This window comes from Flavobacterium sp. 40-81 (assembly GCF_001898245.1).
Taxonomy (GTDB): Bacteria; Bacteroidota; Bacteroidia; order Flavobacteriales; family Flavobacteriaceae; genus Flavobacterium; species Flavobacterium inviolabile.
The window spans coordinates 230,685-277,722 of the sequence record NZ_MKTM01000033.1 but is presented as its reverse complement, the minus strand read 5'-3'; the positions used below and the strand labels follow the sequence as shown (position 1 = coordinate 277,722).

Below are 47,038 nucleotides of genomic sequence, written 5' to 3'. Positions count from 1 at the left end.
GAAAACAGCAGTATTTAACGATACGAATGCCGATACATTTGCACAGGTTGGTGAAACGATTACCTACACCTTTACGGTAACGAACACCGGAAACGTAACGGTAAACGGATTGGTGATCAACGATACACAGATCGGACTGACGAATGCAGCGGTAACACCGGCTACATTAGCACCGGGCGCTACTGGAACGGCAACCGCTACCTATGTACTGACACAAACGGACATCAATGCCGGACAAATCAGTAATACGGCTATTGCAACCGGTAGCACGCCACAAGGTGGTACGGTTCAGGATACCTCGGGTACTTCAACGACAAACGATACGCCAACGGTAACACCGTTACCGCAAAATCCGGCTATTGCTTTAGTGAAAACAGCAGTATTTAACGATACGAATACTGATACATTTGCACAGGTTGGTGAAACGATTACCTACACTTTTACGGTAACCAATACCGGAAACGTAACGATAAACGGATTGGTGATCAACGATATGCAAATCGGACTGACGAATGCAGCGGTAACACCGGCTACATTAGCACCGGGAGCAACTGGTACCGCAACGGCTACCTACGTACTGACACAAACGGACATCAATGCCGGACAAATCAGCAACACGGCTATTGCAACCGGAACCACGCCACAAGGCGGTACAGTTCAGGATACCTCGGGTACTTCAACTACAAACGATACGCCAACGGTAACACCATTAGCACAAAATCCGGAGCTGACTTTATTTAAAGAAGGAACATATCAGGATGCCAATGGCGACGGACTTGTAAACGCAGGCGATACAGTATTGTACACCTTTACAGTATCGAATACCGGAAACGTGACGATTACCAATATCGACATAACAGATCCGGCAGTTACAGTTACCGGCGGACCTTTGAGCAGCCTGGCACCGGGTGTGACAGATGCAACAACATTCACAGCCTTGTATATCATTACACAGGGAGATATCGATGACGGAGCGGTTTATAATATGGCATTAGTGGAAGGTACGGCTCCAAACGGAGATCCGGTTATGGACGATTCGGAAGATCCTACACCAATTAACCCTAATGATCCTTTAGTAGATCCAGGTTGTCCGAAATGTACCGTTACACCGTTAATCCAGAATCCGGGTATTGCTTTAATCAAAACCGGAGTGTTTAACGACAACAATCATGACGGTATTGCTCAGGCCGGAGAAACCATTACGTATAGCTTTACAGTAACGAATACCGGGAATACAAGTTTGACCAATATTACCATAACCGATCCTTTACCGGGAGTGGTAGTGACCGGCGGACCTATCAGTTTAGCTGTTGGAGCAAGCGATTCGACAACGTTCACGGCAGTATATGTAATTACGCAGGCCGATATTAATGCCGGTGCGGTAAGCAACCAGGCTTTTGTTACCGGAACAGCACCGCAGGGACAAACGGTAACCGACAGTTCGGACGACAATGATGTGATTGGCGATAATCCGACAGTGATCACGGTTGACGGATGTGCGATCAATGTCTTTAATGCAGTATCTCCAAACGGAGACGGTAGTAACGATATTTTCTATATTGCGGGTATCGAATGTTATCCGAATAATGAAATTCAGATATTCAACCGTTGGGGCGTTCAGGTCTTTGAAACAAAAGGATATAACAATACCGATAAAGTATTCAAAGGATATTCCGATGGCAGAGCAACTGTAAACGCATCAGAACCATTACCGGACGGAACCTATTTCTACATTTTGCAGTATACCACTGCAGATGGTGTGTCTCAGAACAAAAACGGATACCTGTATATTACAAGATAAATGGAATCCCGGGGGAAAGCAAGTACCCCGGGTTTATAAAACAAATAAAAAATGAGAACAAAATTTATACTTTTCGTTTTACTGTTGACCGGGATAAGCGGATTTGCCCAACAGGACGCCCAGTATACCCAGTATATGTACAATACGATTAATATCAATCCGGCCTATGCAGGCTCCAGGGGAGTAATGAGTATTTTCGGATTGCATCGTACGCAATGGGTGGGACTGGAAGGTGCGCCGGTAACCAATGCCGTATCGCTGAACACGCCAATTAACAATAGTAACTTAGGGCTGGGATTGTCATTTGTAAACGACAGGATCGGTCCGGCAGATGAAAATTCCATTTCAGCCGATTTCTCGTATACCATCAATACATCGGAAACTTTTAAACTGTCTTTCGGATTAAAAGCAACGGCGCATTTGCTGAATGTTGACTTTAACAAGCTGAATATTTATGACCATTCCGATTCGAGGTTTCAGAACAATATTGACAATAAATTCTCTCCGAATTTTGGTGCCGGAATCTATTTGCATTCCGATAAAACCTATGTTGGTGTATCGGTGCCTAATTTTCTGGAAACCAAACATTATGATAAAAGTTCTGCATCAACCGCAAAAGAAAACCTGCATTATTACGTGATTGCCGGTCATGTGTTTGAGATCAATCCGGATATAAAATTCAAACCGGCATTACTGACAAAAATTGTTAAAGGTGCCCCATTACAGGTTGACCTGTCGGCTAATTTCCTGTTGTATGACAAATTCACTGCCGGATTAGCTTACCGATGGGATGCAGCCTGCAGTGCGATGGTTGGATTCCAGATCACAAACGGACTGTTTGCCGGATATGCTTATGATATGGAAACAACAAAACTGGCAGACTATAACTCAGGATCACATGAGATTTTCCTGCGATTCGAATTGTTTAACAGAAGTAACAGAATACTGACACCAAGATTCTTCTAATTAAAGACATGATTATGAAAAAAATAGTATTGCAATTAGGTTTGCTGCTGCTGCTTTCTACAAGTGTATATTCGCAAAAAGGAAAGATTGTTTCCGCTAATAAAGAATATGACAATTACGCTTATGTAGATGCCATTAAAACCTATGAAAAAATAGCCGACAAAGGATACAAGTCGGTTGAAGTACTGCAAAAATTAGGAGATTCCTATTATTTCAACGGAAAACTGGAATCGGCTGCAAAATGGTATGGCGAATTGTTTGCGATGTCGAAAGAGGTTGATGCCGAATATTATTACCGGTATTCCCAGTCGCTGAAATCCATAGGAGAATATGAAAAGGCCAATCAGATGCTGGCGAAATTCAATGAGAAAAATGCAAACGACGTAAGAGGTAAAGAATATAAAAACCAGACCGATTACCTGGAAATCATCAAACAGAATTCCGGGCGTTACACTATTGATAATGCCGGAATCAACACTCAGTATTCCGATTACGGAAGTTCTTTCTTTGAAAATAAAGTGATCTTTACTTCGGCAAGAGATACTTCGGGTGTATTCAGCAAACGGGTACATACCTGGACAGGAGAATCGTTTACCAATCTGTATGTGGTAACGCTGAACGAAGACGGTTCGGTAACCAACCCCGAACGATTTGCAAAAGAGATCAGTACCCGGTTTCACGAAGCGACCCCGGTATTTACAAAAGACGGCAAAACGATGTACTTTACCCGTAACAACTATAATAACGGTAAAAAAGGAAAAGACAGCCAGAAAACAACGCTGCTGAAAATTTACAGGGCAACCTTAAAAGACGGTAAATGGACAGCTGTTACCGAACTGCCTTTTAACAGTAATAGCTACAGTACGGCACATCCGGCATTAAGCCCGGATGATAAAACCTTGTATTTTGCGTCCAATATGCCCGGAACACTGGGACAATCGGATATTTTTAAAGTAGCCATTAAAGAAGACGGAAGTTTTGGTACACCGGAAAATTTAGGCACAACAATCAATACACCGGGAAGAGAAACCTTTCCGTTCGTATCGGCAGATAACGAACTTTATTTTGCTTCCGACGGCCATTTGGGATTGGGAGGTCTGGATATTTTTGTTTCCAGATTATCAAAAGAAGGAACTTTCAAAACGGTACAGAATATTGGCGCACCGGCAAACAGTCCGAAAGACGATTTCAGTTTCCTGATCAATACCACCACTAAAAAAGGATTCCTGAGTTCGAACAGGGAAGGCGGACAGGGAACGGATGATATCTATAAGTTTACAGAAAACCAGCCGTTACAATATGCCTGCGAACAGCTGCTGGCCGGTATCGTTACCGATACGGATACTGCAGCACCATTGCGCAATGCGACCGTTACCCTGTTTGATGAAAACTTTAAAGTAGTGAAAACATTTACTACCGATGCGGCCGGAAATTACAATTTTGGCACTGTGGACTGTCAGCGAAAATACTTTGTAAAAGCAGAACTGCCGGGTTACAACACCAGAGAGTTAAGCGTTATTATTCCAAATACTTCCGGAAGTACGAACCTGCCGGTAGCCTTGGATAAAACCGTTAAACCGGTTCAGAAAGGTGATGACCTGGCTAAAACATTCGGAATCAGAATTATCTATTTTGATCTGGACAAATGGAATATCCGTCGTGATGCAGCGGTTGACTTAGCTAAAATAGTGGAAGTCATGAAAGAAAACCCGAAAATGAAAATCGATGTCCGTTCGCATACCGACAGCCGTCAGACTCATGAATATAATGAGCGTTTGTCCGATAGAAGAGCCAGATCAACAATTGCATGGATGGTGAAACAGGGTATCGAGGTTTCGCGATTAACCGGTAAAGGCTATGGCGAAACACAATTGCTGAACAAATGTGCAGACGGGATATCATGTTCGGAAGAAGAACATCAGTTAAACAGAAGAAGTGAATTTATTATTGTTGACATGTAATATTCTGATAGAATGTATACCAATCAGTTATTATCCTTCTTTATTGGTTTATGCCTGTTTGTTTTATCCGGGCATACCCTTATAAATGGTATCATTAATAAAGAAAATCAACAGAAACGAAAGGGAATGCTCGGACTGATTGTTTCGTTCGGATTAATAATAGGGGGCTATTATTATATCCTGACCCAATAGGAACCGTTCGGGAACAGCAGCAGTATTCTTGTAAAAACAGGGTCAGAACATTTTGGCCCTGTTTTCTTTTTAGAGAACAGCTGTTAAAAAAAAGTGGCGGCAGCACACAATAAAATAGGCAGAAAACTATGCTGAAATTATTATGATGGCATATAATAAATAGTTACTTTTGGCACGTTTTTAATATACTTAATATTGAATAGTATGGTAAAAGATTTATTCGAAAGAATTCAAAGTAATAAAGGTCCTTTAGGAAAATGGGCTTCACAGGCAGAGGGATATTATGTATTTCCGAAACTGGAAGGACAACTGGGGCCTAGAATGCAGTTTCACGGAAGAGAAATTTTAAACTGGAGTATCAACGACTATTTAGGATTGGCAAACCATCCTGAAGTTCGAAAAGTAGATGCACAGGCAGCATTAGAGTATGGAGCGGCTTACCCGATGGGTGCCCGAATGATGAGCGGACACACCACGATTCACGAACAGCTTCAAAATGAATTAGCAGAATTTGTACAAAAAGAAGCAGCTTATTTATTGAACTTCGGTTATCAGGGAATGGTATCTATTATTGATGCTCTGGTAACTAAAAATGATGTGATTGTTTACGATGTGGATTCCCACGCCTGTATTATTGACGGGGTTCGTTTACACATGGGAAAACGTTTCACGTACAAACACAATGATGTAGAAAGTCTGGAGAAAAACTTGGGACGTGCTACAAAAATGGCAACGGAAAACGGAGGAGGAATCCTGGTAATTACCGAAGGTGTTTTTGGAATGCGCGGACAACAGGGGAAACTAAAGGAAATCATTGCTTTAAAAGAAAAATACAATTTCCGTTTGCTGGTTGACGATGCACACGGTTTCGGAACACTTGGTAAAACAGGTGCCGGAGCAGGTGAGGAGCAGGGTTGTCAGGATGGTATTGATGTGTACTTCTCCACATTTGCAAAATCAATGGCGAGCATTGGTGCTTTTGTAGCGGCAGATAAAGACATTATCGATTACCTGAAATACAACTTACGTTCTCAGATGTTTGCAAAATCGTTACCGATGATCATGACTATCGGAGCGTTAAAACGTTTGGAAATGTTGCGTTCCATGCCGGAACTGAAAGCAAAACTTTGGGAAAATGTAGATGCGTTACAAAACGGATTAAAATCGAGAGGTTTCAATATTGGCGATACCAATACCTGTGTAACACCGGTTTACCTGGAAGGAAGTATCCCGGAAGCAATGGTGATGGTGAACGATTTACGTGAAAATTACGGAATCTTCCTGTCCATCGTGGTTTATCCGGTTATTCCAAAAGGAATTATCCTGTTGCGAATGATTCCTACCGCTTCGCATACCTTAACGGATATCGACGAAACTTTAGCGGCTTTCGAGGCAATTCGCGAGAAATTGGTTAACGGAACCTATAAAAAAATAGCTCAGGAAACTACAGTAGACGTAAGCGCTGAATAATACCTGAAATATAAAAGTAAGAATAAACACCGGAGATCTTCTTCGGTGTTTTGCGTTTTTATACGGTGAATAACTGCTTTTTTTAACATAGCTTAACATATAAAAGGAGTATTTTTGCCACAAATAAAATGAAAATGAAATTAAACAGATTAACAGGAATTGCCGCATTAGCGCTTTTTGCAACCGTAATTGGTTGTCAGTCAGATGATACTAACGGATCAAATTCAAACGGAGATGCTGATAAAGTTATTTTAAACTCAGACATCAATGCTTTAAATCAAAGAATTAACTTTTCAAATTCAGGAGTTTTGGACATGGTAGGTGCTACTTCTGGAAAAATGACAGGAGCTGCCAGTGATTTCCCGCTAACATTAGTTGCCGAAATTAACGCGCCAACCTATAACGGGCACACGTTGAGAGCGACACATGTGGATGTAGCCAATCAATATGCTTATGTGTCATACAATACCGAAGGGGAAACCTATTTGGGAGCGATTGACGTAATCAATATTTCAAATCCTAATAACCCGCAGTTAGTAGTTCAGGCGATTTTCCCGAACAGCGACATCAGCGCGGTTTCTTATAACAACGGAGAATTATTCATTGCAGGAGCAACCAGCATTGATTCAAATCCGGCATTAACAAGCCCTGCTTTTGCTGCTAAAATGCCATTGCAAAACGGTTTGTTAACAACAAACTATACACCAAATACCATTCTTGGAAATGTAGCTACTGATATTTTTGCAAACAGCTCTAAATATTATGCAGTTTCCGGTTATAACGGAGAATTGGTACGTTACAACAGATCCGGAAATACTTTTGAAGCAGCTATTCCGGTTGCCGATTTAAGAGCTTTAGGAAGTGTAGACAACAAAATTGTAGTTCTAAGCGGAACTCAGGGTGTAAAAGTATATGATGCCAATTCATTTGCTTTACAAAACGCATTCACCACTTCTCAGGATGTTTCAGATGCTAAAAGAACTATCGGTTTTGCTGATAACAGCAGAGTTTTAGTATCGGAAGGATATAACGGATTAGGTGTTTATAACTATGCTACAGGAAACAAATTACAAACTATCGCAATCCCTACAAATGTAGCCGGAGTTGAGGTACAGGATATCGTTACCAATGCAGTATCAGTTAACAATAATAAAGCATTTGTTGCTAACGGTGCAGCAGGATTGTATATCTACAACACTACAGGAACTTTAAGCCTTTTAGGTTCATTGCCGCTAAACGGTTCTTCTAACTATGTGAAAAGTGCCGGTGACTATATTTTCGTAGCAAACGGAAACGGTGGATTGAAAATCATCAAAATGTTAGCAACGCCTAACAATACTGTTGACTGTACAAACTTCCCTAACTATCCTGGTGACCAATGGTTAAATGTAAACTCAGGTCAGAACTTACAATATAAAGGTTCAGCTTCTGTACAGGGGGTTAACGTAAACGCTAACCTTACTTTCTGCGGATCTTTAGCAGTTTCACAGGGATTAAATGTAAACAGTGGCGGAACATTCTATATGAAAGGTTCTTTAGCACAGGGACAGGTACACAACCCGTACAACTCATTGAATGTAAACAGCAATGCTAAATTGAAAATCGAAGGTAGTGTAGTGATCTATGGTAACCTGGTATTGAACAGCGGAGCGACATTGGAATTCGTAGGATCTGGTTCTTCAATCACTATCCACGGATCGGTAACAAAAGGAAACAATGTAACGATTACAGGAACTTATACCGATACGTTTAATAAATTAAACTAATCGGATACTCTCAGAAATAGAAATGAAAAAGCCCTGAATGTTAATTCAGGGCTTTTTTTATTATAAATCCTTTCTAAACGTTTTGCGGCGTTTGTGGATAAGCGGATTAAAGTTTTTCCATAGCTGCTGGATCTTTTTGTTTTCTTCCAGCTGCGGGTTTGTTTCGACCGATTTAATGCCTCTTTCGTTAAACACCTGGTACATGCGTTTCATGATTAAAGCAGTAACCCCTTTGTTCTGGTATTCCGGATCAACGCCAATAAGATAAAATTCGGCATGATCGTTCTTTTTCATCGCCCTTAGCAGGTGCAGGAAGCCAAAAGGGAATAATTTTCCGTTTGCTTTCTGGAAAGCCTTTGAAAAGGATGGCATGGTAATCCCGAAAGCGATCATTTTACCGTTTTTATCCGTTACACAGGTAATAAAATCCGGGTGGATAAAGGAAATGTATTTTTCTTTGTAATGATCAATCTGGAATTGCTCAATAGGCACAAAACTCTGTAATTCGGCATAGGTCTTATTCAGCAAACCAAACATTTCGTCTACATAAGGAAGGATGTCTTTGGTTGTTTTAAAATTCAGACTCTTTACCTCATAACGCTGTTCGATAATGCGTGATAACGGTTCTACTTTGCCTAAATCCACCTGGGTGGCATCGATCTTAAATTCCAGCCATTCCGCTTCTTTGGTAAAGCCCAGTTGTTCCAGATGCTCCGGATAATAAGCGTGGTTGTACAATCCGATCATCGTTGCGATCTGGTCGAAACCTTCCGTGAGCATACCGGCTTTATCCATATTCGAAAAACCAACCGGTCCTTCAATATACTCCATATTGTTCGTTTTGCCCAGTTCGGTCACCTTGTCTAATAAGGCTTTGGAAACGGCAAGATCATCAATAACATCAAACCAGCCAAAGCGCACTTTGGCCTTGTGCAGTTCCTTAACCTCCGTCCAGTTGATAATTGCGGCAATACGCCCCACAACTTTTTGATTTTTATAGGCCAGGAAAAAGTGTGCCGTTACACTTTTAAAGATGTCGTTAGACTTATTAAAACTCTTGAGTTCGTCTTTTATTAAAGGCGGAACCCAGTAAGCGTTATTCTTATATAACTGAAAAGGAAATGTAACAAAGTCTGTCATTTCCTTTTTAGTGATTGCTTCTTGTATGTGAATCATTTTAAATACTATTGCGTTTCTATCTCATCAACACGTTTTTTCTTCTCTTCTTTTTTACCGTCCTTTTTGCCTTTTTCTTCTTTACCGCTCTTAATTTCGATTGGCTTGTAGTTTTTGTCAAAACGCCATGAGAAACCGATTCCGCCAATAATTAAGGATGGCGTATCTTTGATATTCGCTCCTATTGAAGCATCGATCTGAAGGTTTTTGCGAAGCAGGTAAGCTGCACCGCCTCTGAAGATCACATCGGAATAATAATCACTCTGGTAACCCTGGTTTTCTATAAAAGCCGACCATTTCTCGTTGATACCTCTTGTTAGCGTTAAAACGTAACCGTAGCTGGAATAATCGGAAGTGAATTTATCGGCGATAAAGTTACCCACCAATACCCATTGTGCCCCGAAATGATTCTGGGTGATCAGCATGGCTTTCGGACTGAAAGAAGGCTCGTCCGGATACCTGTAAATATTGGAAGCACCAAAATTAGCACCTACATAAACCCCGACTGCCGGTACAAACTGACGCCATTTAAAACGGTGGTTTGCTTTCCAGCTGTAAATGTTTACTTTCTCTTCGTGATTTTTAAAAGGATCATATACCAGGTATTTGGCCCCTATGGTGGCCTGCCTGATACCGTTTCGGTTCGTATCGTAATAATCGGTTTTATAACTGTCAAACTGGTATTGGATATCCGCAATAAACTCCAGCTGCTCTAAGAAAGCACCGTATCGAAGACTTAATTCCCCGCCAAAACCCGAAGACTTATATCCCAGATATTTGTGCTTGTCATTAATATAATACGTACCGGCTTCTGCCTGAATTACGGTTTTACCTACCGAGAAAGCACCGTGTGATTTTCCGGGGCGGTTCGAGTTGATCTCATCTGTAAACTGGGCGTAATTTAATGAGGTGGTAAAAAGTAAAAGACCTGCAATTTTTAATTTAAAGTGCTTTATCATGGGTAAGTTGCGTTTCAATAGAATATAAACGTAATTCAAATGTAGTTATTTTATTATTATTTTAAGAAATAGAATTTATTTTTAAACGAATGATTTATTAAATTTGACAAAATTTATATATTATGGATACGGCATCATTTAGCGGTTTTGTGCGAACATTGTTATGGATTATCGTTATTTTTTATGCGCTAAAATTTGTAATGAAGTTATTGGCACCTTATTTTTTGCAACAGGTTGTGAAAAAAGCAGAGCAAAACTTCCAGCAACAGCAACAATACTACAATCAGCAAAATACACAGCAATCGCAACAGCAAAATACTCAGGCTAACTTTTCTTCCGATAAACCCAGAGAGAAGAAAAAAGTAGGCGAGTATATCGATTTTGAAGAGATAGAGTAGTGTTTGAAACCTGCTCTTTTTCTTTTTTTACAAGACATTTATTTCTATTTTAGCCTACTATTATTAGGCTAAATTCTTTTTATGAAAAACCTTTCTAAATTTTACCCACATGTACTGGCAATTTTTGGCTTTGTACTGATCTCTTTATTGTATTTCCATCCTGTACTACAGGGTAAAAAAGTATTCCAGTCCGATATTGCTCAATATATCGGGATGGCAAAAGAACAGAACGACTTCAGAAAAACAACAGGCGATGAGCCTTATTGGACAGACAGTGCTTTTGGAGGGATGCCAACTTATCAGTTAGGCGCCAATTATCCTAATAATTTTATCAAACAACTGGATTCTGTTATCCGCTTTTTACCGCGTCCGGCAGATTATTTATTCCTGTATTTTGTAGGATTCTATATTTTACTCCGCGTGTTCAGGGTAGATTCGCTCAAAGCCTTTTTTGGCGCTCTGGCCTTTGGATTCTCGACCTATCTGATTATTATTTTAGGAGTGGGACACAATGCAAAAGCCCATGCAATAGCCTATATGCCAATGGTGGTTGCCGGAGTGATCCTGGTTTTCCGGAAAAGATACCTGCTGGGAGGACTGCTCACTATGGTGGCAGCAGCATTGGAAATCAATGCAAATCACTTCCAGATGACGTACTATCTGCTATTATTCCTGTTGGTAATAGGCATCTGTTTTACCATTCAGTATATCAAAAACAAAGACTTTAAAAACTTAGGAATTGTTATCGGAATTTTTGCTGTAGCCGGTATTTTGAGTATCGGTGTCAATGCAACCAACCTGATGGCAACTTCCGAATATGCCAAATACAGTACCCGAAGCGACAGTGAACTGACATTCAATCCGGACGGCTCTAAAAAAGAAAGCAATAACGCGATGTCCTATGAGTATATCACCGAATATAGTTATGGTATTGCCGAAAGCTTTAACCTGATTGCCCCTCGTTTATTCGGAGGTTCCAACCATGAAAACGTAGGTGTGGATTCGCCAATGTATGAAATGGTTTCCAATCAGGGTGCTTCACCGGAACAGGCAAAAGACTTTGCATCAAGCGTACCGACCTATTGGGGCGATATGCCTATAGTTGCCGCTCCGGCTTATATTGGTGCGGTGGTTTTCTTCCTGTTCATCTTAGCGCTGTTTATCGACAAAAGAAAAATCAAATATGCCTTTCTTGCCGGTGCCTTGTTATCGTTATTCCTGTCATGGGGAAAACATTTACCGGCACTGACGAATTTCTTTATCGACTATGTACCGATGTACAATAAATTCCGGGCCATATCATCCATCCAAGTAATTCTGGAACTGTGTATGCCGGTTTTAGCCGTATTGGGCTTACAATCCTTTTTTAAAGCCGAGGAGAAAGAACGCTGGAATGCTTTATGGAAATCCGGCGCAGCAGCTTTGGGAGTAGTGGTAATCTTACTATTGTCCAAAGGAATGTTCAGCTTTACCGGAGGAAACGACAGTTACTATTTACAGGCTTACGGAGAAATGGGTGCACCATTTATCCAGGCATTAAAAGAGCAGCGTGCTGCGATGTATGTTTCCGATCTATTGCGTTCCGGAACATTGATCCTGTTGGCAGCGGCAGTATTATGGCTGTTTACAAAAAACAAACTGTCACAGGTTACGGCTGTTGTACTGGTAGGTGTATTAATGGTGGGCGATTTGTTCTTTGTTGATAAAAACTATGTAAACAGCGACAGCTTTGTTACAGCACGTCAGGCAGATGTTCCTTTTGAAGAAACACCGGCCGATGCACAGATATTACAGGATACAACACACTACAGGGTATTTGAAGTAGACGGTAACATGTCGAGTGCAAGAGCGTCCTATTTCCACAAATCTATCGGTGGTTACCATGCGGCAAAACCAAGAAAAATGCAGCAGCTGTTTGACTACCAGATCGCGAAAAACAATATTGGTGTATTGAACATGCTGAATGTAAAATACATCATCCAGAAAGATAACGAAGGAAAAGACATTCCGTTGAAAAATGCGGAGGCAAACGGAAATGCGTGGTTTGTGAGTGAGGTGAAAAAAGTAAACACACCAGATCAGGAAATGAAAGCGCTGGACAAACTGGACACTAAAAAAATAGCGGTTCTAAACCAGAAAGAATTTGCCAATGCGGTAAAAGGAAGCACTTTTGTAAAAGACTCTTCGGCTGTGATTACCTTAAAGGAGTACAAACCGAATTACCTGAAATACACCTCGGATAACCCGAATGAAGGATTGGCTGTTTTCTCGGAAGTATATTATCCGAAAGGCTGGAAAGCGGTTATAGACGGTAAGGAAGTACCGCATTTTGCCGTGAACTATGTATTGAGAGCGATGGAAGTTCCGGCTGGAAAACACACCATTGAATTTAAATTCGAACCGGGAGTGGTTAAAAAAGGAAGCCAGATTTCCTTATTCAGCTTTATTGCAATGCTGATACTGATTATTGCCGGAATTTATTTTGATGCTAAAAAGAAAAAAGAAAACGCAGCATAACTGATAATGAAAAAAGTACTGATCATAACCTATTATTGGCCGCCGGCCGGAGGACCCGGTGTACAGCGCTGGCTGAAGTTTGTAAAGTACTTACCGGACTTCGGAATGGAACCGGTGGTTTATATTCCGGAAAATCCAACCTATCCGTTATTGGACCGGCAACTGGAAGAAGAAGTTCCGGCTAACATCACGATACTTAAAAAGAAAATTACCGAGCCCTATGCATGGGCCTCGGTTTTTTCAAAAAATAAAACCAGGAAAATCAGTTCCGGGATTATCCCGAATAAAAAAAAGCAGTCGTTTTTAGAACGTTTAATGCTGTGGACAAGAGGTAACCTGTTCATACCCGATGCCCGTGTATTATGGGTAAAACCGTCGGTTGCCTATTTGTCGGAATATATTAAAGAAAACGGAATTGATACGGTTATCACTACCGGACCACCGCACAGCCTGCACCTTATCGGGCTAGCACTGAAAAAAAAGCAACACATCAAATGGGTAGCCGATTTCAGGGATCCCTGGACCACTATTGGCTATCATAAAGCGCTAAAGTTATCCTGCTATGCCGCTAAAAAGCACAAAGACCTGGAACGGGAAGTAATGCAGGAGGCCGATTTCCTTTTGGTAACCAGCCAGACCACTAAAAAAGAATTTGAAGCTATTACGAGCAAACCAATTCATGTTATTACCAATGGGTATGATGTGGAAAAGGTTGTCAAAGAACCTTTGGATGAAAAATTCACCTTAGCCCATATCGGCTCCTTTTTATCGGAACGCAACCCGAGAATACTCTGGAAAGCCTTGAGCGAACTGGTAAAAGAAGAACCCGGATTTAAGGAGCACTTTCAGCTGAAACTGATCGGGGCAACCAGTCAGGAAATCATGGAAACGATAGACGAGTTTAAACTGGCTCCGTATGTAAACAACCTGGGCTACGTTTCCCACCAGGAAGCGGTACAGCACCAGCGCAAATCGCAGGTACTGTTACTGATCGAAATTGATTCGGAAGAAACCAAAAGCATCATACCGGGAAAACTGTTTGAATATATGGTTTCCGAAAGACCAATACTCGCTATCGGACCGGAAGAAGCGGATTTTGCAGGCATACTGAAACAAACCAATACCGGTGTTTTTGCCCTGTATGAAGAAAAAGACCTGGTCAAAGAAACGCTTTTAAAATACTATAAAGCCTACCTGGAGCAAAACCTGAAAGTATATCCGGTAGGACTGCAGCAATACAGCCGTAAAAACCTGACGAAACAATTAGCCGATTTATTGAAATAGCATGGGAATTGTCATTAATCAATCCATAAAAAACACGGTGATAACCTATATCGGATTTGTAATAGGGGCTGCCAATACGCTTTTTATGTATCCTAAATTTTTGGGAGAAACCTATTACGGACTGACGGGCTATCTGCTTTCTTCGGCGAATATCATCATGCCATTGATGGCTTTTGGCGTGCACAATACCCTGATTAAATACTTTACCCATTATAAGACCGAAAAAGAAAAAGAAGAATTCCTGACCTTTGTGTTGTTTCTCCCTTTCCTGCTCATTATCCCGATGTTTCTTTTCGGAACCTTCGGATATTCGGCTGTAGCATCGTTCCTGTCCCGTAAAAACCCGATTATCTTCGATTATGTATGGCAGATTCCGGTGATCGGTTTGTGTATGGGCTATTTTGAAATATTTTATGCCTGGGTAAAAGTACACATGCAATCCGTTTTCGGAAGCTTTATCAAAGAAATCGCCCTGCGTATTCTCATCACGGTTTTCCTGTTTGCCGTTTACTTTAAATGGATCAGTCCGCTGATGTTTATCAATGCACTGATGGGCATCTATTTAGCGACCATGCTATTGATGCTGTTTTATGCCTTTAAAGTAAAGCCCATTGTTTTCCGGTTCCGGCTTCCGGCCAATAGCAGAGCCGTATTGGTCTATTCCTCCTTTATTATTCTATCGGGCAGTATTGCAAACATGCTTCTGGATATAGACAAAAACATGATCGGGCAGTATATCGCGATCGAAAACATAGCCTATTATTCGGTAGCCATCTTTATTGCTACGGTAATATCGGTTCCCAGCCGGGCAATGCACCAGATCACTTATCCGATTACAGCAAAGCTGATGACGGAAAACAAACATGACGAACTGAACGACCTGTATAAAAAAACATCCATATCGTTACAGGTAGTCGGCGGATTGGTCTTTTTGGGAATACTGGTTAATATAAATGAACTGTACACCATGCTTCCCCAAAATTACCGCGGCGGAATTTTCGTTGTTTTTGTGATCGGACTTTCCAAATATTTCGATTTGCTGCTGGGAAATAACAATGCAATCATTTTTAACTCCAAATACTATCGTGCCGTTCTGTTTTTAGGACTGCTGCTGGTGTTTCTGACCATCAGCCTTAACATGTTTTTTATCCCGAGAATGGGTATTGAAGGTGCTGCGATAGCCACCTTGATTTCGATAACATTATACAGCCTGGCAAAGCTCCTTTTTGTGGTCATGCGGATGAAACTGTTTCCGTTTTCCAGAAACACCTTATATTCTTTCGGAATATCATTGTTTTGCTTTTTTGCCTTTTACTATTGGGATTTTCCGTTTCACCCGGTCATCAGTATCGGAATGAAATCAGTCCTGATCACCATCGTTTACCTGTATCTGAACTATTTCTTTAAGATTTCCGAGGATATCAATATGGTACTGCTCAAAGCCTTGAAAATGGCAAAACTCATCAAATAAGAAAACCCGCTCAACAACGGATTGTCTTGCGGGTTTCTTCAAACTAACCAACCAAAATTTTAAACTAACTACACTTAAAATTATTTTTTACTGTCTTTTATCGTTTTGATGTCTTCATTGCTCATCTTCGCTTTGGTACCATCGGCTTTATAATAATAGTAATCATCGTCATTGCTGCCGGTACCTGAGCCGTAGTTGTTATCGTCATAATCATCATTGTCATAAACCGGATAACCGCCATTGCTATAAGGAGCATAAGTATAATTTTGAGACGCATTGTTCACAAAACCGCTGATGTCGATAATCTGCCCTCTGCGGTTGTAAAAAATACGCAAGCCACCTACCTGTGACAAGGCAAAACTGTTATAGCTCATATATACTGTTCCCACTCTTTTAACGCGGTTAGCACTATCGTAGTTGATAAAAACATTACCTACGCGTTTCACTCTTCCGAAATTATCGTGCTCGATACGCACACCATAGTTGGGTGTATAGTAACCGCGGACATTACCACGGGTTGCCGGAGCGCCGTAGGTTGCATTGACACCGCCACGTCTTGTTCGGGTGTACACCACGGTTTCTGCAGGCTGGGTGTTGAAATCAAATTCACCGTTCGGGAATATATAAAATGCTATGCCTCTTTCCATAAACATAATCGGTTCCGCATTTCGATAGTCAATGCCATAACGTGGTCCGCTACCATTGTTGTCAGAAAAAACAGGGTTTTCTGACGCATTAGCCATACTTCCTACCAGGAACATACTGGCTACTAAAAGTGTAAATTTTTTCATAATACAATAATTTAATAGTTTCCTACTCTATACGTTTTTCGGTTCCACTTCACGAAATCTGTTTTTAAAAAGATGTTCGTTGTTTAGGTAATTCCAATTTGCGTGCCAAAAAAAATTACAGAGGACGGCGGTGTGCCCAATAAGAATTAAAATAATAATTATCTGTCTGGATAACAGTGGCTTTCGGGAATGTTAAAAATGACGTAAGAAAATGATTTGCCCAAATAATTTAAAAGAACAAATGGGTGAAAGGATTAAAAAGTAGTATATTCGTTTGCCGATTTATCGTAATAACCCAACAATACTAAAAATAACTAACTAAAAAATGAAAATCTTAACGAAAAGTTTAGTGGTATCACTATTCGCAGCAATGTACGGGCACACAACCCAGGCCCAGACATTTGTACAGGCTTATGCGAATATTGTAAACCAGAGTTCCCAATCGGGGATTTTAACGAATCTGACCGAGTTTGAAAACCTGGGCGTCAAATACAGGGGAACTGTTGCGCAGGCTAACACACTGGAATGGCTGAAAAACAAATACCTGAGCTATGGTTATACCGCCAGCCAGCTCACGGAAGACACGTTTACCTATTCGGGAGCGACCTGTAAAAACCTGATCGTAACCAAGATCGGAACGCTTTATCCGAATACCTATGTGATTGTTTGCGGACATTATGATACGATTACCGGAACCGGAACGAACGACAACGGCAGCGGAACAGTAAGTATCCTTGAAATTGCCCGTTTACTGGAAAATATCCCCACAGAATACTCCATTAAATTCATCAACTTCAGCGGGGAAGAAGACGGTCTGAGAGGAAGCCAGCACTATGTGAGTACGGTAGTGAACGGAACGACCCCGAAAATGAATATTAAAATGGTATTCAACATTGACGAAGTGGGTGGAGTAGCCGGAAAGGTGAACAATACAATTACCTGCGAACGCGACACGTCCAGCCCGACAGCAAACAACGCTGCCTCAAATACCATTACCAACGAACTGATCCAGTGCGTGCAGCTGTATTCGCCGTTACAGACAAAATTATCCTATGCCTATGCCTCCGATTATATGCCTTTCCAGTCGAATGGCGAGGTAATTACCGGTTTTTTTGAAACAAACGAGACCACTTTTGCCCATACCGTAAATGACTTACTGGTTAATATGGATCCGGTATATGTATTTAATGTAGCCAAAGCCGCTACCGGAGCAACCCTGCATTTTGCCAAAGCAACCACGTCAGCCATCCTGAGCAGAGAGGATTTTGACAATACTTTTAATGTGAGTTTCTTTCCAAATCCGGTAAAAGATCTGCTAACCATTAACAAAGGGAAATTAGAAGCAAGTCATTATACTTTTTCGATTTTGGACATCAACGGAAAGCAGGTTTTAAATCATAAAGTAAACGATGCAAAATTGCTGGAAACAGTAAATGTAGGTACATTGAGCAAAGGAATCTATATGGGGGTGCTGGAAGCAGAAGGGCACCGGATCTCAAAGAAAATTATAATAGAGTAACAACTCTTTGTATAGCAGGATTGCTACAGTTTGGTATCTCAAATTGTGCAGAAGAAAACAACATTCCGTTATACCTTTGCCGCAAACCGAGAATAAACATTAAGGAAAAGTGGAAAACACTGGAAAAACACATATTCGATTAAACAAAAAGCCCTTCCCGATATCAGGAAGGGCTTTTTTATTATAGCTTGTCTTTTAAATATTTTCCGGTAATGGAAGCTTTGTTTTTGGAAACTTCCTCCGGTGTACCGAAAGCCATTAACTGGCCGCCGTTTTCACCGCCTTCTGGGCCGATATCAATAATATAATCGGCACATTTAATTAAATCCAGATTGTGTTCGATAACAATAATGGAATGCCCTTTTTCGATTAATGCCTCAAAAGAAGCCAGTAACTTTTTAATATCGTGAAAATGCAGACCGGTTGTCGGTTCGTCAAAAACAAACAATGCCTTGTCTTTTGTAACGCCTTTTACCAGGAAAGAAGCCAGTTTTATACGTTGTGCCTCACCGCCGGACAGGGTAGAAGAGGATTGACCCAATTGTACATATCCCAAACCAACATCCTGTAGTGGCTGTAATTTCTGGGTGATTTTGGTCTGACCGTGCAAATTGAAAAAAGCAATCGCATCGTCAATGGTCAGGGTCAGCACATCGTCGATATTTTTATTCTCGAAATTAACTTCCAGTATTTCCTTTTTAAAACGTTTTCCGTTGCAGGTTTCACATTCCAGGTGAACATCGGCCATGAACTGCATTTCGATTGTAACGGAGCCTTCCCCTTTACAGGTTTCACAACGTCCGCCATCGACATTAAAGGAGAAATGTTTCGGCTGATAGCCTCTCATTTTAGAAAGATGCTGTTTGGAGAACAAATCACGGATATCATCATACGCCTTGATATAGGTCACCGGATTGGAACGCGAACTACGGCCAATCGGGTTCTGGTCCACATATTCAATATGCTTGATATGGGAATAACTGCCTTTCATTTCGGTGAATTGCCCGGCTTTTTCGCCAACGCCTTCCAGCTGCTTCTGCATGGCAGGAAACAGTATCTTTTTAACCAAAGTACTTTTTCCGCTTCCGGAAACTCCGGTAATAACCGTAAGGCATTCCAGAGGGAAAGTAACGTTGATGTTTTTTAAATTGTTTTCACGGGCACCGATAATGTCAATATGATTTTTGAACTTCCTTCTTTTTTTAGGAACTTCAATTTCCATGGTACCGTTCAGGTATTTGGCGGTAAGTGAATCTGCTTTCAGGATCTCCTCATAAGTTCCCTGAGCAACAAGATCACCACCCAAAGTTCCGGCTTCCGGTCCGATATCAATGATCATATCGGCAGCCTTCATGATATCCTCATCGTGTTCCACAACAATTACGGTATTCCCTAAATTGCGCAGGTTTTCCAATACGGTTATCAGGCGTTCGGTGTCTTTGGGGTGCAAACCGATACTCGGTTCATCCAGGATATACATGGATCCTACAAGACTGCTTCCCAAAGAAGTGGCCAGATTGATACGCTGCGATTCTCCTCCGGAAAGTGTTGCCGAATTACGGTTTAACGTTAAATAGCTTAATCCCACTTCGTCCAGAAAGCGCAAACGATTGTTGATCTCGATCAAAAGACGTTTGGCTACTTTTTCATCATATTCAGATAAGGTAAGCGCTTTAAAAAAATCGATCAGGTTTTTAATTGGCAGATCAACCAGGTCGGAAATGGTTTTCCCGCCCACAAAAACATAATTTGCTTCCGGGCGCAGACGCTTTCCTTTACAAACATTACATTTCGTTTTTCCGCGGTAACGCGACAGCATCACGCGGTTCTGGATTTTATAATTTTTCTCTTCCAGTTCCTGGAAAAAATCATCCAGTCCGGTAAAGAATTTATTCCCTTTCCAGATCAGTGCTTTTTGAGCGTCTGTTAATTCAAAGAAAGGTTTGTGTATCGGGAAATCAAATTTATAAGCACTGTTTACCAATTGATCGCGGTACCAGCTCATGCTTTCACCACGCCACGGATAAACGGCATTTTCATATACAGACAGTGCTGTGTTGGGAATAACCAGCTCTTCATCAATACCGATTACGTTTCCGTAACCTTCACATTTCGGGCAGGCTCCGTAAGGATTGTTAAAACTGAACAAATGAACATTCGGTTCCAGGAAGGTAATCCCGTCCATTTCGAAACTGTTGCTGAACACGATGCGTTTCTCGCTATTTACTTCCTGTAAATAACATTCCCCTTTACCTTCATAAAAAGCAGTCTGGGCGGCATCGGCAAGGCGGTTGTAAAATTCTTCATCTTCCTTTACAACAATCCTGTCAATGATTAATAAAACATCTTTATTGTCCAGCGTATGCTGTTCGATCTCATCCAGACGCACCATTTGGTTGTCGACTAAAACACGGGCAAAACCCTGTTGCAGCAGCACCTTTAGCTTGTCTTCCAGTTTTCTGCCGTCTTCCAGGTGAATAGGCGCGAGTAGCAACCATTTGCTGTCCGGTTCAAATTGCTGAACCTGGTCAATTACATCCGTTACGGTATCTTTTTTTACTTCACGGCCGGAAACCGGAGAAATGGTTTTCCCGATCCGGGCATATAGTAATTTCAGGTAATCGTAAATTTCGGTAGAAGTTCCCACGGTAGAGCGGGCATTGGTGGTATTTACTTTCTGCTCAATGGCGATAGCCGGAGCAATACCTTTGATATATTCTACTTTCGGCTTGTCCAGCCTGCCTAAAAACTGTCGGGCATAGGAGGACAAACTTTCCACATAACGGCGCTGTCCTTCGGCATATAACGTATCGAAAGCCAGGCTCGATTTTCCCGATCCCGAAAGACCGGTCACAACCACTAATTTATTTCGCGGAATAGCGACATCGATGTTCTTTAAATTGTGTAGTTGAGCCCCTTTTATGATAATATTCTTTTTGGGCTCGAGTGTTGTGATATCCGTTTTCATAGCAAAAAATCAATGGAATGCAAAGATAGTCAAAAAGAAAATTTTTGTTTTTCTTATTGCTAAAGATTCTGATAAAAAAGTTATTCCTTTTTAAAGAGCCGGTTTCGCGGGATTCGGCCTGCATTTTTGATACTAAAAACAGGAAATTATTGTATGAAAATATGTTAATTTTTAAAATTGTGTTGCTATGTAACAAAATATTATGTTATATTTGGCTTAACATTAAATCTAATTTAACATTTGCCTATAGGATAAAAATACTTTTTAGAAAACATTTTTTCGAAAATCCAAACCAAAAACTAAAAGGTATTGTTATGGCTAATGTTGTACTTCCAGACGCTGTCTTGGTGAAAAATTATGTAGGTGGAGATGAAACTGCTTTGGCTACACTAATTGAAAGACATCAATCAAAAATTTATGGTTTTATTTATTCTAAAGTAATGGATCGTGAAATTACGGAGGATATATTTCAGGATACCTTTATTAAGGTAATAAAAACATTAAAAACAAAAAACTATAACGAAGAAGGTAAGTTTTTACCCTGGGTGATGCGTATTTCACATAATTTGATTGTCGATTATTTCAGAAAATCGAAAAAAATGCCTTATCACAGAGAAACGGAAGAGTTTTCTATTTTTTCTATCATGACCGACAACAGTCCGAATGTGGAAAACCGGATTATCAGTGAGCAGGTAGAAGTGGATTTACAGCGTTTAATCGAGGAACTTCCTGAGGATCAGAAAGAAGTACTGGTAATGCGTATGTATCAGGACCTTAGCTTTAAAGAAATCGCCGATTTAACCGGAGTGAGTATCAATACAGCTTTGGGAAGAATGCGTTATGCGTTGATGAACCTGAGAAAAGTGATCGAGAAAAATCAAATTATTTTAACGAACTAAACAATATTATATATAAAGATGCGTTATATTAGTATAATTAAAGCACTAATATGGCAAAACTTTACTCTAAGAAAAAAAAAGCAAGTCAAACTATGTTACCTAAAAAAGAAACTATAAGTTTTTTACTCAGTTATTCTAAAGCATTGAGTATTGTTAAAGTAGGTGATTTGACGTTTGAAAATCTTGCTAATTAAGGAACATCCCGGTACATAGTATCGGGATGTTTTTTATTTAGCGGTTTTCGGACTCTTTTTATAATACTCGTCTATAACCGATTTCCTTCCGATGGTCTGGGTGATAATATCTTTTTCCAGGCTCCATCCTCTTGCCGGAGAATATTCCCTGCCGTACCAGATGATCTGTAAATGCAGGTCGTTCCATAATTCACGCGGGAAAATGCGTTTGGCATCCTTTTCGGTTTGCTGCACATTTTTTCCGTTCGATAAATTCCAGCGGTACATCAGTCGGTGAATGTGGGTGTCTACCGGAAAAGCTGGAACGCCAAATGCCTGCGACATAACCACACTGGCTGTTTTGTGCCCAACGGCAGGCAGCTCTTCCAGCGCGGCAAAATCCTGCGGTACTTCGCCGTTGTGCTTGTCAATCAGGATCTGCGACAAACCGTGTATCCCTTTTGATTTCATGGGTGATAATCCGCATGGTCTGATGATCTCCTTGATTTCTTCCACACTCATTTTTACCATATCATACGGATTGTCAGCTTTGGCAAACAATAAAGGTGTGATCTGGTTTACCCGTACATCGGTACATTGTGCCGAAAGCAAAACCGCTATTAACAAGGTGTAGGGATCTTTATGATCTAACGGAACCGGGATTTCGGGATATATTTCATTTAACGTATTTATAACAAATGTGATTTTATCTTCTTTGGTCATTTTTGCCTACTTTTATAAAAACAAATATACGGCGATGACAACATTAAAAAAAGGCGATAAGGCTCCTAATTTTTCGGGAGTTGATCAGGATGGAAAAACACATACTCTGGCAGACTATAAAGGAAAAAAGTTAGTAGTGTTCTTTTATCCGAAAGCAAATACTCCGGGATGTACGGCCGAAGCCTGTGATCTGAGAGATAATTTTGAGCGTTTTCAGGCAAACAATTATGAATTGCTGGGTGTGAGTGCTGATAGTGCCAAAGCGCAGGGTAAATTCAAAGAAAAATATAGCTTTCCTTTTCCGTTACTGGCAGATGAAGACAAATCGGTTATTCAGGCTTTTGGCGTGTGGGGACCAAAAAAGTTTATGGGTAGAGAGTATGACGGGATTCACCGTACCACTTTTGTAATTGATGAAAACGGAATTATTGACGAGGTGATTTCGGAAGTAAAAACCAAAGCACATGCCAGTCAGATCTTAAAATAAGACATAAAAAAAGCCGGAATTTCCGGCTTTTTTTATAGGTATTTATCTTAATTGGAGGTTTCTTCTTCCAGTTGTTTTTGTTCGCCGCAGCCAAACAAGTGATTCACTTTAATCAGTTCGGCAATACCTTCCGGAAGCATTTCTTCCCATCCCTGCTGCCCGTCATGAATCATTTTTAAAACTTCACGGGAGAATATCTTTAAGTGTTCTTTATCAAAATCAGTGATATCCACCACTTTTCCGTTATAGGCAAAGAACTTGTACAGTTCTTTCATACGCGGATGCACTTTCAGGTTTTGAGAGGTAACAATGTTTCCGTCTTCATCTTCCATAGGATACAGGAATACTTTTAAGTCACGGTAGAATAATTTACCGAAGGCTTCCAGTATACCACCACTTAAATGACGGTAATATTTCTCATCAAAAATATCGATCAGGTTGCTCACACCCATAGCCAGTCCCATTCTTGCTTTGGAATACTCAGAGAAATATTCCACTACTTTATAATATTCCTGGAAATTGGAGATCATAACCGTTTGTCCTAATGAACAAAGTAGTTCGGCACGGTCCATAAAGTCACGTTCGTCAATTTCTCCTTCAGATAACAGGTTGGATAAAGTGATTTCGAAAATAACCATCGCATTTTCTTTGTCTACTTTTTTCTCTTCCAGAAACATTTCATAGGACTTCTGATACATGTCCATATTTACTTTGGTTACCGGGCGGAAACTTCCGCGTAGTGCCAGGATGTTTTTACGGTAAAGTATCGAAGCCGGCAGGATGTTGTTTCCGTCTGGACCAAACATCACTGCATCGGTCATTCCGTTTTTCACCAGCTGTAAGCTCATCAAACGGTTGTCGACATCTTTAAAACGCGGACCGGAGAAATTGATGGTGTCAATTTCCAGCTGGTCTTTGTCCAGGTGATCGTACAGGTAACGCAATAATTTTTTAGGATCATTGTGTTTATAATACGCTCCGTAAATAAGGTTAACACCTAAAATACCCAGGGTTTCCTGTTGCAGTCTCGGATCTGTTTCCTTAAAACGGATGTGCAGTATGATTTCGTTATAATCTTCTTCCGGGTCCAGCTGGTATTTAATACCAACCCATCCGTGTCCTTTGTATTGTTTGGCAAAATCAATTGTTGCTACAGTATTTGCATAACTGAAGAACATTTTGCTGGGATGTTTGTCTCTTTTTAAGCGTTCTTCTACAAGTCTTATCTCGTGAGAAAGCATTTTTTTTAACCTGCTTTCAGTAACATAGCGGCCGTCATCTTCCACTCCGTAAATAGCATCACTAAAATCCTTGTCATAAGCCGACATTGCTTTTGCAATTGTTCCGGAAGAACCACCGGCTCTGAAAAAATGCCTTACTGTTTCCTGTCCGGCGCCAATTTCAGCAAAGGTTCCGTAAATGTTTTTGTTGAGGTTAATGCGGAGAGCTTTTTCTTTTAGAGCGGGGATGTGTTCAATCTCCCGGTCTCCTTTTAAAGTAATTTCGTTATCTGAGTTTTTCATAAGTGCCATAATGTTGCAAAGTTAGCAAAATAGGCAGTCTAATAAAAGAGAATGATTCTATTTTAATAAAGTAAAAAGCAAAAAATGCCAATTGAAGCAGGGCGGTTGTGCTTTAATTGTTTGATAGAGAGCTGTAAAAAACAATGCCGGTTTTAAACCGGCATTGAAAGTGTTATTTGTTATGCTGCTGTAAATCAACAGCATTATTGTAATCTTCTTCGATAAAGATAAATTTGTATTCCCTGCTGTTTTTTGTTTCCAGTAATAAAATGAAATTTTTAGGATTCAGAAAATTCCGTATGCTCGCGGTATTTGTGGTGAAGTGCTGAATCTTTTTGTTATCAAAGATTATTGTCACGGAATCGGATAAACTAATGATATCGCTGGCACTTCCGAACATAAGATTTATTTGCTGCGTCAGAGAATTTTCCTTTGCTAACGGAAAGGTGTATTCTTTGGCCGATTTATAACTTTTTATCGTGATATCATGTCTGCTTTTGTTGATATACGTGTATTTTTCAATAAAAGTTTCGTCTACTATTTTACTGCAAAAAATCACTGAAAACATGATAATCAACAACAGTAAAAGTGATATAACTGACCGGTTTCTCATTTTCTTAATTTAGGGTTCTCCCGGATTTTTATAAACAGGAGGGAACGGTATTGTTATTGCATGTTCCAGAAACTAAAAGTAGCTTCAAGATTGCTTTCTGTTGGATTGTTAAATTTCGTTATGATACTGTTTTTCCAGGCATCCCAGGTTTTCTGGTTTTGCAAAGCATCTTCAATTTGTCTGATGGTATATCCGGAAACTTTGTCCTGATACGATTTTGGTAAAACATTCCAGGGGTTTGCATCGGTAAAATACCAGGTGCAGCTTCTTGTTTTGAATCCGTCAATGGCATCCTGTACCATTCCGGTATAACGTAATCTGTTGTAGGATGATTCATAATCGGTGTACACCATTCGGGTAAGGCTCCATTCAACACCGCGTGCCCATGTTTCCACAACAATCTTATCCGAATTTTTAAAGTTGCTGCCGCTGCTCATGCTCCAGTGTGAAGCGTGCCCCAGTTCGTGTATGGTTGTTGCGTAAGTACGGTATCTTGGATTTTGAGGATTAAAGATATGGATATGGCTGCCCAGTCCTAAAAATCGTCTTGCCGGTGATGCGTTTCCGTCATAATCGCTGTTGGTTTCATTTACCGCTTTGATTTTTAGCTGTGTTTTCCAGAAACCATTTTGCGGCGGTCTTCTTAAGCCTAAAATATTTTTGTAGTAGTAATGATGAGCAGCGCGGAATATCGTTGAATAGTAGCTGTGAATGCTGGTTGCTACGTGGTGAACATCCCAGTTTCCGGTTTTTTTAGGACCGTCTAATTTAGCTGTAGAAAACAACCATCCTTTGCGGATCTGGAAATCATATCTTTCGTAGTCGTAGCTGTAATTTGCCGGACGTTTGAATGTTCCGTCGCAGCTGTAGTAACCGTTTGCGTCTACAAAACCGGTATGTGTAGTGAACCATCTTCTGGCACATACTTTTAGTCCTTCAACACCAATGGTTCCTAATTTGTCGTCATACATCGTGATTCGTCCTGCCGGTCTCCAGCTGCTTCGTGCAGCAACTCCGATATTTTCTTCTTCATGATCGTTACCGGTTAATACTAAAGAACGTTCCACAAGTTCTTCGGGCGTTATTCCGTGTAATACTACCGGTGTTGGCGGATTTCCTTCTTTGATATCGGCGATTTTTTCTTCATCCGGGATAAAAAGCTCATCCAGGATCTGGTGTTCCACTTCCGGCATCGGTTTGTTCACCGGAATGGAAGCATAGCGATAACCCGGCTGGTCCTCTGCAACGCCTTCATCGCGGTAAGAATCTAAATCGTATCCTTCCGGGAAAGCAACATCAAGCGGGAAAGTGTACATGACAATAGTACTGTCCTGCTTTAAAAGATCCATCATGTCCTCATTTTGCGGCATGAATTTTACGTAATAGTGGGTGGTTGTAATGCCGGACATTTCTTTTGCACGGTCAATATCTCCTTCTGTTAACAGATCGGCGTATGCTCTGAGCATGTTTGTTACGGAATAGGGATTCTCAAGCTGTGTTGAGCCGTCCGGAAGCCGCTGACCTAATGTGGTGTTTGTTTTGGATTGGCTGTTTTGATCTTCATTCCAATCTTTTTTGTCACAGCTACCCAAAGTAAGTAGTGTGATCGCAATTAGTCCTAGTAAAACTTTTTTCATTGACATTGGTTAAAGGTTAGTATTATTTTTTCTCAGCTTTGCGAAATTATTAAAAAACAATTGATATGCAAGTAATGTGGTTTGTTTTTAATGTTTTGATAATGTTTAAATTATGTTTATAAATAAAGAAATTGAAGCTTCCGTATTGTAAATCAGGTACTGCAATCTATGACAGATGGCCTGTTATGAAAGAGTGTAAAACAATGGCTCTGAGTGATATATTTATATTTTTTGTTAGGTTTATTTGTAGTTTTTTAATTTTATAACTGGTGCGATTTGTGCTTATTTTGTAAAGAGATAAATTGCAGTGTCTGTTTTTGTTTTTTTTCGATTCAGGTGTAAAAAACGGTGTCTGATATTGGGAAGAGGTCTTAAAAAAAGCTGATGACTATTGATGGAAGCAATGCTAAAAAGGCGCTCAGGCTAACATTGGTTCTTTGAAAAAGGGATTGGGGAGTTTGTAACGTGTTTTATCTGCCGGTTTCCGTTGTCTGGTAATTTCTTCCGTTCATAAGGAATTAAGGCTTTTGCGGAAACGGGAAAGAGCGTCAGTGGTTAAATGGTATTCAAATCGTTTCTAAACTATTATTTGTTCGTTTTTATTAGCTTTATTGTATAGGGATTTAGGAGACAGATTCTTATTTTTGTAAAAAAGAAGACCACTTTGAAAGTATATTTTTTGGGAACAGGAACTTCACAGGGAATCCCTATTATCGGAAGCGATCATCCCGTTTGTCTGAGTGATGATCCGAGAGATAAACGATTGCGGGTATCCGTTTTAATGCGTTGGGAAGATCATAATGTTGTAATTGATTGCGGACCGGATTTCAGGCAGCAGATGCTCACGGCTAAATGTACTAAGCTGGACGGGATACTGTTTACGCATGAACATGCCGATCATACAGCCGGTCTGGACGATATCCGGCCTTATAATTTCCGGCAGGGTCCCATGCCTGTATATGCACACGAACGGGTGATAGCAAGCCTTAAAAGACGATTTGACTATATTTTTGAGACCGAGAACCGCTATCCCGGCGCGCCTTCTGTGGCTGTTAGCGAAGTGAAAAACGATGTGCCTTTTGTTCTGGGCGGTAAAACGGTGATCCCGATAAATGTATGGCATGGCGACTTGCAGGTATTTGGTTACCGCATAGACGATTTTGCCTATCTGACCGATGTGAAAACCATTGACGCTGCAGAAGTGGAAAAACTCAAAGGAGTAAAGGTGCTTGTGGTGAATGCCCTACGGGTGGAACCACACATTTCCCATTTTAATCTGGAAGAAGCTCTGGCGTTTATCAGCCATATTCAGCCGGAACGTGCCTATCTGACCCACATCAGCCATCATATGGGATTTCACGGAGAAGTGCAGGAAAAACTGCCGAAAAACGTATTTTTGGCTTACGATAATTTAGAAATTACAATTTAATACTATGAAAAAAGCAATACTCTATCTCTTTATTTTATCCTTATTGTTTAATGTTTTTCAATACATGAATTCCAATAAGATATTGAAAACGCAGCAGAAAGAACTGGATACTGCCAAGTTAAGAATCGATAAAGTACGCGATTCCATTAATACGATTCTTGTTGAAAAAAATGACAGTGATTATTTCTCATTGGAATATGACGATGATGCACAGGAGTATTTTTCCCGTTATGATGTGATGAAAGTAGCCGCTAAGGTAAAAGAGGATCTGGTTACTTTAAACGATGCCAAAACCGGAAATGCCATGATTCCGTATGAACCGATTGATGGAAAAAAGTTTATCATCAGTAAAATAAAAATCCTGAATCACCGTTGGATTATAGCCGACTTTTATAGCGGTGCGGTGCGGGGAGAAGTACTGTTAAAGTATTTTCACAACGAAGACAAGCCTACAGATTTTGAAAGAATCGATGCAATTTTGTTTTCGAATACGGTAAAATAAAACAATTATTTTATATTTTTATAACTGCATTGTTTCTGCTTTCGCAACTTTGAAAGGAGAGGCGGTTTAAAGCAGTTGACCCAACTATTTTCAGGACGAAAAAAAATTATAAATGAAAAAGATAATCCCATTAATTGCATTCAGTTTCTTTTTCGTTTCGTGTGATCTCATTATGAAAAAGCATGACAGCGAAGATGAGGTGGTTGTAAACCCCAAACAAATGGTATTAGGAACCGATAAAGACGAACACGGATGCGTGGGGTCTGCCGGTTACAGATGGTCCATTCTTAAAAAAGACTGTATCCGTGTCTTTGAAGAAGGATTTCGCATGAATCCGGTAAAAGAAACCCCGGTGGATACCGAAGAAGAAATTGAAGAACCGATCATCAGCAGTTTTGTAACTTTTGAAAAAGACGGTGACAGAGCCGAATTGTTCTTGCCGGAAAAAAAGGAATCGGTTATTATGACCAGAGAGAAAGAAGGGAAACCGTATCATGGCGGCGAGTGGACATTGGAAACCGATGGCGGCTTATCGCTGAAAGTAAACGGTGTGATGAAATACAAAGGCGCATTGACAGAAGAAAAAGCGGTAACCGGAAGTGATAATCCGGAGCAATAACAAATACGCAATAAAAAAGCCCTGAAATTTTCAGGGCTTTTTTATTATTGTTGTAACCAGGTTTTGAAATCGTAAAAATTCTGCGGTGCAACACCATGTCCCACAGGATATTCTTTATAAACAACATCCAGTCCGAGTGCTTTTAAGAACTCCGGAGCTTTCCGGGCCCAGTCCACAGGAATAACCTGATCGACTGTTCCGTGTGAAATAAAGAATTTCAGCCTGGAGATCGCTTTAGTCTGAAAATCGGGAGCAATAATATCCGGATTCACATAACCGCTCAAAGCCACTACGCGCTGTATCTTTTCGGGGTTAGACAAGGCTGCTGCATAACTTAAAATAGCGCCCTGGCTAAAACCGATTAACGTAATCTTATCTTTATCTATCGGGTAATTTTCCAGTAATTCATCAATAAAGGTAACGATCAGCTCGCGGGATTCCACCGCTTCTTCATCGTCTGAAAACTTGTTTGCATCCGCATCAAAATGAATGCTGTACCAGGCGTTGCCATAAGGCGGCATCGGGTGTGGTGCACGGGCGGAAACCACGAAATATTCTTCCGGCAATTCGGATGCAAAAGAGAACAGATCCTCTTCATTACTGCCATAACCATGAAGCAGCAGCAGCAACGGATTTTTATCTGATTTTATTTTGGGTTCTCTAACGAGATGAAATAAGGATAAATTCATTTTATGCTAAATTTTTAAACCATTTTTGGAAATATTCCCCAAGAATAGGGATTGTTTTCATTTCGTTCTGTAAAGCGCCAACCAATCCGTAAGCCCATAGTACAAAGAAGAAAATGAAGAAAGCAGAAGAAACCATCCAACTGTCGGCATAACCCACAAAATAAGCCAAAACATAAAATGAAAGATGAATTCCAAAGGCCTGGCGGATATGAAAACCGGCAAACGGGTTTTTCGTTTCCATATTCATAAAAATGGCAATAATGGTTCCAATTATTGTGATATAGCCAATAATCGCGGTTGTTTTACCTTGTTCGACAGTATTGTTCATAGCTTATTCGTTTAAAATTAAAATTCCCTGATTGTAAATACCATAGGCTTTCCCTTTCATAGGCTGACCTAAGAATGCGGAATTTTTTGATTTGGAAAGAATGTCTTCTTTCGAAAATTTCCAGCTGCCTTCGGTGTTAAACAAACTTATTGAAGCTTTGTTGCCTTCTTTAATCGCTTGTTTATCGATCTTGAAAATGCTTTTTCCGGCTGTCAGTTTTGCGACGATAACATCCGCCGGCAATACGGTTAGTAAGGCTCCAAAAGCACTTTCCAGTCCGATGGTTCCGTTTTTGGCATTGTCAAATTCCATTTTTTTATGTTCGATATCGAGCGGATTGTGATCGGTTGTTATCATGTCGATCGTTCCGTCCAGTACACCGGCGATAAGCGCTTTTCTTTCGTTCTCATCACGCAAAGGCGGCGTTACTTTATAGCGGGTATCGAAATTGTTTAAGGTTTCATCGGTTAAAACCAGATGGTGTACCGCTACGCTGCAGGTAACGTTTAATCCTTTTGCTTTTGCTTCTCTGATTAAAGTTACGGATTTTGCCGTAGATATTGTCGGGATATGCAGTTTCCCTCCGGTATATTCCAAAAGAAACAGGTTGCGGGCAATCTGAATTTCTTCGGCAAGTCCCGGAATTCCTTTTAATCCCAGTTTGGTACTGGCAATCCCTTCGTGAACAACACCGTTCCCTTTTATTTTTTCATCCTGACAATAGGTAATCACCAGTCCGTCGAAATCCTGTACATATTGTAAGCCTATCTTTAACAGGTTGGCATTGTCAAGACTTTTGTTATAATCGCCAAAAGCAACGGCTCCGGCATTGGTCATGTCAAACAGTTCCGCCAGGTCTTTACCTTCGCTGTTTTTGGTTAACGCACCAATCGGATGCAGCTGTGTAGCTGCTTTTCCGGATTTATGAAGTACGAAGCTCACTTCTGTCTGGTTATCGATAACAGGAGCGGCGTTCGGTTGTAAGGCAATATTGGTAAATCCGCTTTTTGCGGCAACCTGAAGTCCGTTGGCAATGGTTTCTCTTTCTTCATAACCCGGTTCTCCCAGGGAAACAGAGCTGTCAAACCAGCCTTGGGAAACATGAAGATTATCCCGTTCGATTATCGTTGCGTTTTCTTCATTGGACAGGTTCTGTCCGATCGTTTTTATAATTCCGTCAATAATTTTAATGTCCGCCGTCTGATTGTGAAACGGACTTTCGGTATCGATAATTGTTGCGTGTTTAAGAATTACATTCATTTTACGAATTTTTGGATCAGTAGTTCTAATAATAAAAATAGTAGTGTTGCGATGATAAAATACTTCCAGGCTTCGCTGGCTGTTCTTGTCGAATGGATATCGTTAAAAACAGTAGCAATAGAATCCACTTTGGTATATTTATCGAATAAGTTGTCGTTTTGTAAGCTCAGATCACTTTCGGTACGGGCATGATTAAAGCTGATATTTTTTAAAACCGTTTTGTTTTTGGTCAGGCTGTAATTGCCGGATTGTTCCGGATAGTCGCCAAAGGACAGTTTTATTTTATTGTTCAGGATTTGCTGCATCGGGATAAAATCCGAAGTTTCATTCTGTACGGTTACCACTTCGTCCTTGGATAATAAAACATCCAGGATCATGCTTTTATTGTCGCCGATGGTAAATTCCGTAATACCGGATTTCTGATTGTTTTGCGCCATATTGTAAAAAGTAGGCACAATCAGCGGGGAATTCTGGAAATTACTGTTTGTTTTGTTGATAGGAGCGCTAAACAGGTACAGGGTTCCGATTTTGTTGGTCTGTGAGCCCAGGAACGGTGTCTGGTCGTCATAGCTGAGTATCGCTGCCGGATTTCCGCCCAGTCCGAAAGAGCTGTTAACCTTCGGGTATTGGAAATTATCGGTTTTCTTTTCAAAAACAGTTTGGTATAGCGGATGGCTGAAAGCGATTTTGGTAATTTGTTTTTCGGCCGTTTGCAGCGGATTCATTTTCAGTCCTCCGAAATTCCCTAAGAAAGTGGTCAGGTTTTGTGCCGAACCGTCAGCAGCAGGAATCAGGACAATATTACCGCCTTTATCGTAAAAAGCTTTTAAGGTGGTTTGTAACGACTGCGGAATGTCTTTTAGTTCGTTCAGGATAATGGCATCCTGTTTGTCCAGTGCGTTGTAATCTACACTGTTCAGTTCCTCGCTTTTGTAATTAAACTCATCTGCAGTATAAATTCGGGACAGGAATGCATTTTTAGCATTTTCGCCTATAGCGATCACATTCGATTTTTCCGGTTTGGAAATGCTGAAATAATAGGTATTGTCATAGTTCAGACTGTTGTCTTCAATGGCAACATACCCGTGAAAATCCTTTTTAGGCAGTGTAAAGTGAACCGATTTTTGAGCAGTATCGAATTTTACAACCGTTTTAGCTGTCAGGTTTTTTCCGTTATAAACAGCCATCGGTAATTCGTTTTCATAGTTACCGTAAGCGGTTACGTCTACTTTAATTTCATAAAAGTTATCCAGATGCTGGCTGATTGAAACCTTATCAATGCTAACGTTGGTTTTGTTTTCCGCTTTTGGAATGATAAAATAGGCAGGTGTTTTATCGTCCAGTTTGTCCGCACTTTTTGCATCCTGAGCAATCGCATCGGTGATTACCACAATGTCTTTCGGAACGTTGTGTTTTTTAGCGGCCACTTTACTTAGTAAAAAGTCCAGTTGGAACGGTGTGGAACTGTATGGTAATGTCTGCAGTTCTTTCTGGATGGATTTAATATCGGTATCCCAGAAAGCTTCGGTATTGGTAACGAGCGAAAAACGCTGGTTGTCGGATGTGTTTTCCAAAAGGTCCTGAACGGCTCTTTTTAAGAGTTCGCCCCGGTTTCCTTTTGCCTGCATGGAAAAAGAATTATCGAGTATGATAATCATTTCATTTCCGGTATTTTTAGCGTCTTTGGCATCAAAATAAGGCTGAGCAAAAGCCAGTACCAGACAGGCGAGCAGTAACAAACGGGTACACAATAAAAGCCACTTTTTCAGTTGGGAGCTTTTACGGGTTTGTATGCTGAGTTCTTTTAGGAAACGTACGTTTGTGAAGTATTCTTTCTTAAAACGACGCAATTGAAACAAATGAACCAGAATTGGTATTACCAATAGAAAGAGGAAATACAGAATTTCAGGATGTTTGAATTGCATTTTATTTTAATGTTTGTCAAAAATAGTAATTACTTTTTAGTTTTCGACAGTAGTTACAGGCTGATTTAAGTTTTCGTTATTAAATTTTAAAAAAATAAGCTATACAGATAGCTTATTTCTTTTTCTTTTTGGCCGCTCTGGTTTTTTCCACCCCGCGGTTTCTTGGTTTGGTTTTTCGCGGAGTACGTTTTCCGGGACCACCAAGATTTACTTTTTTGTTTTTATCTGTTTTTTCATGAAAAGCACCGCCACCGTCAAGCTTCACCTTTTTCATCAGGAATTTAACTTTTTGCTGCTCTTTTTCAAATTCCAGTTTTTTCTCTTCAATTTTTACGCCTTCCGGAATTGGTAACATTTCCAGTTCCTGCTCCATTAATAATTCGGCTTCCACCTGGAATTCTTCTTCTTTCGGCGCGATGATGCTAATGGCAATACCATCTTTGTCTGCACGTCCGGTACGACCGATTCTGTGGATATATTGTTCGGGAACTTCCGAAAACTGCATGTTGATCACGTGGGTAATATCGGAAATATCCAATCCACGCGCCATAATATCGGTAGTGACAATACCGCGTAATTCGCCTTCCTGGAATTTTGCCATCGTGTTCAAACGATAGTTCTGGGATTTATTGGAGTGAATAACGCCAAATTGTTCCGGGAAATCTTCTTCCAGATGTTCCATTAAAATATCGGCTACTCTTTTATTATTCACAAAAACCAGGATGCGTTCCAGGCTTTCATCGGCAGTTAGTAAATGCTTTAAAAGGTTAACTTTCGTCAGGAAGTTCGGCACATGGTAAGCTAATTGTTTAATCTTTTCCAGAGGTGTTCCGGATTGTGCCAGCGATACTTCTTCCGGGAAATCAAAATAATCGTCCAAAAGTTCATCCACTTCTTCGGTCATGGTTGCCGAGAACAGGATATTCTGACGTTTGGGTTTCATCATCGCCAGGATGGATGTAATCTGGAAGCGGAATCCTAAATTCAGGATCTCATCAAATTCATCAATAACCAGTTTCTGCATTTCGTCAAAACGAACCACATTGTCTAAAGCCAGGTCCATTAAACGTCCCGGAGTGGCTACCAGGAAATCAATTCCTTCATAAACGGCTTTTTTCTGGGTGTTGATATTTACACCTCCGTAAACACCCAAAACCCGAACCGACATGTACCGGGTTAGTTTTTCGACTTCTTCGGCTACCTGAACCACTAATTCACGGGTAGGAACAATGATGACAACTTTAGGGGTATGCGTTGGCGAAAACTTCCATTGTTTTAAGATCGGAAGTAAATAGGCAAACGTTTTACCGGTACCGGTTTGGGCAATTCCCATCATATCACGTCCTGACATAATCACCGGGAAAGATTTTTCCTGAATAGGAGTAGGTGTTGTTAACCCTAAATCGTCTATAGCTTTTTGCAGGGATTTTGGAAGATTGAATTGCTCAAAAGTGGTCATAAAGTCTGTATTTTCGGCAAAGATACGATTTTATTGTTTTAGTACTGTTTTAAAGATTGGGAACGGGGTAATTGTTCAAAGACTGCGATTATGATATTGGGATGTAAATAACTTCTTTGATAATTGTAAAATAATTGTATTTATCGTGCTTTTAATCAGTAATTTATGAAGTAATAACTACTTTTTTTAGTATTCGTATGCTGTTCTTTTATGTCCGCTTTTTCGCAGGTAGCCCATCAGCGGCCTGATTTATCGGTCTGTAACAGTGGAGTTTTCGATTTAACGGTACAGACCCCGGTTATTCTGGGAGGCCAAAGCGGGATATTTCCGGATTGGAAAAAGGGTTTTATTTTATTTTATTGGTATCACAACCGGAAATGCGGCTACTGTTCAGAAATTAATCATTAAATAATTCGAAATCATTTTACAATAAAAAACCTGCTCCGATAATCGGGCAGGTTTTTTTATGATTGTTTAAAACGTTTGTCACTGTTTTACATGAGTGTATAATTTGTTGACAATTAACCATTCGTTGTTGATCTTGGAGAGCGACAGAAAATCGTAATAATTGTATCCCAGCATCGGGACATGGAGCTTCGCAATGGCATTATTGCCGATGATTTCTATACCAATGATTTCCATTTCGAATTTTTCTTCTAATTCGCTAGGACTTCTTCTGTTTTTAACGGTTACCAAATAATCGTCTAAGGATTTATAGAACACGTGACCTTCAATGTCACCAAACAGCATGGCATTGGGGTGAAATATTGCTTTCAGTTTTTGCACATCACCATCAAATATACCTTCAAAATATAAGGTGAGTACCTTTTGAACCGGGATTATTTCTGCTGAATACATGGTCACTAAATATTAATTAGTATTAAAGGTAAGCTAAAAAGACTAATAAATTGTAAACCACAGTATTAAAAAAACAGCGGTGCAAAAGTGCAGGGAATCATATTGCAGGCAGCTGCCTTAAAAACGCTTTGTTAAGGGGAACCGGAAGTATTTATAGGGTGATTTTATACGCACATCGCTGGGCACCGCTTAATACATGATCGATACGGGTAACCGTTACGGTATCGCCAAGTATGGCCCGGAAGGTTTCCAGTTCCGATTTGCAGAATCCCTGGCATATCGTTGCGGCAGCGCAAATGGGGCAATGGTTTTCGAATAGTATAAAACCGTCTTCCTCCTGTGTGTAACCGGCCATATAACCTTCGCTGTTGCGAATCTGTGCCAGTATCCTGATCCGGTCTTCCAGTTCGTTGATACCTTCCACCGCATGCAGGTATTTGCTGCGGCTTTCTTTGCCATAGGCTTCAATAACGGCATCGAGGGCACTTTCACCCAGTATTTCCTTTGTTTTCTGAATTAATTTTACCGTTAGTTCGGCATGCCTGTCCGGGAAACGTCCGTGACCGGAAGCGGTTAACGCCCAGATTTGCTGCGGCCTGCCTCTTCCTTTCGATTCGGTAGTGGCGGTAACCAAACCTTCACCGGCTAATCGCAGCATTTGAAAACGGGCACCTTCCGTGGTGACATTTAGTTCTTTTGCTACTATATTCAAAGGAAGGGAGCCCTGAGTTTTCAGGATCCACAAGGCTTTTTCATTATCCGGCAATTTTATTTCCATAATAAACAAAGTGATTATTTGGTTTATTAGGCAAAATTAATAATTTTGTATCACAAACAAAAAATTAGTACTTTAAATGTGCGCAAATCATGTCGGATAAAATAATTGTAAATAAAGTAACGGCATCGGGTATTCTGCGATTGGATTTATTGCAGTACCAACCGGATGTGGTTTTTGCTGATTTTGATATCAAAAACTATCTGTTTCAGGAGCTGGCGCTGATCGAAAAAGAATTCCGCATTGCGATGGAAGCAATCGATTGGGAAGCATATCAGGGAAAAGCGGTTTCGGTTTACTGTTCTGTTGATGCCATAGTACCGCAATGGGTATATATGCTTGTTGCGGCAAGGCTTAAACCGTATGCCTTTTCGGTAATATTTGGTTCGGAAAAGGAGCATTATATAAAACTATGGGAAAACAGGCTGTTGCAGGCCGATTTAACCGGATATGAAGGAGAAAAGGTGGCTTTCAGGGCAAGTGAACACATACCGGAAGCGCTTTATATCACAGCAACGAATGTATTAGCCGGTAAGGTTGCCAGCCTTATGTACGGAGAACCCGGATTACCGAAAGTGATCCGGAAATATTAATTAAAAGTAAAAACAAATGAATGTATTGATATTTAACGGCGCATTGGAACGCAGAACCACTGCCACCTCACATAAAATAGCGGATTATTTTAAAGAAAGTTTCGAAGCTAACGGAGCCGGAGTAACGGTGTTTAATTTACCCGATTCGGGAATTCCGCTTTTTGATGTTACGATTAGCGGCGTACCGAAGTCGGTGGAACTAATGGCCAATACGTTTCGCAATGCCGATGTGCATATCTGGCTGACACCGCTGTATCATGGCGGGATGACCGGAGTAATGAAAAACTGTCTTGACTGGCTGGAAGTAAGTGCCAAAGAGCACAGTCCATATTTAACCGATAAAACCATCGGTTTGGTTTGCTGGGCAGAAGGCGGTCATGCGGTGCAGGGCATAAACAATATGGACGCGGTGGCGAAATCACTGCGCGCCTGGACGCTGCCGTACAGCGTTCCGTTAATTCGCAAGGCAATATACGATGGCGACGGAGCCTTCTCGGAAGAAAGCCTTCAAAAATTCAATCAAATGATCAAATTGCTGCTCAACAGTAAATTAGCAGGGAAATAAAGGAACATTTATCAGGTCTGACATAACTTTGTAAATGTAAAGTGCCTATCTGTAACCAGGTAGGCACTTTTTTTATGGAATGCCGTGAAAACAACAATGTTTTGCGGAGAACCACCGGAACGTTAAATCGCAACATTTATTTGGGATTTAGTTTTTTATTTAGAATCATTCTTATTAATTTTGCCCGACCGTACGATTTTACTTTGCTTTTAATCGGCGTAATCCATAAATATGCTAAATCAAATAGTCATGAATATAACAATGAAACAGCTCTTTATCGCTTCGATAACGTTCGCATCATTCACCTTACAGGCCCAGAATAATGTTTTCCTGGAAAGATCGTACTGGAAGAAAAATCCGGATGTAACGCAGATAAAAGCGGAAATAGCAAAAGGGAGCAACCCTTCACAGCTTAATGCCAATGCTTTCGATCCGGTTGTTTTTGCAATAGTTGAAGATACTGCAAACGATGCCGTAAAATTCCTGTTGGAACAAAAAGGAAATGATGTTAACAAGCTGACGCATGACGGTCGTACCTATATTTTCTGGGCGGCTTACAGAGGGAATACGGATTTAATGGAATACCTTTTAGCCAGAGGTGCCAAAACCAATGTACTGGACGATCACGGGTATACATACCTGAATTTTGCAGCAGCAAACGGTCAGTCCAATACCAAAGTATACGATCTGGCACTTAAAAACGGAGCAAATCTTAAAAAGGATCTGGACCATGATGGCGCGAATGCTTTATTGCTGATCGCACCACACGATAAAGATTTTACGTTGATTAACTACTTTATCGGAAAAGGACTGGATATTAAAAGTACCGATGCAAACGGGAATACAGCTTTTAACTATGCGGCGAGAACCGGAAACATTACAACTTTAAAACGCTTACTTGAAAAAGGGGTTACTTTTAACGATAATGCCATGATCTTTGCCAGCCAGGGAACGAGAAGTACTGCCAATACACTGGAATTATACCAGTATCTGGAAAGCTTAAAAATCAAACCTACGGCAGTTTCGAAAAACGGACAAAACGCGTTGCATGCCATTGTTCGTAAAGACAAACAGGAAGACATCATCAAATATTTTATTGAAAAAGGTGTTGATATCAACCAGGCAGACCATGACGGAACAACAGCCTTTATGAATGCAGCTATGGCAAACAGTGATGTAGCGGTAATTAATCTATTGGCAGCGTCCGTAAAAAATATCAACCAGGTTAATAAAAAAGGAATATCTGCTTTGGCTTTAGCCGTTCGCAGCAACACACCGGAAGTGGTACGTTTGTTAATTCAGAAAGGTGCCGATGTAAACGTTGCCGATGCTAACGGAGACAATCTGGCTTACTATTTGATCCAGTCGTACAATCCGCAAAAAGCAGAAGCTTTTGAAGCAAAACTGAAAGCACTGGAAGAAAAAGGATTTAAGGTAGCGACACCGCAAAAGAACGGAAATACATTATACCATCTGGCTGTAGCTAAAAATGATTTATCTTTAATTAAATTAGTAGAGCGTTACAAAGTGGATGTTAATGCTAAGAATAAAGAAGGAATGACCGCTTTACACAAGGCAGCCATGACGGCTCAGGATGCGACTATTTTAAAACACCTGATGGCTTTGGGTGCTAAAAAAGATGCGGTTACCGAGTTTAAAGAAACGGCTTATGATTTAGCTTCCGAAAATGAAGCGCTTACAAAAAACAAGATTGCAATTGACTTTTTAAAATAAAAAAATGAAAAACCTTTATAAAATAGTATTGGTACTGGCGCTGACACTTTGCTCCGGAATGAACATGATGGCGCAGAAAGGCGGTTCTACAAAATACAAATGTATGGTTCAGATGACCAACTATCCGGGTGAAGGTGCCTATATTGTTGTGTCGCTGATTGACCCGAAAGGTGCCTATGAAAAAACACTTTATGTGATGGGATCCGATAAAAAATGGTATAAGGATATTAAAGAATGGTATAAATTCCACTCTAAAAAACCGAGTAACATCAGTGCTATTACAGGCGCTTCCCTTTCCGGAGGAGAACGCAGCGTAACGGTACTGGAACTGGAAGATTCCAAAATCAATTCCGGTTACAGCTTGCGATTTGAAACGGCTGTAGAGAACCAGGAATACAAAGTGAAAGACATCGAATTCCCGCTTACCACGGAAAATGTTTCCGGCAAAAATGACGGTACCGGCTATATCCGTTACGTACGTCTTAGTCCGAATTAATCAAAAGAAATATGACCATTTCAATCTGGAGATACAGCCACTTAACCCTGGCTGTATCTTCTTTTCTCTTTATACTACTGGCTTCCGTTACCGGAATCATACTGGCATTCGAGCCGGTTTCCCAAAAAATACAGCCTTATCGCGCTGCGGATTTCAACCAGATCACGGTTGCCGAAATGTTACCCGCTTTAAAAAAATCCCATTCAGAGATAACCGATGTAACGGTGGATGCGAATCAGTTTGTCATTGCCAAAGTGATAGACGATAACGGTAAAAATGCCGAAATATACGTTGACCCGAAAACCGGAAAAGCCATTGGAAAAGTAGCCGAAAAAAATGCTTTTTTCCAATGGGTGACAACTTTACACCGTTCCCTTTTTCTGCATGAAACCGGAAGAATTATTATTGGTATAACCGCCTTTTTGCTGCTGCTGATCGCTACTTCGGGTACCGTACTGGTTATACAGCGCCAGCGTGGGCTTAAACGGTTCTTTACCAAAATTATCAGGGAAGATTTTGCACAGTATTACCACGTGGTGCTGGGGCGTTTGTCGCTGATCCCGATACTGATTATTACGCTTACAGGAACCTATTTGTCGCTGGTTCGCTTTGAACTGTTTCCGGAGCAAAAGATCAGTCATGAGATTGATTTTGATGCGATAAAAACGGAACCGGAGCAAAAGCTTGCTGATTTTTCCATTTTTAAAAATACCCTGCTTTCGGAAGTGGAGCACATCGAGTTTCCTTTTTCGGAAGATCCGGAGGATTATTATACGCTGAAACTAAAAGACCGCGAAGTTGTGGTCAACCAGATTACCGGCGATATACTGAGTGAGATTCCATATTCCCGGACAACCGTACTGACCAATCTGAGCCTTACGCTGCATACCGGGCGTGCCAGTGGCATCTGGGCAGTGGTATTGGCAATTGCAGCGGTAAACATTCTTTTCTTTATTTATTCCGGGTTTGTTATTACGTTAAAACGCCGTGGCAATCGCGTGAAAAACAAATACAAAAAAGAAGAAAGTGAATACATCCTGTTGGTAGGATCAGAAAACGGAAGTACATTCCGTTTTGCAAATGCGATACACCAGCAGCTGCTTAAAAACGGAAAGAAATCCCATATAACGGAACTGAACAATTATACGGTTTTCCCAAAAGCGGAACACCTGATTGTGATTACCGCAACTTACGGCTTGGGGAATGCACCTACAAATGCTTCCCGGTTTATAAAACTGCTGGAAAGCAAACCACAGCAGCAGCCGGTACAATTTTCGGTAGTTGGTTTCGGTTCGCATGCCTATCCGGATTTTTGCCAGTTTGCCTTTGAAGCAAACAATGCCCTGTCTTTACAAAAATGGGCAGCACCGTTCCTGGAAATACATACCGTTAACGATAAATCGCCGGAGGAATTCCGCCAATGGGCGACACTCTGGGCACAGAAATTGGCTATGCCTTTTGAATGGTCACCGGAGCAGTTCCAGACAAAACCAAAGCGTACCGAGAAACTTACGGTTATTGAAAAAACAGCGGTTACCCATACAGACGGTGCCTTTTTTATCCGACTGCGTTTTCAGCGTAAAGTCAAATTCACTTCCGGTGATTTACTGGCTATTTATCCGGCAAATGATCACCGCGAAAGACAATACTCTATCGGAAAAGTAAATAACGAAGTGCAATTGAGCGTAAAGCTGCATCAAAACGGTTTGGGTTCCGGTTATTTATACCAGTTGGAACCCGGAGCGACTTTTAATGCGAGTATTGTGCGTAACGAACATTTTCATTTTCCCCGTAAAGCCAATACCGTTATTATGATCTCTAACGGAACGGGTATTGCACCGTTTTTAGGTATGATCGATGAGAATACCAATAATACCGATTGTCATTTGTACTGCGGTTTCCGTGGGGAAACGTCCTTTGCCTTATACCGATCGGGAATTGAAAAAAATATAGCGGAGCAGCAGTTGCAGCAACTGCACATAGCCTATTCCCGTGAAGGGGAGAAGCAGTATGTAAAAGACCTGCTGGCCCGCGATGCAGAGTTTGTTGCCACAACCTTAAAGAACGGCGGTGTTATCATGCTTTGCGGTTCGCTGTCGATGCAGCAGAATATCCTTGAATTGCTGGAAAGCATCTGTCAGCAATACCACAATAAAAGCGTTAGCTATTACCAGTCCCACAACCAGTTACTGATGGACTGTTATTAATATAAAAAAAGCCCGTAAGCATTATGTTTACGGGCTTTTTTAGTATTGGTATATCGTTTAAAGCAGTTTAAAGGAAAGTAGCATATTCTTTTTGCAGGCAGACTACCAGTTCGCTCAACTGTTCGATAGTGACATGATCCATTACAACTACCTTATACCATTTGTTTGAGGCATCGTGTTTTTGCGGAACAAGACTAAAACGGGTGGCAACTGCTTCCGGCAGATAAGCGGCCTGTATGGTCACGATATTCATAAACGGTTCCCGGAAATACGGTATGCCCAGTGTATCCAGTTCTTTACACAGCCAGGCGGTACGCATTTGTAAGATACTCACTTTTTCATGCCAGCCATGTGCACCATAGGTGAATAAAATCATCCATACGGCTATGGCATTGGAACCGGAACGGCTTCCGCAAAGGGTTAAGTCCATACCTTCCACATATTCTGCTTCTCTGGTGAGTACCTGACCGATAAGGCCTTTACGGCAGATAAAAATACCTGTTCCGTATGGCGCCTGCAGCATTTTATGGGCGTCAATAGTGATGGAACTGACTTTCGGATGGCTAAAGTCGAGTGTGCTGGCCGGATTGCTAAACGGGTATACAAAACCACCGTAAGCCCCGTCAATATGAAGTCTGAATGGAACCCTGTGGCGTTCTAAAACGGAGATATAAGTTTCCGGATTGTCCACCGAACCGAACATGGTAGTTCCCATATTCACGACAACTATAAAATATTTTTTTCCGTTATTTTTAGCGATATCGATCAGGTCGTCCAATGCAGCGGCATCGACCGTACGGTTTTCAAAACCAACCGGTACTTTTAACCAGTCGATTAGCAGTAAGTTAGACCCTTTCGGGATGGAGTAATGGGTGTCTTCGGAAGCCAGTATGGCAATTTCATGTGCCTGAGCACCGAGTTCCTGCATAAAATAGTTGCGGTAAATCCACATTGCCTGAATATTGGCTTCGGTGCCGCCGGGAGCGATATAACCGTCAAAACTGTCCGGAGCCGCTTTAAAGATATCTACCGCGATAACATTCAGCACTTCCCGTTCCATTTCCTGAGTGCCTTTAAATGCTTTTTCGGAAGTTCCGTAGGTATGGCAGCCAATGTGATTCGGATTGGCAACAAACGCCTGTAGCGTGGGTGCGTCCTTTAAAAACGGGGCATCATCATAAAATACTTTTCCGTCCAGTTTGGATGCCGGATAGCCCAGGGAGGTATCTGTTGCGAAATTTACATTCTCGGATAGCGCTTTCTGAATTCGCTGCTGGCGCTCTACAGCCGTTAATTTTTTCCAGTAATACATAAACGATCGTCTGTTTTAAATTGGATAACAAAATAACAGACTGTCAATCAGATAAAATATGACAAATGTTAGGTTTTGAGATATATGGGGTGAGAAGTTTGAATTATGAATATCGTAAATTGAACTTTATATTGTGAAGAGGCAAAAGGCAAAAGGCAAAGAGCAAAAGGCAAAGAGCAATTAGCAAGAAGCAATAGGTAAAAAGCAAGAAGTAAGATATTTGATATATGAGGTACGAAGTACGATGTAGGACTTCCAAACAACTGAATCGTTGAATTTGTGACCTTCGTATATCAAACTTCGTAAATCTAATATTTGATATACGATATATGAAGTACGAAGTATGAAGTATGATTCAGGTCTTCTAATAACTAAATAGTTGAATTCTTGATTTTCATATATCAAATTTCGTAATTCCTAATTCGTAATTCCTAATTCTTCATTCTATCGCTTAAACCAAGTGTTTGATAATATTCTGCGCAATGGAATAAGGGAAAAAGTCAGCATTTTTGGGTAGGGCTAATTTTAAGATTTCTTCATTGTCGGCGAATTCTGCCTGTAGTAGTTTGTAATCGTGCCGGGTGAATTTTTTCAGGCGTGATTTTGGAAAAATAAGTCCTTCGTTCAGGCGTTTTTGATAGTCCGGTAGTTTGTTCTCAAAATCAAAAGATGTTTCATCCGGATGTAAAATAAACTTTTGCATAATGTCTGCATACTCCAGGATATTAATATAGCGGCGGTTATCAAATTTACCGGGATAAAAATGATTCAGCCATTTTTTAAATGTCTTTTGGTTTTTAAACATCAGTTCCTCGCGGGTTTCCTTAATTGAAAACATGATTTTGGAAGCGAAGGTATATTTTAGATAAGCTTTTAAAGCTTCTTTGTCCTGGTTGAATTTTTGTAATATGACCTGTTCAAAAATTTTTATGAATGCTACGATCCGGTCAAATTTTTCCTGAGTGATATTACTGCTGATAACCCAGTTTTCAATATCCAGATTTACTAACGAATTAAAACCTGTTACCTGCAGCATCAACTCATTTAGAGCCTGCATCTCTTTAACCGGTAAATCCCCGGCAATTTTTTCATTCAGTTTTTCCTGAAATTCAGCTTCCGAACCGGCCGATGCCTGTAATGCTGAAAATACTTCCTGCGCTTTCTCCAGACTCCCATAGTGGTGACTGTAAAAGGCTTCAAATAATTCCGTGGCAAGTGCGCCGTCCTGATGCATAAGTACTTGTTCTGCTATTTTGAAAAAGGCTCTCATTTTTTAGTGTTTTTAAGCACATAGCAATGAAACCAGGTTCATTGCTATGCTGCCGGAATTAATTTTCTTCTCTGGAATGCCAATATTCCCAATGGTCCGGATTTAACTGATTCGCATGATTGTCCAGTTCCGCCTGATTTAAATACTTTGTTTTCATAGTATAAGGTTTAAGTTATTAATAAAATCTGATTCAGTGATATCCAAATCGAAGACAATATTAGACACAACAGCAGAACCAAATCCTAAATTTTGACCGTTACTACTTTTTTTACTAAAATAATCAGGAAATTGAAAGAATAGTGGGTTTTGGTGTAATTGTTTTTGGGAAATGAAGGGAGGTAAAAGGCAAAGGGCAAATAGCAAATAGCAAGAGGCAAGAAATAAAAGGCAAGAAGTTAGATATGTGAGGTAGGAAGGATGATATTTGAAGTATGAAGTGAGGTGCGGCATTGTAAATCAAACCTCATATATCTAATATTTGATATGAGATAGTTGAAGTATGAGGTAGGACTTACAAACAACTAAATTGTTGAATTTTAGATTTTCGTAAATCAAACTTCATAAATCTAATATTGGATATATCGTAATTCCTAATTCTTTTTTTATATAACAAAACCCGACTAGACAGCCGGGTTTTGGATTATGATAATCTTAGCAATTATTTTTTAAGCTGTAGCTTTCGGAAGTAGTAGAAAGCAAAGGCAATACCCATTAACAGCAGCCAGATCATTTGGGTGTTGATAGGGACTATGGGATCTTCAACGGTACCGCCGTCGTCAAATCCGTTTCCGGGATCTTCGTCGTCCTGAGCAAACAGTACAAAATCGCTTAGCAACAGTACCGTAAAAAAGTATATTTTTATTAGTTTGGATGTCATGATAAGTAGATTCAAAAATTAATAAATTATTTTCTTGCTAACGGTAGTATTTGCCGCTGTAACCAGCTGTACGATCAATACCTGCTGACTAACGTTAAGATTGCTGATAACGGCTTCCGTAGCATCTACGTTGTTTTGCTCGTAAACCAGTCGGCCGCTGATGTCGAATATTTTAATACCGGACAATACGGTGTTACCGCTATTGATGTGTAAAGCATGGTTTTGTTTGTACACCACCACCTGGTTTGCATCAAAATCAGGAGTGCTTAAAACGCTGTTCTCATAAACGATTTCAAAACGGTTTTCAAAAGTTCCGGCTTCGGTTGTAAACGCGTAGCTGCCGGACTTCAAATCGTGGATTGCATTTAGGGTTTTATCTTTCAGGTAAATATTCTGATTGCTGAACAGTCCTTCAAAATTGTTTAGTGACAATGTTATATTTCCGCCATTGACAGCCTTATAGCTTACCGGAACAACATCCTGTACGCTGAATCCGGCTCTTGCCTGAATGGCTAATTTGGTATTGTCCGCTTTCGTATAGATGGCAAGGTCACCATCGTTTAACAGCAATCCGTCCCAGCCGTAATCGAGATTATTGGTTGTAACGTTTGTATAGCCGATAACCGTTTGGCCGAAAGCATTGGCATTGTCCGAAAGGTTTAACGAAAACCGGGAGATTTCCGGCTCAACCGGAGTGGCAGTCGCAGCAGTTTTAAAGAACTGGTTGTTGTTTGCTGCCCGGCGCATCGCATTGTTAAAAACAAGGCTGGTAGCTGCTGGTGCTGCTTTGACAAAGAATCCCTGTCCGGTATTGATTGTCCACTGGGCAGTATTGCCGGCAAAAAC

Annotated in this window: 40 protein-coding genes (1 of these 40 running past the window's edge); 21 read left to right on the top strand and 19 right to left on the bottom strand. The window is 40.6% G+C overall.

Annotated features, from left to right (window positions below; translation table 11 throughout):
- From BGO42_RS14430 to BGO42_RS14410, 5 genes are all read left to right on the top strand, one after another.
- Nucleotides 1-1,801 (top strand): CLIPPER-2 domain-containing protein (locus BGO42_RS14430; RefSeq protein ID WP_286749436.1); only part of this gene is annotated, 1,801 nt, incomplete at its 5' end.
- Nucleotides 1,802-1,852: 51 nt separating this feature from the next.
- Nucleotides 1,853-2,767, top strand: coding sequence for a PorP/SprF family type IX secretion system membrane protein (locus BGO42_RS14425; RefSeq protein ID WP_273244604.1), 915 nt, complete (start codon nucleotides 1,853-1,855; stop codon nucleotides 2,765-2,767).
- 14 nt (nucleotides 2,768-2,781) lie between these two features.
- Entirely contained in the window at nucleotides 2,782-4,728 is a 1,947-nt protein-coding gene (locus BGO42_RS14420; protein WP_273244606.1) for an OmpA family protein, read from the top strand.
- A 396-nt stretch (nucleotides 4,729-5,124) separates the two neighbouring features.
- Nucleotides 5,125-6,390 carry a cysteate-C-fatty acyltransferase gene (capB, locus tag BGO42_RS14415; protein ID WP_177733763.1) on the top strand — a complete coding sequence of 422 codons (1,266 nt, stop codon included), beginning with the start codon at nucleotides 5,125-5,127 and terminating at the stop codon, nucleotides 6,388-6,390.
- Nucleotides 6,391-6,524: 134 nt separating this feature from the next.
- On the top strand, nucleotides 6,525-8,156 hold the full coding sequence (locus BGO42_RS14410; RefSeq protein ID WP_273244609.1) for an LVIVD repeat-containing protein: 1,632 nt from the start codon (nucleotides 6,525-6,527) through the stop codon (nucleotides 8,154-8,156).
- A 60-nt stretch (nucleotides 8,157-8,216) separates the two neighbouring features.
- Here the strand turns inward: BGO42_RS14410 and BGO42_RS14405 are convergent, their stop codons facing one another.
- On the bottom strand, nucleotides 8,217-9,332 hold the full coding sequence (locus BGO42_RS14405) for a GNAT family N-acetyltransferase (RefSeq protein WP_273244611.1): 1,116 nt from the start codon (nucleotides 9,330-9,332) through the stop codon (nucleotides 8,217-8,219).
- Between the two features lie 8 nt (nucleotides 9,333-9,340).
- Nucleotides 9,341-10,291 (bottom strand): transporter, encoded by a 951-nt coding sequence (locus tag BGO42_RS14400; protein ID WP_273244612.1) that lies wholly within the window; start codon nucleotides 10,289-10,291, stop codon nucleotides 9,341-9,343.
- Between the two features lie 122 nt (nucleotides 10,292-10,413).
- Between BGO42_RS14400 and BGO42_RS14395 the strand changes: the two genes are divergently transcribed.
- The 4 genes from BGO42_RS14395 to BGO42_RS14380 all read left to right on the top strand — a co-directional run bounded on the left by BGO42_RS14395 (nucleotide 10,414) and on the right by BGO42_RS14380 (nucleotide 15,961).
- On the top strand, nucleotides 10,414-10,689 hold the full coding sequence (locus BGO42_RS14395) for a DUF4834 family protein (protein ID WP_177733771.1): 276 nt from the start codon (nucleotides 10,414-10,416) through the stop codon (nucleotides 10,687-10,689).
- A gap of 81 nt (nucleotides 10,690-10,770) precedes the next feature.
- A complete protein-coding gene (locus BGO42_RS14390) occupies nucleotides 10,771-13,206 on the top strand; it encodes a YfhO family protein (RefSeq protein WP_273244615.1) in 2,436 nt (811 codons plus the stop codon).
- A 6-nt stretch (nucleotides 13,207-13,212) separates the two neighbouring features.
- Complete coding sequence (locus tag BGO42_RS14385; protein ID WP_502686368.1) at nucleotides 13,213-14,490, top strand: glycosyltransferase family 4 protein; 1,278 nt, start codon at nucleotides 13,213-13,215, stop codon at nucleotides 14,488-14,490.
- 1 nt (nucleotide 14,491) lies between these two features.
- Complete coding sequence (locus BGO42_RS14380; protein WP_177733774.1) at nucleotides 14,492-15,961, top strand: MATE family efflux transporter; 1,470 nt, start codon at nucleotides 14,492-14,494, stop codon at nucleotides 15,959-15,961.
- Nucleotides 15,962-16,041: 80 nt separating this feature from the next.
- On the opposite strand, the gene BGO42_RS14375 is transcribed toward BGO42_RS14380, so the two are convergent.
- Entirely contained in the window at nucleotides 16,042-16,752 is a 711-nt protein-coding gene (locus BGO42_RS14375) for a hypothetical protein (protein ID WP_273244617.1), read from the bottom strand.
- Between the two features lie 325 nt (nucleotides 16,753-17,077).
- On the opposite strand from BGO42_RS14375, the gene BGO42_RS14370 reads away from it, so the two are divergent.
- Nucleotides 17,078-18,271: a M28 family peptidase gene (locus tag BGO42_RS14370; protein ID WP_273244619.1), complete on the top strand. Its 1,194-nt coding sequence runs from the start codon at nucleotides 17,078-17,080 to the stop codon at nucleotides 18,269-18,271.
- A gap of 181 nt (nucleotides 18,272-18,452) precedes the next feature.
- Here the strand turns inward: BGO42_RS14370 and uvrA are convergent, their stop codons facing one another.
- Nucleotides 18,453-21,239, bottom strand: a complete 2,787-nt coding sequence (uvrA, locus tag BGO42_RS14365; RefSeq protein ID WP_273244621.1) for an excinuclease ABC subunit UvrA — start codon at nucleotides 21,237-21,239, stop codon at nucleotides 18,453-18,455.
- Between the two features lie 314 nt (nucleotides 21,240-21,553).
- On the opposite strand from uvrA, the gene BGO42_RS14360 reads away from it, so the two are divergent.
- Both BGO42_RS14360 and BGO42_RS14355 read left to right on the top strand, forming a co-directional pair.
- Nucleotides 21,554-22,138 carry an RNA polymerase sigma factor gene (locus BGO42_RS14360; protein WP_177733782.1) on the top strand — a complete coding sequence of 195 codons (585 nt, stop codon included), beginning with the start codon at nucleotides 21,554-21,556 and terminating at the stop codon, nucleotides 22,136-22,138.
- A gap of 50 nt (nucleotides 22,139-22,188) precedes the next feature.
- Nucleotides 22,189-22,332, top strand: a complete 144-nt coding sequence (locus BGO42_RS14355; RefSeq protein WP_177733784.1) for a hypothetical protein — start codon at nucleotides 22,189-22,191, stop codon at nucleotides 22,330-22,332.
- Nucleotides 22,333-22,365: 33 nt separating this feature from the next.
- Here BGO42_RS14355 and BGO42_RS14350 read toward each other — a convergent pair whose 3' ends face one another.
- Nucleotides 22,366-23,034, bottom strand: a complete 669-nt coding sequence (locus tag BGO42_RS14350) for an endonuclease III domain-containing protein (protein WP_177733786.1) — start codon at nucleotides 23,032-23,034, stop codon at nucleotides 22,366-22,368.
- 34 nt (nucleotides 23,035-23,068) lie between these two features.
- Here BGO42_RS14350 and bcp point away from each other — a divergent pair, with 34 nt between their 5' ends.
- Nucleotides 23,069-23,521 (top strand): thioredoxin-dependent thiol peroxidase, encoded by a 453-nt coding sequence (bcp, locus tag BGO42_RS14345; protein WP_273244624.1) that lies wholly within the window; start codon nucleotides 23,069-23,071, stop codon nucleotides 23,519-23,521.
- A 47-nt stretch (nucleotides 23,522-23,568) separates the two neighbouring features.
- On the opposite strand, the gene BGO42_RS14340 is transcribed toward bcp, so the two are convergent.
- The 3 genes from BGO42_RS14340 to BGO42_RS14330 all read right to left on the bottom strand — a co-directional run bounded on the left by BGO42_RS14340 (nucleotide 23,569) and on the right by BGO42_RS14330 (nucleotide 27,294).
- The gene (locus tag BGO42_RS14340) at nucleotides 23,569-25,044 is read right to left on the bottom strand and encodes a TonB-dependent receptor (protein ID WP_177733790.1); all 1,476 of its coding nucleotides are present in this window, start codon (nucleotides 25,042-25,044) and stop codon (nucleotides 23,569-23,571) included.
- A 172-nt stretch (nucleotides 25,045-25,216) separates the two neighbouring features.
- Nucleotides 25,217-25,657: a hypothetical protein gene (locus BGO42_RS14335; RefSeq protein WP_273244626.1), complete on the bottom strand. Its 441-nt coding sequence runs from the start codon at nucleotides 25,655-25,657 to the stop codon at nucleotides 25,217-25,219.
- A 53-nt stretch (nucleotides 25,658-25,710) separates the two neighbouring features.
- Nucleotides 25,711-27,294 (bottom strand): hypothetical protein, encoded by a 1,584-nt coding sequence (locus BGO42_RS14330; protein ID WP_273244628.1) that lies wholly within the window; start codon nucleotides 27,292-27,294, stop codon nucleotides 25,711-25,713.
- Between the two features lie 664 nt (nucleotides 27,295-27,958).
- Between BGO42_RS14330 and BGO42_RS14325 the strand changes: the two genes are divergently transcribed.
- The 3 genes from BGO42_RS14325 to BGO42_RS14315 all read left to right on the top strand — a co-directional run bounded on the left by BGO42_RS14325 (nucleotide 27,959) and on the right by BGO42_RS14315 (nucleotide 29,844).
- Nucleotides 27,959-28,723 (top strand): MBL fold metallo-hydrolase, encoded by a 765-nt coding sequence (locus BGO42_RS14325; RefSeq protein WP_273244630.1) that lies wholly within the window; start codon nucleotides 27,959-27,961, stop codon nucleotides 28,721-28,723.
- Nucleotides 28,724-28,727: 4 nt separating this feature from the next.
- Nucleotides 28,728-29,225 carry a hydrolase gene (locus tag BGO42_RS14320; RefSeq protein ID WP_177733797.1) on the top strand — a complete coding sequence of 166 codons (498 nt, stop codon included), beginning with the start codon at nucleotides 28,728-28,730 and terminating at the stop codon, nucleotides 29,223-29,225.
- Nucleotides 29,226-29,337: 112 nt separating this feature from the next.
- Complete coding sequence (locus tag BGO42_RS14315) at nucleotides 29,338-29,844, top strand: hypothetical protein (protein WP_177733798.1); 507 nt, start codon at nucleotides 29,338-29,340, stop codon at nucleotides 29,842-29,844.
- 44 nt (nucleotides 29,845-29,888) lie between these two features.
- On the opposite strand, the gene BGO42_RS14310 is transcribed toward BGO42_RS14315, so the two are convergent.
- From BGO42_RS14310 to BGO42_RS14280, 7 genes are all read right to left on the bottom strand, one after another.
- Nucleotides 29,889-30,533: an alpha/beta hydrolase gene (locus BGO42_RS14310; RefSeq protein WP_177733799.1), complete on the bottom strand. Its 645-nt coding sequence runs from the start codon at nucleotides 30,531-30,533 to the stop codon at nucleotides 29,889-29,891.
- 1 nt (nucleotide 30,534) lies between these two features.
- Entirely contained in the window at nucleotides 30,535-30,861 is a 327-nt protein-coding gene (locus tag BGO42_RS14305; protein ID WP_177733800.1) for a hypothetical protein, read from the bottom strand.
- A gap of 3 nt (nucleotides 30,862-30,864) precedes the next feature.
- Entirely contained in the window at nucleotides 30,865-32,121 is a 1,257-nt protein-coding gene (locus tag BGO42_RS14300; RefSeq protein WP_273244634.1) for a dihydroorotase, read from the bottom strand.
- Nucleotides 32,118-34,046 (bottom strand): vWA domain-containing protein, encoded by a 1,929-nt coding sequence (locus BGO42_RS14295; protein ID WP_273244636.1) that lies wholly within the window; start codon nucleotides 34,044-34,046, stop codon nucleotides 32,118-32,120. Before BGO42_RS14295 ends, BGO42_RS14300 begins: the two co-directional genes overlap by 4 nt.
- Nucleotides 34,047-34,158: 112 nt before the next feature.
- Entirely contained in the window at nucleotides 34,159-35,505 is a 1,347-nt protein-coding gene (locus tag BGO42_RS14290; protein WP_177733803.1) for a DEAD/DEAH box helicase, read from the bottom strand.
- A 486-nt stretch (nucleotides 35,506-35,991) separates the two neighbouring features.
- Nucleotides 35,992-36,363 carry a nuclear transport factor 2 family protein gene (locus tag BGO42_RS14285; protein WP_177733804.1) on the bottom strand — a complete coding sequence of 124 codons (372 nt, stop codon included), beginning with the start codon at nucleotides 36,361-36,363 and terminating at the stop codon, nucleotides 35,992-35,994.
- 151 nt (nucleotides 36,364-36,514) lie between these two features.
- A complete protein-coding gene (locus BGO42_RS14280) occupies nucleotides 36,515-37,141 on the bottom strand; it encodes a helix-turn-helix transcriptional regulator (protein ID WP_273244639.1) in 627 nt (208 codons plus the stop codon).
- Nucleotides 37,142-37,230: 89 nt separating this feature from the next.
- Between BGO42_RS14280 and BGO42_RS14275 the strand changes: the two genes are divergently transcribed.
- The 5 genes from BGO42_RS14275 (at nucleotide 37,231) to BGO42_RS14255 (ending at nucleotide 42,733) form a co-directional block, all read left to right on the top strand.
- Entirely contained in the window at nucleotides 37,231-37,731 is a 501-nt protein-coding gene (locus tag BGO42_RS14275; RefSeq protein ID WP_273244641.1) for a DUF2480 family protein, read from the top strand.
- A gap of 16 nt (nucleotides 37,732-37,747) precedes the next feature.
- Entirely contained in the window at nucleotides 37,748-38,296 is a 549-nt protein-coding gene (locus BGO42_RS14270) for an NADPH-dependent FMN reductase (RefSeq protein WP_177733807.1), read from the top strand.
- 249 nt (nucleotides 38,297-38,545) lie between these two features.
- The gene (locus BGO42_RS14265) at nucleotides 38,546-40,030 is read left to right on the top strand and encodes an ankyrin repeat domain-containing protein (protein WP_273244643.1); all 1,485 of its coding nucleotides are present in this window, start codon (nucleotides 38,546-38,548) and stop codon (nucleotides 40,028-40,030) included.
- A 4-nt stretch (nucleotides 40,031-40,034) separates the two neighbouring features.
- Nucleotides 40,035-40,526 (top strand): DUF2271 domain-containing protein, encoded by a 492-nt coding sequence (locus tag BGO42_RS14260; protein ID WP_177733808.1) that lies wholly within the window; start codon nucleotides 40,035-40,037, stop codon nucleotides 40,524-40,526.
- 11 nt (nucleotides 40,527-40,537) lie between these two features.
- Nucleotides 40,538-42,733 (top strand): PepSY domain-containing protein, encoded by a 2,196-nt coding sequence (locus tag BGO42_RS14255; RefSeq protein WP_273244646.1) that lies wholly within the window; start codon nucleotides 40,538-40,540, stop codon nucleotides 42,731-42,733.
- Between the two features lie 67 nt (nucleotides 42,734-42,800).
- On the opposite strand, the gene BGO42_RS14250 is transcribed toward BGO42_RS14255, so the two are convergent.
- The 4 genes from BGO42_RS14250 to BGO42_RS14235 all read right to left on the bottom strand — a co-directional run.
- On the bottom strand, nucleotides 42,801-44,045 hold the full coding sequence (locus BGO42_RS14250; RefSeq protein ID WP_273244648.1) for a pyridoxal phosphate-dependent decarboxylase family protein: 1,245 nt from the start codon (nucleotides 44,043-44,045) through the stop codon (nucleotides 42,801-42,803).
- A gap of 451 nt (nucleotides 44,046-44,496) precedes the next feature.
- A complete protein-coding gene (locus BGO42_RS14245) occupies nucleotides 44,497-45,315 on the bottom strand; it encodes a hypothetical protein (protein WP_273244650.1) in 819 nt (272 codons plus the stop codon).
- Between the two features lie 658 nt (nucleotides 45,316-45,973).
- Entirely contained in the window at nucleotides 45,974-46,192 is a 219-nt protein-coding gene (locus tag BGO42_RS14240) for an Fjoh_0651 family PID-CTERM protein (protein ID WP_177733822.1), read from the bottom strand.
- A gap of 18 nt (nucleotides 46,193-46,210) precedes the next feature.
- A protein-coding gene (locus BGO42_RS14235) for a RemA C-terminal-like gliding motility protein (RefSeq protein WP_273244652.1) crosses the window boundary here: on the bottom strand, nucleotides 46,211-47,038 show its 3' end. The gene runs 2,055 nt beyond the window's last position; the window shows 828 of its 2,883 coding nt (coding positions 2,056-2,883); its start codon lies beyond the right edge, outside the window; the stop codon is at nucleotides 46,211-46,213.

Excerpts from the sequence above, each read along its gene's own strand:
- BGO42_RS14270 (WP_177733807.1), top strand. The coding sequence starts at position 37,748 with ATGAATGTATTGATATTTAACGGCGCATTGGAACGCAGAACCACTGCC.
- BGO42_RS14285 (WP_177733804.1), bottom strand. The coding sequence starts at position 36,363 with ATGTATTCAGCAGAAATAATCCCGGTTCAAAAGGTACTCACCTTATAT.
- BGO42_RS14330 (WP_273244628.1), bottom strand. The coding sequence starts at position 27,294 with ATGAAAAAAGTTTTACTAGGACTAATTGCGATCACACTACTTACTTTG.
- BGO42_RS14375 (WP_273244617.1), bottom strand. The coding sequence starts at position 16,752 with ATGAAAAAATTTACACTTTTAGTAGCCAGTATGTTCCTGGTAGGAAGT.
- BGO42_RS14255 (WP_273244646.1), top strand. The coding sequence starts at position 40,538 with ATGACCATTTCAATCTGGAGATACAGCCACTTAACCCTGGCTGTATCT.
- BGO42_RS14370 (WP_273244619.1), top strand. The coding sequence starts at position 17,078 with ATGAAAATCTTAACGAAAAGTTTAGTGGTATCACTATTCGCAGCAATG.
- BGO42_RS14240 (WP_177733822.1), bottom strand. The coding sequence starts at position 46,192 with ATGACATCCAAACTAATAAAAATATACTTTTTTACGGTACTGTTGCTA.
- BGO42_RS14335 (WP_273244626.1), bottom strand. The coding sequence starts at position 25,657 with ATGAGAAACCGGTCAGTTATATCACTTTTACTGTTGTTGATTATCATG.
- BGO42_RS14275 (WP_273244641.1), top strand. The coding sequence starts at position 37,231 with ATGTCGGATAAAATAATTGTAAATAAAGTAACGGCATCGGGTATTCTG.
- BGO42_RS14385 (WP_502686368.1), top strand. The coding sequence starts at position 13,213 with ATGAAAAAAGTACTGATCATAACCTATTATTGGCCGCCGGCCGGAGGA.
- BGO42_RS14410 (WP_273244609.1), top strand. The coding sequence starts at position 6,525 with ATGAAATTAAACAGATTAACAGGAATTGCCGCATTAGCGCTTTTTGCA.
- BGO42_RS14305 (WP_177733800.1), bottom strand. The coding sequence starts at position 30,861 with ATGAACAATACTGTCGAACAAGGTAAAACAACCGCGATTATTGGCTAT.
- BGO42_RS14405 (WP_273244611.1), bottom strand. The coding sequence starts at position 9,332 with ATGATTCACATACAAGAAGCAATCACTAAAAAGGAAATGACAGACTTT.
- BGO42_RS14250 (WP_273244648.1), bottom strand. The coding sequence starts at position 44,045 with ATGTATTACTGGAAAAAATTAACGGCTGTAGAGCGCCAGCAGCGAATT.
- BGO42_RS14350 (WP_177733786.1), bottom strand. The coding sequence starts at position 23,034 with ATGACCAAAGAAGATAAAATCACATTTGTTATAAATACGTTAAATGAA.
- BGO42_RS14295 (WP_273244636.1), bottom strand. The coding sequence starts at position 34,046 with ATGCAATTCAAACATCCTGAAATTCTGTATTTCCTCTTTCTATTGGTA.
- BGO42_RS14360 (WP_177733782.1), top strand. The coding sequence starts at position 21,554 with ATGGCTAATGTTGTACTTCCAGACGCTGTCTTGGTGAAAAATTATGTA.
- BGO42_RS14425 (WP_273244604.1), top strand. The coding sequence starts at position 1,853 with ATGAGAACAAAATTTATACTTTTCGTTTTACTGTTGACCGGGATAAGC.
- BGO42_RS14420 (WP_273244606.1), top strand. The coding sequence starts at position 2,782 with ATGAAAAAAATAGTATTGCAATTAGGTTTGCTGCTGCTGCTTTCTACA.
- capB (WP_177733763.1), top strand. The coding sequence starts at position 5,125 with ATGGTAAAAGATTTATTCGAAAGAATTCAAAGTAATAAAGGTCCTTTA.
- BGO42_RS14310 (WP_177733799.1), bottom strand. The coding sequence starts at position 30,533 with ATGAATTTATCCTTATTTCATCTCGTTAGAGAACCCAAAATAAAATCA.
- BGO42_RS14315 (WP_177733798.1), top strand. The coding sequence starts at position 29,338 with ATGAAAAAGATAATCCCATTAATTGCATTCAGTTTCTTTTTCGTTTCG.
- uvrA (WP_273244621.1), bottom strand. The coding sequence starts at position 21,239 with ATGAAAACGGATATCACAACACTCGAGCCCAAAAAGAATATTATCATA.
- BGO42_RS14390 (WP_273244615.1), top strand. The coding sequence starts at position 10,771 with ATGAAAAACCTTTCTAAATTTTACCCACATGTACTGGCAATTTTTGGC.
- BGO42_RS14265 (WP_273244643.1), top strand. The coding sequence starts at position 38,546 with ATGAATATAACAATGAAACAGCTCTTTATCGCTTCGATAACGTTCGCA.
- BGO42_RS14395 (WP_177733771.1), top strand. The coding sequence starts at position 10,414 with ATGGATACGGCATCATTTAGCGGTTTTGTGCGAACATTGTTATGGATT.
- BGO42_RS14280 (WP_273244639.1), bottom strand. The coding sequence starts at position 37,141 with ATGGAAATAAAATTGCCGGATAATGAAAAAGCCTTGTGGATCCTGAAA.
- BGO42_RS14290 (WP_177733803.1), bottom strand. The coding sequence starts at position 35,505 with ATGACCACTTTTGAGCAATTCAATCTTCCAAAATCCCTGCAAAAAGCT.
- BGO42_RS14260 (WP_177733808.1), top strand. The coding sequence starts at position 40,035 with ATGAAAAACCTTTATAAAATAGTATTGGTACTGGCGCTGACACTTTGC.
- BGO42_RS14340 (WP_177733790.1), bottom strand. The coding sequence starts at position 25,044 with ATGAAAAACTCAGATAACGAAATTACTTTAAAAGGAGACCGGGAGATT.
- BGO42_RS14245 (WP_273244650.1), bottom strand. The coding sequence starts at position 45,315 with ATGAGAGCCTTTTTCAAAATAGCAGAACAAGTACTTATGCATCAGGAC.
- BGO42_RS14380 (WP_177733774.1), top strand. The coding sequence starts at position 14,492 with ATGGGAATTGTCATTAATCAATCCATAAAAAACACGGTGATAACCTAT.
- BGO42_RS14400 (WP_273244612.1), bottom strand. The coding sequence starts at position 10,291 with ATGATAAAGCACTTTAAATTAAAAATTGCAGGTCTTTTACTTTTTACC.
- BGO42_RS14355 (WP_177733784.1), top strand. The coding sequence starts at position 22,189 with ATGGCAAAACTTTACTCTAAGAAAAAAAAAGCAAGTCAAACTATGTTA.
- BGO42_RS14300 (WP_273244634.1), bottom strand. The coding sequence starts at position 32,121 with ATGAATGTAATTCTTAAACACGCAACAATTATCGATACCGAAAGTCCG.
- bcp (WP_273244624.1), top strand. The coding sequence starts at position 23,069 with ATGACAACATTAAAAAAAGGCGATAAGGCTCCTAATTTTTCGGGAGTT.
- BGO42_RS14320 (WP_177733797.1), top strand. The coding sequence starts at position 28,728 with ATGAAAAAAGCAATACTCTATCTCTTTATTTTATCCTTATTGTTTAAT.